The organism is Natrialba hulunbeirensis JCM 10989, assembly GCF_000337575.1.
Lineage (GTDB): Archaea > Halobacteriota > Halobacteria > Halobacteriales > Natrialbaceae > Natrialba > Natrialba hulunbeirensis.
The window spans coordinates 57,672-115,342 of sequence record NZ_AOIM01000014.1 but is presented as its reverse complement, the minus strand read 5'-3'; the positions used below and the strand labels follow the sequence as shown (position 1 = coordinate 115,342).

Annotated in this window: 52 protein-coding genes, 1 tRNA gene and 1 pseudogene (2 of these 54 cut by a window edge); 27 read left to right on the top strand and 27 right to left on the bottom strand. The window is 61.2% G+C overall.

Going from position 1 to position 57,671, the window contains the following annotated elements; all coding sequences use genetic code 11:
- Positions 1-585 carry the start of an RNA-guided endonuclease InsQ/TnpB family protein gene (locus tag C483_RS05330; RefSeq protein WP_006652333.1) on the bottom strand. It extends 666 nt beyond the left edge of the window, so 585 of the gene's 1,251 nt are visible here — the first part of the coding sequence; the start codon lies at positions 583-585; the stop codon falls past the left edge of the window.
- Between the two features lie 264 nt (positions 586-849).
- On the opposite strand from C483_RS05330, the gene C483_RS19395 reads away from it, so the two are divergent.
- Together C483_RS19395 and C483_RS19870 are read left to right on the top strand one after the other, a co-directional pair.
- A complete protein-coding gene (locus C483_RS19395) occupies positions 850-1,233 on the top strand; it encodes a hypothetical protein (protein ID WP_083860399.1) in 384 nt (127 codons plus the stop codon).
- A 190-nt stretch (positions 1,234-1,423) separates the two neighbouring features.
- Positions 1,424-1,666: a hypothetical protein gene (locus C483_RS19870; RefSeq protein WP_152419832.1), complete on the top strand. Its 243-nt coding sequence runs from the start codon at positions 1,424-1,426 to the stop codon at positions 1,664-1,666.
- Positions 1,667-1,806: 140 nt separating this feature from the next.
- Here the strand turns inward: C483_RS19870 and C483_RS05325 are convergent, their stop codons facing one another.
- From C483_RS05325 to C483_RS05300, 6 genes are all read right to left on the bottom strand, one after another.
- Positions 1,807-3,474 carry a tRNA uridine(34) 5-carboxymethylaminomethyl modification radical SAM/GNAT enzyme Elp3 gene (locus C483_RS05325; protein WP_006652332.1) on the bottom strand — a complete coding sequence of 556 codons (1,668 nt, stop codon included), beginning with the start codon at positions 3,472-3,474 and terminating at the stop codon, positions 1,807-1,809.
- An 87-nt stretch (positions 3,475-3,561) separates the two neighbouring features.
- Entirely contained in the window at positions 3,562-3,888 is a 327-nt protein-coding gene (locus C483_RS21140; RefSeq protein WP_338042456.1) for a hypothetical protein, read from the bottom strand.
- Between the two features lie 142 nt (positions 3,889-4,030).
- Positions 4,031-4,732 carry a helix-turn-helix domain-containing protein gene (locus C483_RS05315; RefSeq protein ID WP_006652330.1) on the bottom strand — a complete coding sequence of 234 codons (702 nt, stop codon included), beginning with the start codon at positions 4,730-4,732 and terminating at the stop codon, positions 4,031-4,033.
- A 273-nt stretch (positions 4,733-5,005) separates the two neighbouring features.
- Complete coding sequence (locus C483_RS05310) at positions 5,006-5,635, bottom strand: SHOCT domain-containing protein (protein WP_006652329.1); 630 nt, start codon at positions 5,633-5,635, stop codon at positions 5,006-5,008.
- A 164-nt stretch (positions 5,636-5,799) separates the two neighbouring features.
- The gene (locus C483_RS05305; protein ID WP_006652328.1) at positions 5,800-8,025 is read right to left on the bottom strand and encodes a DHH family phosphoesterase; all 2,226 of its coding nucleotides are present in this window, start codon (positions 8,023-8,025) and stop codon (positions 5,800-5,802) included.
- Between the two features lie 187 nt (positions 8,026-8,212).
- The gene (locus tag C483_RS05300; RefSeq protein WP_006652327.1) at positions 8,213-8,476 is read right to left on the bottom strand and encodes a hypothetical protein; all 264 of its coding nucleotides are present in this window, start codon (positions 8,474-8,476) and stop codon (positions 8,213-8,215) included.
- A 346-nt stretch (positions 8,477-8,822) separates the two neighbouring features.
- Here C483_RS05300 and C483_RS05295 point away from each other — a divergent pair, with 346 nt between their 5' ends.
- From C483_RS05295 to C483_RS05270, 6 genes are all read left to right on the top strand, one after another.
- Complete coding sequence (locus C483_RS05295; RefSeq protein ID WP_006652326.1) at positions 8,823-9,530, top strand: metal-dependent hydrolase; 708 nt, start codon at positions 8,823-8,825, stop codon at positions 9,528-9,530.
- 243 nt (positions 9,531-9,773) lie between these two features.
- Positions 9,774-10,169: an OsmC family protein gene (locus tag C483_RS05290; RefSeq protein ID WP_006652325.1), complete on the top strand. Its 396-nt coding sequence runs from the start codon at positions 9,774-9,776 to the stop codon at positions 10,167-10,169.
- 317 nt (positions 10,170-10,486) lie between these two features.
- A complete protein-coding gene (locus C483_RS05285) occupies positions 10,487-11,626 on the top strand; it encodes a ComEC/Rec2 family competence protein (protein ID WP_006652324.1) in 1,140 nt (379 codons plus the stop codon).
- Positions 11,623-12,006, top strand: a complete 384-nt coding sequence (locus C483_RS05280) for a DUF3006 family protein (RefSeq protein ID WP_006652323.1) — start codon at positions 11,623-11,625, stop codon at positions 12,004-12,006. The genes C483_RS05285 and C483_RS05280 overlap by 4 nt, the downstream gene beginning before the upstream one ends.
- A gap of 499 nt (positions 12,007-12,505) precedes the next feature.
- Entirely contained in the window at positions 12,506-13,006 is a 501-nt protein-coding gene (locus C483_RS05275; RefSeq protein WP_006652322.1) for a gamma carbonic anhydrase family protein, read from the top strand.
- A 100-nt stretch (positions 13,007-13,106) separates the two neighbouring features.
- Complete coding sequence (locus tag C483_RS05270) at positions 13,107-13,646, top strand: DUF5799 family protein (RefSeq protein ID WP_006652321.1); 540 nt, start codon at positions 13,107-13,109, stop codon at positions 13,644-13,646.
- Between the two features lie 83 nt (positions 13,647-13,729).
- On the opposite strand, the gene C483_RS20365 is transcribed toward C483_RS05270, so the two are convergent.
- Positions 13,730-13,873 carry a DUF7557 family protein gene (locus C483_RS20365; protein WP_006652320.1) on the bottom strand — a complete coding sequence of 48 codons (144 nt, stop codon included), beginning with the start codon at positions 13,871-13,873 and terminating at the stop codon, positions 13,730-13,732.
- Between the two features lie 124 nt (positions 13,874-13,997).
- Here C483_RS20365 and C483_RS05265 point away from each other — a divergent pair, with 124 nt between their 5' ends.
- The 4 genes from C483_RS05265 to C483_RS21135 all read left to right on the top strand — a co-directional run bounded on the left by C483_RS05265 (position 13,998) and on the right by C483_RS21135 (position 17,513).
- Positions 13,998-14,294 carry a DUF7545 family protein gene (locus C483_RS05265; RefSeq protein ID WP_049912444.1) on the top strand — a complete coding sequence of 99 codons (297 nt, stop codon included), beginning with the start codon at positions 13,998-14,000 and terminating at the stop codon, positions 14,292-14,294.
- Positions 14,295-14,681: 387 nt separating this feature from the next.
- Positions 14,682-15,950 carry an eCIS core domain-containing protein gene (locus C483_RS20780; RefSeq protein ID WP_049912443.1) on the top strand — a complete coding sequence of 423 codons (1,269 nt, stop codon included), beginning with the start codon at positions 14,682-14,684 and terminating at the stop codon, positions 15,948-15,950.
- 86 nt (positions 15,951-16,036) lie between these two features.
- Positions 16,037-16,894 carry a hypothetical protein gene (locus C483_RS05255; RefSeq protein ID WP_006652318.1) on the top strand — a complete coding sequence of 286 codons (858 nt, stop codon included), beginning with the start codon at positions 16,037-16,039 and terminating at the stop codon, positions 16,892-16,894.
- 121 nt (positions 16,895-17,015) lie between these two features.
- Positions 17,016-17,513 carry an eCIS core domain-containing protein gene (locus C483_RS21135; protein ID WP_006652317.1) on the top strand — a complete coding sequence of 166 codons (498 nt, stop codon included), beginning with the start codon at positions 17,016-17,018 and terminating at the stop codon, positions 17,511-17,513.
- Here C483_RS21135 and C483_RS05245 read toward each other — a convergent pair.
- Positions 17,487-22,142, bottom strand: coding sequence for a DUF7282 domain-containing protein (locus C483_RS05245; protein WP_006652316.1), 4,656 nt, complete (start codon positions 22,140-22,142; stop codon positions 17,487-17,489). The two genes, C483_RS21135 and C483_RS05245, sit on opposite strands and share 27 nt — an antisense overlap.
- Positions 22,143-22,719: 577 nt before the next feature.
- On the opposite strand from C483_RS05245, the gene C483_RS05240 reads away from it, so the two are divergent.
- The 5 genes from C483_RS05240 (at position 22,720) to C483_RS05220 (ending at position 29,673) form a co-directional block, all read left to right on the top strand.
- Entirely contained in the window at positions 22,720-23,328 is a 609-nt protein-coding gene (locus tag C483_RS05240; RefSeq protein WP_006652315.1) for a biotin transporter BioY, read from the top strand.
- An 8-nt stretch (positions 23,329-23,336) separates the two neighbouring features.
- Positions 23,337-24,062, top strand: a complete 726-nt coding sequence (locus tag C483_RS05235; RefSeq protein ID WP_049912458.1) for an energy-coupling factor ABC transporter ATP-binding protein — start codon at positions 23,337-23,339, stop codon at positions 24,060-24,062.
- Between the two features lie 49 nt (positions 24,063-24,111).
- Positions 24,112-24,816 carry an energy-coupling factor transporter transmembrane component T family protein gene (locus C483_RS05230; protein ID WP_006652313.1) on the top strand — a complete coding sequence of 235 codons (705 nt, stop codon included), beginning with the start codon at positions 24,112-24,114 and terminating at the stop codon, positions 24,814-24,816.
- A gap of 682 nt (positions 24,817-25,498) precedes the next feature.
- On the top strand, positions 25,499-25,723 hold the full coding sequence (locus tag C483_RS05225; protein WP_152419831.1) for a HalOD1 output domain-containing protein: 225 nt from the start codon (positions 25,499-25,501) through the stop codon (positions 25,721-25,723).
- A 1,322-nt stretch (positions 25,724-27,045) separates the two neighbouring features.
- Positions 27,046-29,673: a BGTF surface domain-containing protein gene (locus C483_RS05220; RefSeq protein ID WP_006652311.1), complete on the top strand. Its 2,628-nt coding sequence runs from the start codon at positions 27,046-27,048 to the stop codon at positions 29,671-29,673.
- A gap of 387 nt (positions 29,674-30,060) precedes the next feature.
- Here the strand turns inward: C483_RS05220 and C483_RS05215 are convergent, their stop codons facing one another.
- Both C483_RS05215 and C483_RS05210 read right to left on the bottom strand, forming a co-directional pair.
- Positions 30,061-30,666: a TetR/AcrR family transcriptional regulator gene (locus C483_RS05215; protein ID WP_006652310.1), complete on the bottom strand. Its 606-nt coding sequence runs from the start codon at positions 30,664-30,666 to the stop codon at positions 30,061-30,063.
- 35 nt (positions 30,667-30,701) lie between these two features.
- Positions 30,702-30,971, bottom strand: a complete 270-nt coding sequence (locus C483_RS05210) for a HalOD1 output domain-containing protein (protein WP_006652309.1) — start codon at positions 30,969-30,971, stop codon at positions 30,702-30,704.
- Positions 30,972-31,272: 301 nt separating this feature from the next.
- On the opposite strand from C483_RS05210, the gene C483_RS05205 reads away from it, so the two are divergent.
- Entirely contained in the window at positions 31,273-32,901 is a 1,629-nt protein-coding gene (locus tag C483_RS05205) for a COG1361 S-layer family protein (RefSeq protein WP_241431475.1), read from the top strand.
- Positions 32,902-35,376: an efflux RND transporter permease subunit gene (locus C483_RS05200; RefSeq protein ID WP_006652307.1), complete on the top strand. Its 2,475-nt coding sequence runs from the start codon at positions 32,902-32,904 to the stop codon at positions 35,374-35,376.
- Between the two features lie 16 nt (positions 35,377-35,392).
- Here C483_RS05200 and C483_RS20770 read toward each other — a convergent pair.
- The 3 genes and pseudogenes from C483_RS20770 to C483_RS05185 all read right to left on the bottom strand — a co-directional run.
- A pseudogene (locus C483_RS20770) lies at positions 35,393-35,784 on the bottom strand (ISH6 family transposase); the annotation flags it as partial.
- 107 nt (positions 35,785-35,891) lie between these two features.
- Positions 35,892-36,494 (bottom strand): TetR/AcrR family transcriptional regulator, encoded by a 603-nt coding sequence (locus C483_RS05190; protein ID WP_006652305.1) that lies wholly within the window; start codon positions 36,492-36,494, stop codon positions 35,892-35,894.
- Positions 36,495-37,226: 732 nt separating this feature from the next.
- On the bottom strand, positions 37,227-37,580 hold the full coding sequence (locus tag C483_RS05185) for a hypothetical protein (RefSeq protein WP_049912440.1): 354 nt from the start codon (positions 37,578-37,580) through the stop codon (positions 37,227-37,229).
- 434 nt (positions 37,581-38,014) lie between these two features.
- Here C483_RS05185 and C483_RS05180 point away from each other — a divergent pair, with 434 nt between their 5' ends.
- On the top strand, positions 38,015-38,239 hold the full coding sequence (locus C483_RS05180) for a hypothetical protein (protein ID WP_006652304.1): 225 nt from the start codon (positions 38,015-38,017) through the stop codon (positions 38,237-38,239).
- Positions 38,240-38,267: 28 nt separating this feature from the next.
- A complete protein-coding gene (locus C483_RS05175; protein ID WP_006652303.1) occupies positions 38,268-38,477 on the top strand; it encodes a hypothetical protein in 210 nt (69 codons plus the stop codon).
- Between the two features lie 260 nt (positions 38,478-38,737).
- Here C483_RS05175 and C483_RS05170 read toward each other — a convergent pair.
- Together C483_RS05170 and C483_RS05165 are read right to left on the bottom strand one after the other, a co-directional pair.
- Positions 38,738-38,811, bottom strand: a tRNA-Thr gene (locus tag C483_RS05170).
- An 89-nt stretch (positions 38,812-38,900) separates the two neighbouring features.
- Positions 38,901-39,974: a class I SAM-dependent methyltransferase gene (locus C483_RS05165; protein ID WP_006652302.1), complete on the bottom strand. Its 1,074-nt coding sequence runs from the start codon at positions 39,972-39,974 to the stop codon at positions 38,901-38,903.
- Positions 39,975-40,035: 61 nt separating this feature from the next.
- On the opposite strand from C483_RS05165, the gene C483_RS05160 reads away from it, so the two are divergent.
- The 3 genes from C483_RS05160 to C483_RS05150 all read left to right on the top strand — a co-directional run bounded on the left by C483_RS05160 (position 40,036) and on the right by C483_RS05150 (position 43,738).
- A complete protein-coding gene (locus tag C483_RS05160; RefSeq protein WP_006652301.1) occupies positions 40,036-40,527 on the top strand; it encodes a Rieske (2Fe-2S) protein in 492 nt (163 codons plus the stop codon).
- 73 nt (positions 40,528-40,600) lie between these two features.
- Positions 40,601-41,389, top strand: a complete 789-nt coding sequence (gene dph5, locus C483_RS05155; RefSeq protein ID WP_006652300.1) for a diphthine synthase — start codon at positions 40,601-40,603, stop codon at positions 41,387-41,389.
- Positions 41,390-41,485: 96 nt separating this feature from the next.
- On the top strand, positions 41,486-43,738 hold the full coding sequence (locus tag C483_RS05150; RefSeq protein ID WP_006652299.1) for a beta-glucosidase family protein: 2,253 nt from the start codon (positions 41,486-41,488) through the stop codon (positions 43,736-43,738).
- 155 nt (positions 43,739-43,893) lie between these two features.
- On the opposite strand, the gene C483_RS05145 is transcribed toward C483_RS05150, so the two are convergent.
- The 10 genes from C483_RS05145 to C483_RS05100 all read right to left on the bottom strand — a co-directional run bounded on the left by C483_RS05145 (position 43,894) and on the right by C483_RS05100 (position 55,583).
- The gene (locus C483_RS05145) at positions 43,894-44,877 is read right to left on the bottom strand and encodes an isocitrate/isopropylmalate dehydrogenase family protein (RefSeq protein ID WP_006652298.1); all 984 of its coding nucleotides are present in this window, start codon (positions 44,875-44,877) and stop codon (positions 43,894-43,896) included.
- Between the two features lie 102 nt (positions 44,878-44,979).
- Positions 44,980-46,539 (bottom strand): HTTM domain-containing protein, encoded by a 1,560-nt coding sequence (locus C483_RS05140; RefSeq protein ID WP_049912439.1) that lies wholly within the window; start codon positions 46,537-46,539, stop codon positions 44,980-44,982.
- A gap of 169 nt (positions 46,540-46,708) precedes the next feature.
- Positions 46,709-47,374, bottom strand: a complete 666-nt coding sequence (gene leuD, locus C483_RS05135) for a 3-isopropylmalate dehydratase small subunit (RefSeq protein WP_006652296.1) — start codon at positions 47,372-47,374, stop codon at positions 46,709-46,711.
- Complete coding sequence (gene leuC, locus C483_RS05130; RefSeq protein WP_006652295.1) at positions 47,374-48,798, bottom strand: 3-isopropylmalate dehydratase large subunit; 1,425 nt, start codon at positions 48,796-48,798, stop codon at positions 47,374-47,376. The genes leuD and leuC overlap by 1 nt, the downstream gene beginning before the upstream one ends.
- Positions 48,795-49,211 (bottom strand): hypothetical protein, encoded by a 417-nt coding sequence (locus C483_RS05125; protein WP_006652294.1) that lies wholly within the window; start codon positions 49,209-49,211, stop codon positions 48,795-48,797. The genes leuC and C483_RS05125 overlap by 4 nt, the downstream gene beginning before the upstream one ends.
- Positions 49,212-49,248: 37 nt before the next feature.
- The gene (gene ilvC / locus C483_RS05120; RefSeq protein ID WP_006652293.1) at positions 49,249-50,304 is read right to left on the bottom strand and encodes a ketol-acid reductoisomerase; all 1,056 of its coding nucleotides are present in this window, start codon (positions 50,302-50,304) and stop codon (positions 49,249-49,251) included.
- The gene (ilvN, locus tag C483_RS05115) at positions 50,297-51,016 is read right to left on the bottom strand and encodes an acetolactate synthase small subunit (protein WP_006652292.1); all 720 of its coding nucleotides are present in this window, start codon (positions 51,014-51,016) and stop codon (positions 50,297-50,299) included. The genes ilvC and ilvN overlap by 8 nt, the downstream gene beginning before the upstream one ends.
- The gene (ilvB, locus tag C483_RS05110; RefSeq protein WP_006652291.1) at positions 51,013-52,869 is read right to left on the bottom strand and encodes a biosynthetic-type acetolactate synthase large subunit; all 1,857 of its coding nucleotides are present in this window, start codon (positions 52,867-52,869) and stop codon (positions 51,013-51,015) included. The genes ilvN and ilvB overlap by 4 nt, the downstream gene beginning before the upstream one ends.
- 353 nt (positions 52,870-53,222) lie before the next feature.
- The gene (locus C483_RS05105) at positions 53,223-54,518 is read right to left on the bottom strand and encodes a LeuA family protein (protein ID WP_193787499.1); all 1,296 of its coding nucleotides are present in this window, start codon (positions 54,516-54,518) and stop codon (positions 53,223-53,225) included.
- Positions 54,519-54,983: 465 nt separating this feature from the next.
- Complete coding sequence (locus tag C483_RS05100; RefSeq protein WP_006652289.1) at positions 54,984-55,583, bottom strand: winged helix-turn-helix transcriptional regulator; 600 nt, start codon at positions 55,581-55,583, stop codon at positions 54,984-54,986.
- A gap of 165 nt (positions 55,584-55,748) precedes the next feature.
- Here C483_RS05100 and C483_RS05095 point away from each other — a divergent pair, with 165 nt between their 5' ends.
- Together C483_RS05095 and C483_RS05090 are read left to right on the top strand one after the other, a co-directional pair.
- On the top strand, positions 55,749-56,204 hold the full coding sequence (locus C483_RS05095; protein ID WP_006652288.1) for a ferritin-like domain-containing protein: 456 nt from the start codon (positions 55,749-55,751) through the stop codon (positions 56,202-56,204).
- Between the two features lie 123 nt (positions 56,205-56,327).
- Entirely contained in the window at positions 56,328-56,618 is a 291-nt protein-coding gene (locus C483_RS05090; RefSeq protein ID WP_006652287.1) for a DUF5779 family protein, read from the top strand.
- A 121-nt stretch (positions 56,619-56,739) separates the two neighbouring features.
- Here the strand turns inward: C483_RS05090 and C483_RS05085 are convergent, their stop codons facing one another.
- A complete protein-coding gene (locus C483_RS05085) occupies positions 56,740-57,471 on the bottom strand; it encodes a VOC family protein (RefSeq protein WP_006652286.1) in 732 nt (243 codons plus the stop codon).
- A 118-nt stretch (positions 57,472-57,589) separates the two neighbouring features.
- Here C483_RS05085 and C483_RS05080 point away from each other — a divergent pair, with 118 nt between their 5' ends.
- Positions 57,590-57,671, top strand: partial view of a hypothetical protein gene (locus C483_RS05080; protein ID WP_006652285.1) — the 5' portion only. Its footprint extends 629 nt past the window's final position; the window shows 82 of its 711 coding nt (coding positions 1-82); its start codon is at positions 57,590-57,592; its stop codon lies off the right edge, out of view.

Below are 57,671 nucleotides of genomic sequence, written 5' to 3'. Positions count from 1 at the left end.
GCCTGCGGAGTCGTTGGTTTCGAGTTCGACTTTGCAGACAAAGTGTAGCTCCCACTCGTCACCGTTCCAGACGACTCGAACGTTCTGTACCCTGTTGACTTCTGAGAAATCAATGTCAGGGCGCGTCTGGTACTCGCAGAGGAGGAAGTCCGACCAATACTCCTTGAGGTTTGAGCCTTTGCTGAGACGGACACGGTTGTTTTCGGGGTCGTGTTTGAACCCGTCTGTTTTGAACGTGACCGTACTTCTGGGTCGGTCGTCGCCATGTTTGCGGTAGCCGGGCGGATTCGCCTCGTCAAGCGTGTGCCGCAGGTCGAACCACGATTGGAAAGCGTCGGAAAGTTCTTCGATGACTTTCTGACTGGATTGGGCATTCAAATCTTTCCAGCACTCACGGTTCTTCATGTACGCTTTGAGCGTTCCTTCGTCTGGGATTTCGCCTGTTGCGTCCCAGATGCGGTCGGCTGTCCAGCGTGCGACGTTCCAGATTTTCGAGGCGGAGTCGCCGAGCGAGTCGAGGCCATCGCTGACCTGTCGCTGGTTCTGGATGGAACCAACGTAGGTGCGCGTGACCTCAACCGCCATACATAGCCTATGTAGACAAACCAACTTAATGGTGTGGATTACGGTGGAATATCCGGTTTGCCACCGAGCGGTGGATTGTGGAGTTGAGTGACGCGATTCACGCCCGGCGTAAACGCCGGGATTCTCTCGCTGTAAGAAGATAGAGAGGTGGTGCAGCACACCGACCACATCTTTACCACACCAAAAGCGGTGAACTATCCACACACCACACCTGTGTGAACGTAGTGTCAAAAAGTATTTCTAGTTGAGTGTTAGATATTAAATATGAACACTCACTCTGACTCGTCACGAGCAGCCGTGACCAAGTTATCGATCTGGTGCATCATTGCAACAGTACTCTTAGCCTTCTACGTACTGTCTGACCCCCTCATATTTGTGTTCACACTTGGACTCGGTGTGGTAGCCCTAATTGGTGGTAGAATAGTGTACTCTGTGCCTGCTGACCGTAGGATCAAAGTCGCTACAGTCACTGTGTTATCTGTTCTTACGGCAGGAGCGCTTGTTCCACTTGTCGTTCAACATGTTGCAGACTACTGGGAACTCGGGAGAGAACTAATGGTATCAATAACGGCGATTGGAATTGCTGCTATTCTTGGCATATCTTTAGAAACACTTCGTCGTTTACTGCCAGAGAACAACATCGCTTGACATCTACCTCCTGATTCGAGTATCACTTGCACTGGGCGATCATCGGCCCATGTAAATCAAACCAGATTCCGTGCCACATTCGCGCTGCGGGCTGACCGCTTACCTCCGAATAATCTTTCAATCCTCTCTCTACAGAATATACTTCTGAGTGAGGGACAAGATATTTATGTCAACATAGAATATAATTAGTATGGTTGCTATTGGAATTGGTGCCCCTGCATTCTTGATTGGACAGTCGGCTATTTCTGGTTACGCTATAAATGAAATATATGGAAAATCGCTAGTGGGAGCAATCACACTTGGCGTCGGAATTTTCACACTCGGAATAGTTGGGGTGCTTACTTTTGATAGTATTGTGACTCCACTGGTGGCCCAGATTATTCTCTTGCTATTTTATCTATTATGGAAGAGAGTATCTGGTGCAGGAGCTTAGGGCGAAAACCATCCGTAGTGATCGATGTGTGCTTGGTCTGTACTGAGCGAACTGCCCTACTCAACTTCAGTCATTATGCTGGATCAGAAACCGTACGACTAGTTACTGGTACGAGTCCGGAGAAGTCCGCCTGATCGCACTCAGAGCCGCTTGCTCACGTACGGCCCGTCCTGATGATAGCCGAGCTTGTTCCGGTAGTACTCCCGCGCACCGATACCCGAGATGACGCTGACCTTGTCGTAGCCCGCGTCGGCTGCAAGGTCCTCTGCGCGCTCCATCAGGCGGCGGCCGTAGCCCTGATGCTGGTGCTGCCCTGATTCGCCCTCCTCGCCCATCGTGACCTCGGAGCCGTAGACGTGGAGTTCGCGAATGAGCGCGGTGTTCTCGAGTTCCGGTCGCACGGGATCGTTCGGGAACCGGAGTCGGCAGAAGCCGATCAGGAGGTCCTGCTCGAAGTCCTCGAAGGAAATGAAGTGTTCCGTCCCGCCGCAAGCGTCGTAGGTCATAACGTCGAGTTCGACCTCGTTCGGTTCGGCGTCGTTCATCCCGACCTCGCGACAGCGGATGCACTCGCAGGTCCAGTCGTGTTCGTCCATGCGCTTGCGAGCGAGCTGGCGGAGGTTCGACTTCCAGACGCCGGCGTCGATGAAGTCCGCCGGAATGTCCCGCTGGACGCGCTGGAGTCGCGTGTAGCGCGGAATCATATCCTTGATCTCGGCGACCAGATCGGCGGCCTCGTCGTTGTCCAGGGGATCGTACTCGCCCTCGTGCCACCAGTCGTAGGTCGCTGTCCCGCGGACGATGAGCGTCGGGTAAATCTTCAGGTAGTCCGGCTTCCACTGCTCTTCTTCGAAGATGCGCCGGAAGTCCTCCAGACACATCTCCTTGCTCATCCCCGGCTGGCCGGGCATCATATGAAAGCCGACCTTGAACGCCGAGTCCCGGAGTCGCTGGTTGGCGTCGATCGACGCCTGCGCGCCGTGGCCGCGGTGCATCTCCCGGTTGATCCGCTCGTAGGTCGTCTGGACGCCGACCTCGACTTTCGTGCCGCCAAGATCGAGCATGCGGTCGATCTGCTCGGGATCACACCAGTCGGGCTTCGTCTCGAACGTCGTTCCGATGTTGCGGACGGTGCCGGTCTCGTTCTCCGCGATCACGTCCTCGAGGTACCTCCACTCGTACTCCTCGGGATCCTCCGCGAAGCTGACGCCCTCCGCCGGCTCGGGCTCCTTGTCGACGTCGTAGTCGTTCATCGCCTCCAGGGCGCGCTTGACGAACCACTCCTGGTAGTCGTGGCTGCGGGCGGTCATCGTCCCGCCCATCAGGATGAGTTCGACCTTGTCGATCGGGTGGCCAATCTCCCGGAGCTGCTCGAGTCGCAGCGTCACCTGGCCGTACGGGTCGTAGTCGTTCTGGACGCCGCGGGCGGCTGCGGGTTCGTTCCCGGTATAGCTCTGGGAGGAGGAAAACTCCGAGTCGGGGCCGCCGGGACAGTAGAGACACTTCCCGTGGGGACACCGCTCGGGCGACGTCATGATCGCAACCGGTGAGACGCCCGAGGCGGTGCGAACGGGCTTGCGCTGGAGCACCGATTCTAAATCCTCGCGGTGTTCCTGTGGCGCGTAATCAAGCAGCTCCGAGTTCTTCGGCACCTTCGGCGCGGAGTGTTCCGAACAGGCCTCGAGTTTGGCCTTCTCGACCTCGTCGCGTTCGACCTCGCCGGCGAGAATCCGCTCGACGAGCGTCTCACAGACCTGCTGGAACGCCTCGGTTTCGGTCGGCTCGTGGTCGGGCGTCTCGGTACTCACTACACGATGTTCGTCGCGCAGCGTGAATAAGCGTGTCGGACTCCCTACCACGCGCTCGCGGTTGACAGTCTCTGTTTTGAGTTCGGCTCAGTCCATGATTTCGTCGAACTCCGTCGACCCACACTGACAGCCCGCCGGTCGGCCGATCAGGCGCGTCTTGCCGTCGGGCCACTTCTCGGCCGCGTACGCCGTCTGACAGTCAGTGCAGATGACCGCAACTTTCCGCTTTCCCGTCTCTGCTTGGTCCCCCGCTTGTACCTCGATCTCCGGCATCGAGTTGGTCTGTGACTTGTTCTCACCCTGTTTCGCCGAACGCTCTCGCTCCTGCGAGTTCGTCTGTTCCGCGTCCTGTTGGTCTGGGTCGGCCGCAGACGCAGACGAGGACGTGGACTCCGATGGCGTTCTGGATGGCACAGTAAAAGAGGGGACCTGGACGGGCATCCGGCTATCCCTTTGAACGTGAGTCTCTTTATATCACGTCGGCTCCGCCGGTGGAGCTACGTCTCCGTTCGCCAGGAGCACAAACCCAGGCAGCCTTCCGGTATCGGTTGCTATCTCACCCTTTCCCATCACTCTGCCCCTCGCTCTCGAGTGACTCTGTCGCAGCACGCTCACCCGAGACGACCAGCGTATTCTGCGTCAGGTTCGCCGTCGCGCGGCGCAGTCGCTGTGAGACGGCGTTCGTCGAAATCCCGAGTTCGTCAGCCAGATCGCTAATCTGTGCCTCGCGAGGAACGGCAAAGTAGCCCAACTCGAGTCCGACGACGAGCGCCTCGCGTTGTTCGTTCGTGAGGTCGTACTCGCGTTCTCTCGGGGCGGTGCCGTCGTAGATCCGCTGCAGTTCGAAGGAGTGGTCCTTTTCGTGGAAGTAGCGCTGGAACGCCTTGACTGCGGTCTGGTTTACGAATTTGAGTTTGAGAAACCAGCGACCGTCTGCCGCCTGTGCCTCCTGCATAATCCCGTGCTGGTTGACGATTTCGTCGATCAGTTGCTGAACCGGCTCGGCCCAGTGGACGTTGAGATAGCCGAGATCTCCTTCCCGGTCGAGGAGGTCGAATTTTACGACGCTCGAGTCGGACTCGAGTGCGTCGGTCACGTTGTCGATATCACAGTCGGAGATCCAGAGGAAGGGCATGATCCACTCGCGGCTGTGGGTTGCGAGTCGTTCGACTTCGATGGTTGCCTCGCTGATGCGGTCGAACGTGTCTCCGAGAGCGAAGGCGTCGGCGGGAATCGTGAACTCGGCGATGACGCTCATGGGGGACAAAACAGACGGCCGAGGATAAGTGAGCGGGGTGGCTGTCAACGAGGTGGTTTGTCAACCCGAGCTGGTATTGGTTGGCTGTGGGAGAGGCTGCGTTGGTGGGTACTGACGGATCGGGAAAGGGTAGTCTGCAACGCGGTGTCCAGTTTGGCTTGTGGTTGTGGACGGCTATGGGCGGTTGTAGGCGATTATGTCGGTGCGGGCTGTGGCCGTTGTGAGCGGCTATGGGCGGCTGTGGACGGCTGTGAACGGTCTGTTCGGTTACGTTCAGTTACGGTCTCGTTCAGGCTCACGCCCGCCGTAGCTCCCCTCACCCTCACGGCCTCCACGCTTCCCTTCCGTCTCCGGCCGATTACGCTCGTCCACTCGTGAATCCGCAACACTCGGCTCACGCTGCCACCGGTCTGCCGATTCGATCGTCTCCGTCTCGAGTAGCCGTTCGAGTTTCGCCTCGAACTGGTCGTCGGTGAGTTCACCGGCAGCGTACCGCTGGCGGAGCGTCTCGAGGGCCGCTCCGGGGGTTGGGTCGCCGGTTTGGTTCGGTTCCCGGCTAGTGGCCAGAGACTCGTCTCTCGAGTTCGTATTCGTCTTTGTGTTCGTGTTCGTGTTCTTGCTCTTGTTCCCGCTTTCACTCTCACTCTCGCTCTCGTTCGATCCCCACCAGTCCTCCCAGGAGTCATCGCCCCACCAGTCATCCCACCACGTTTCGCGATCATCCTCGTCGCCGTACAGAATGGCGACCAGCGGGATAACGACGATGTACCCAAACAGCAAGACCGGCAACCAGATGCTGCTCCCGACCGGCAGAAACAGCAGTGCGAGCCAGAGCCCGGTGACGACCATCACCGTGATCTCCGTGGCGTTCTCACGAAAGCGGGTCGCAGCATCGTCGCTCATTGGTCCCTAGACGGTCGTATAACCGAAAACTGTTTCTACACGACGGAAGGGCAGCGAGGGGGACGGCGACGACGGAGACGGCGTTCGAAAGCCGGCGTCACCACTGGCGGCAAAGTGGTACGGGAGGAAGTGGACTGGCGTCGGCGTTCCGGCCGCGTTCGTGCCTATGCGAGTGTGGCGTCGAGCGCCTCGAGTGCGGCCTGACGCACGGCATCGCGTTCGCCGGGGAGGAACTCGACGTGGCCGTCCTCGCCACCAACGACGTGGACGCCAGCGTCGGGAACTGCCTCGGCGATTGCGTCACCAAGGTCGCGGACGTTCAGCGACTCGGTCGCGCGGACGTGTAGTTCGTCGTCACCGAGGCCGATGGTGACGAACGAGTCGGCCTCGCGCTCGCGTCGGTGCAGCGCATCGAGCAGGAGCGTCGTCGTCGGGAAGTTGTAGCGGTGGGTGAACGCCGCCGTATCGAGCACGGCGACGGTGTTCCCGTCGACGGATTGGGTCGTCAGGTTCTCTCGTGCCGTCTCGAGCCCAGTGTCGAGCTTCGAGCGGAACTGCTCGGAGACGTGGGCTGCGAGGTCGCCGTCGTGATCGAACAGCAGGTCGGCGATGAGTTCGCGCTTGTCCTTGTAGGACTGGTAGTAGGACTCGAGTGCGACGGCTTCGCGGCGCTCCGAGAGTGCCGTCTCGTCGAAGCCGGCCTCGGTTGCGAGCTCGGTGTAGGCTTCGGGGGTGTCCTCCCAGTAACTGATCGCCGGAAGGTGTTCGACGTCCTCGCGGACGTCGTCGTTGACCAGCGCGGCGATGTTCGCCGAGAGTGCGGTCGACGTGACGTCCGAGACGTCTTCGCCGGCGAGCGACGGCGAAACGGCGACGGAGACTGCGTCGGCAACCTCCTCGTCGGCGTTGCTGTCGTCCACGACGAGTGACTCGGCGTCGTACAGCGAAAGGAGGTCGTAACCGTCGACCGACTCGACGGTCGAGCCGGCGTCGACGAGGACGACGAGCGGCAACTGCTCGCCGTGGCGCTCGCGTGCCTCGAGCATCGAGGTGACGTCGTCGGTCGCGGCGTCCATGTCGTAGACGCGGCCGTCGAGCGGGCGGCGCTCGAAGTAGTGGTACTCGGCGTCGTCGCGGGTGTGCTTCTCGCGAATCAGCGGGAGCACGGCGCGCTCGATGGCGGCACCGGCAACGTAGCCGTCTGCGGTCGCGCCGTGACGGACGACGACCGGGCGCGCCTCCATGACGGCACGGCGGATCGCGGTCGCAGCGTCGACGAGGTCGTCCTCGACGGCAGCCACCGCGTCGTGCTCGGCGAGCAGCGATGCGTCGTCCGGGCTCGCCTCGCGCTCGAGTGCGTTCTCGAGTCGGTCGACGACGGTCTGGCGCTCCTCGTCTTCGAGCTGGTCGAGCGTTTCGGTCTCGACCTGCAGGTCGCCGTAGTGGCGTTCGACCTCGCCCTCGATTGCGACGGCGTCGTCGACGTCGACATCGGGGTAGGCGCGGACGCCGGCTTCTTCGAATGCGGCGCACTCGACGGTGCCGGACTCGTCGCGCAGTTCGAAGACGGTCGGGCCGCTGGTCTGGCGGACGCCAGTGATCTCGCCCTCGAGTCGGACGACGCTGCCGACCTGGTTTTCGATGGCGTCGACTGTGGTGCGCTTGAGTGCGGGTTCGTCGTCAGCGGCGTCAGCTGTGTCAGCCACGTCAGCTGCGTCGGTGGCAGTGTCCGCATCCGCACTTGTCTCTGTCTCTGCAGCACCGGCCGACGTGCTGGTCGTCGCGGACTCGGTTGCGACGGAGCCGCTGCCGTTCGCGACGGGTTCGGTTGCGCTCGATGCGTCGGGTGCCGACTGGCTGCCGCTCGAATCGACTGATTCGTCGGCGGTGGAATCGGTGGTGTCTGCGCTGGAGCCGGATTCGGTTCCGGAGTCGGAGTCAGAGTCAGAGCCGGAGTCAGCCGCAGAACCGGCATCCGACGACTCGTCGTCAGATCCCTCCTCACCGTAGTCTTCGGGACGGAACTCGTCGTTTGCCGTCTCGATTAGTTTGCCGCGGAACTCGCGTTCGCGCTGGCGGATCGACCAACCGAGGTCAACGTTGCCGTTGTCTCGAACGTCGAGCACCTGGACGTAGACGTCGTCCCCGGCGTCCCAGTCGAGACTTTCGAGTCGTTGATCGAGTTCGCTTCTGTGCAACAGGCCTGTAACGTGTGATCCGATGTCGATGAAGACACCGAAATCGGCGTAGCCGTCGACGGTGCCCCGGTAGTATCGGCCGGGGGAGAGCTGCGAGGCGGACGTGCCCTCGAATTCGAAGACTGCGTCCTCCTCGTGGCTCTCGCAGATTTCGCCGTCAACGGGTATGCCGCAGATGATACAATTACCCATCTACCCCTAGCAAGCAGTTTCGTCCTAAAACGGTTGTCGAAATGCGTCCGGGCTGTCACGGTCCGGGACGGTCCGGCAAACGCGACGGTAGGACCGGTCACGACCGGATGTAGCTTGCTGGTCCTCGTCCGAGCGGACGCTATCGCTGGCCGTTGGCGATACCCAGCAGAAACAGTGGTTGGAACCGTTACTCGAACACCGCGGAGTTCTCCTGTAAGTCCGAAATGTCTTCGACGAGTTTCTCTACGTCTTCCGGGAACAGCGAGACCTGTACCTCGTTGCCGTCCTCGTCGTCGAAGACGAGTTTGACACGTTTGTCCCCGAACTCGCGGGCCTCAGCGCCGTCGACATCGAATAGTTTGACGGTCGCCTCCTTGTTGTTCGGTCCGATGTTCTTGATCGCGCCGTCGTTCAACTCGAGCATGAACTCCTCGAGAGTCAGTGCGAGCATACACCTCGTACGGACGCCGGGTAAAAAACGCCACGGCATTCGTCGCCGTGTCGTCGACCGCATCGGACCCCGGGTTAACGAGGGTCAGACCGTTGCACGGTGTGTCAGCGTGCAGACGGTAGTCGATATATTTGAGAGCACCTGAATAAATAGTGAGGATCGTTTATTCGCTGGAGGGAACGCTCGTGGTGTCGGACGCTGGTTGTCGGCTTTCACTCACTGGTCGGTGACAGGTGTCGCCACGGGGCAAAGACCCTTATTTCGGTGGTCGGATTGTGCTCCCCGAACGCGGGTCGACGCACCCAATTTTAAGTCGTACACGACGAACAGTTCGAGTGGTATGGCTATGGAACTCACCTGGCACGGCCACTCGACCTGGCACGTCACCGTCGGCGACACCGACCTGCTGATCGACCCGTTCTTCGATAACCCGAAGACGGACCTCGACCCGTCGGATATCGAGACGCCCGACTACGTCCTGCTCACGCACGGACACGCAGACCACATCGCCCACGCGGGCGAGTTTTCCGAGGCGACGCTCGTCGCAACGCCCGAACTCGTCTCCTACTGTGAGGAGGAGTTCGGCTTCGAGGACGCCGTCGGCGGAATGGGGATGAACCTCGGTGGCACCGTCGAGTGCGGTGACGCCTTCGTTACGATGGTCCGCGCAGACCACACGAACGGCATCATGACGGAAAACGACACGAGCGGCGGGATGCCCGCCGGCTTCGTGATTTCGGACGGTGAGCCAACCGACGCAGCGGCGACGACGCTGTACAACGCCGGTGACACTGCGTTGCACTCGGAGATGCGCGACGTCATCGGCGACATTCTGGAACCGGACGCGGCCATTGTCCCTATCGGCGACCACTTCACGATGGGGCCGGCCCAGGCGGCCGTTGCCGTCGACTGGACCGGCGCGGACCACGCGTTCCCACAGCACTACGATACGTTCCCACCGATCGAACAGGATCCCGACGACTTCGCGAGCGACGTGAGCGACGCCGAAGTGCACACGCTCGCCGCAGACGAACCGTTCACACTCGAGTCATGATACTGCCGGACAGAACTGTTTGAAGACCGGTCGCTCGAACTCGGCTGTCACCGGTGGAGACGGCCGGCATTTCGCGACCGACTTCTCACTGACTTCTGTCTGACAGTATGAGCGTCGACAGCCACTCTGGGTTGGTTCCCACACCGTCGCGACCGGGTGGGCCACAGACTCGTATCACCATCCCGGACGCTTTTGCTCCCGTGAACAACGTTTACAGCACCGGCTGTGGTCGTCACGACTGCCATGTCGAAACAGGCGACCACCATCTCCGAAGAGGGGTTCAGCGCGACCAACGAGATTCGCGATTTCGAGACGACGATCGACTCGAACGGCGAGGACGGCCCGGACACACTCGAGACGCTGCTCGCAGCGTACGCTTCCTGCTACGTGCCCGCACTGCGCGTCGGCGGGCAACAGCGCGGCGCTGACGATCTCGGCAAGATTCAGATCGACACCGATGGCGAACTCAACGACGACGACAAACTCGAGTCCATCTCGTTCGACATCCAGGTTGAAGCGGACATAGACGACGAGACGGGCGAGGAGATTCTCGAGCGCGCGTTCGAACTGTGTAAGGTCCACGATGCGCTGAAGGACAGTCTACACGCAGACGCGAGTATCGAGGGCGGCGCGTTCTGAGCGGCGACGACTCCGCGTGTGTTTCGAACCGCGGTTGACGGTGTCGATTCAGGTTGATTTGGTATGGTTCGGTTCGGTCTGGTTCGGCCCGATCCGGTTCGGTCCGATCTGGTTCAGTTCGGTCTGGTTTGGCCCGGTTCAGTTCGGTCTGGTTCGGCCCGATCCGGTTCAGTTTGGTCCGGTCCGGTTCGGTTCAGCCCAGCTCGGTTCCGTACAGATCGACTCCATCCCATCACTACCCAAACACGTTTCGACTCGAAGCGGATACTCTGGAAGATGTCCAAACAATCATCGGGCCGCCGTCCCACGAGAGAGTCGTGAACCGAACGCTGCTGATCGTCGCCGTCGTCGGACTCGTCACGCTTGCAGGCTGTGGCGCTGGAATTGACACTGGTCAGAACGGCGACGAGCCGCCAGACGGTGCGGACATCCCGACAGTCTCGGGCGAACTCGAGTTCCACCACATCGACGTGGGACAGGCGGACGCGACGCTGCTCGTCACGCCCGGTGGTGAGACGATTCTGATCGATACCGGCGACTGGCGACCCGATGGCGAGGATGTCATCGATTATCTCGACTCGCAGGGGATCGACCGGATCGATCATCTGATCGCAACGCACGCCCACGCGGACCACATCGGCGGCCACGCGGCCGTCATCGAACACGTCGAGGAGAACGGCGAGGGTGTCGGTGCGGCCTACGATTCCGGTGTCGCACACACGAGCCAGACGTACGACAACTACCTCGATGCAATCGAGGAGTACGACGTGACACTGTTCGAAGTCGCCGAAGGTGACGACCTGCCACTCGAGGGAGGGGACGAGAACGAGACTGTGAACGGAACTGAGAACGAAACCCAGGGCGTCACCGCCACGTTCCTCAACCCACCCGCAGGCGACTCCGGCAGCGACCTCCACGACAACAGCGTCGCGCTCGCCGTCGAGTTCGGCGACTTCTCGTATCTGACCACCGGCGACGCCGAGACCGATGCCGAGGAGCGTCTCGCCGACGAGCAGACGGACCACCTGCCGTCGACTGCCTACCAGGCGGGCCACCACGGCTCGACGACCTCCTCGACCCCGCCGTTCCTCGACGCCGTCGATCCCGAGCTCGCGATCATCTCGAGTGCACTCGAGTCCCAGTACGGCCATCCACACGACGAGGTACTCGAGTCGTTCGGCGAGCGCGGGATTGAGACGTACTGGACGGCGGCCCATGGCGACATCGTGCTGACGACTGACGGCGAGGACGTGGCCGTCTCGACTGCGGCCGACGCGCCGACAGATCCGGCGGCCCTACTCGAGTTGAAGCACGAGGCGAACGAGGAGGCGTCACAGTTGTCGCTCGGTGCGGTGCCAACCGTGCCGTCTCTGCTCGGGCCGGAACTGGAACTGGGGCCGGGCCAGAGTGGTGCACAACAGCTAGCAGGAGGCGGACCAGGAGCAGGATACCCATGACAGCAGATGAAACACCTACGACAGCGACCGCGGTTCTCGATCGCATCGTCGACGGAGAGACTGCAGTGTTGCTACTCGAGGGCGATATCGAGAACGAGAGTGGTGACGTCGAGAACGAAAGTGGCAACGATGAGACGGCAACGAGCAGCGATTCGGCAGGTCGCGGTGGCCTCACCGATGAGATGCGCCTCGACATCGAGCGCGTCCCGGACGACGGCCGGCACGAGGGTGCCGTTTTCGAGGCGACCGTCGAACGAGACGACGACGGCGAGGTGAGTGCACTCGAGACGCTCACGTACCGACCGGACGAAACGGAAACGCGGCGAGAAACGGCTCAGGATCGATTCGACGAGTTGTCAGAGCGGCTTTCGGATCGGTAGCGGGGCGAGAGCGAATTGTTGTCACTGGGTGCGCTGTTTTGCTGGGAGTATTGTTTGCTGAGAGCGTTGTTCCGCAGAGAACGTCGTTTCGCTAAAAGCGTTGTTCGTTGGTGTCCTTTCGTACGGAGAGTTACCTCTCACAGAGGTCTGTCAGGCTGACTCAAAACGTCCGCTCACCGCAGTGGTGAGCGGTACTGGGGCGGAATTGTGAAAGTGGGGTGGAAGTGGGATGGAATCGTCGGGTGTAGTGGGGGAACACCCTGATTCCAGTGGATGGCTGAAGTGGGGTGGGTGGGTAGGGGAGTGGGGTGGGGTGGGGTGGATGTGGGATGGTGGAGTCGGATGGTGGATGACACGTCAGCGGAACGCTGGCCGGGGAAGCCAACTCGCCCGCTGTACTCACACATTCCGGCGCTTGTGTATTAGCCGTAGTGCCAAATTGTGTTGGAGACCGTGAGAGGAAGACACATTCAATACCGCTCGCGAGACAGCACCAGCCATGTTACGATCGTTCGACGGAACCGAACCCCAGGTCGCCGACTCCGCGTACGTCGATGACGCCGCCGTCGTCATCGGCGACGTCCGCATCGAAGCCGAGGCAAGCATCTGGCCGAACACCACCCTCCGCGGTGATCACGGCACGATCGTCGTCGGCGAGCGAACCAACGTCCAGGACAACGCCGTCCTCCACGAGCACGCAACACTCGAGTGCGGCGCGACAGTCGGCCACAGTGCCATCGTCCACAACGCTACCGTCGCCGAGGGCGCGCTGGTCGGCATGAACGCGGTCGTCCTCGACGGCGCACACATCGGTGAGGGAGCCGTCGTCGCCGCCGGCAGCGTCGTCACCGAGGGAACGGACGTTCCGCCCTCGACGCTGGTCGCCGGTGCACCTGCAGAGCCGAAGACCGAAATCGACGATGCGCGCCTCGCAGGGACGGCCGATCGCTACGTCGAACTTTTCAAGCGCCACGCCGAGACCTCGACGCGTCTCGAGTAAGTGGCTGGCCGGGACTCGAACTCGAGTGCGCCCGCCGAGAGGGACGTTTCGGGGAACAACGAGGGAAACGCTGATACAGCCACCAGCCGAAGCCACGCGCATGAGCAAGTCATCGTGGACGGACCAGATCGTCGGGGAGCGGATGACCGTCGATCAGGAGTTCTCTTCGCGGGTCGCGAGTTCGCAGTTCTCGAACCAGCAGTGGAGTCTGATCATGACCGCGACGGAGTTCGAGATCGAAGACGCCGACGAACCGGAGCAGGCCAAATTGGTCGCAGACACGTCGAAACTCGAGCAGATCATCCCCGAACTCGAGAACGTCGACGCGGGCATGGGTGCGATGGGGGGTGCAGGCGGTGCCGGCGGTGCAGGCGGCAGTTCGGGCTCTGGCGGCTCAGGTGGGCTCGTCGACTCCATCAAGGGCGCACTCGGCATGGGTGGCGGCGGGAACGACCACGAGGAAAAGCGCGAGGCGGCTGAACAGCTCACTCAGGAGTACGCAGACGAGTTACAGACCCATCTCGAGTCGAGCGGCCGCTGGGAGTCGGTTCGTGAGGCTGCTGCGGCCGAGACTGAGATCGACGCCGACGCCGAGACCGAGGCCCAGACCGGCGGCGACGAAACCGACGCAGCGAACTGACACGACGACTGATCGGCCAACTGTGGAAACGGGCTGGCCCGGACTGGCACGTCTCCAGGTGTCAGCCGGCGAATAGCAACTACTCAATCGCCCGCGTGAAACAGCGTCAACTCGCTGGCCTCGTAGATGTTGATCAGTTCCATCACCAGCTCGTCGTAGGACTCGTCCTCGATGCGAATGCCGTCGAGTCGCTCGATCGTTTCCTCGTCTAGCTCTATCTGTGGCATATGTGTACACACGTCATTGAGGGATAAAAGCCCGCGGGCGGCTAGCGGTCGGATAGTCGTGTCGGCCCCTCCGACGGCACCGAAACCCACAGCACCTTTAGGCACGCTCCACGACCGTAGTGGTATGGCAGATTCCGACGACGTCGAAACGACGACCATCTCGATCAGCGCCGACGACGACACCACGGACGAGGTAACGGTTCCGACCGGCCTCCTCGACCTCGTCGCCGAGGGCGACCAGACCGCAGCCGAAACCGTCGGCGACGTAACGCTGCTTTCCCTCGCCAGCCGCGCTCATCACATCGTCCACCACGGTCAGGAGTCCGACGAGGACCTCGAGGCGCAGGAAGCGCGCATCATGGACCTCTTCGAGGAGCGCTTCGGCGTCACGTTCGGCGAGGCAACCGGTCACCAGCACTGAGACGGACTGCTGGAAGTCATTTCCGGAGTAACCCTTGGACGACTCGCGGTTACTCCGCTAAACCGTTCCAGCAGACCGGATGTGATGCTGTTCCGCAGAGACGAACCGTTCTCCGAACGATCCCGAGCGTTCACCCTGCATTCTCTGGAGAAACCGCTGTCGAGATAGATTCGCCACTGTCCGACCCTTGGTACTGGCTTGCTGTAGCTGTGGGTGTACTCGAGTAAACGGCGTATGTGGCCCCAGTCCTCAGCCGAGGCGCGGACTTCTATTTCAGAACAACAAGGGTAACTATTAAGCACAATTAGATTTAATTCTAACAAAATGAGTCGCTGGACTGGTTCTCAACGCCGGGAACTCACGACCACCAACGCGGTGAGTCGGTAGATGGGACGGAAGCGGACACGCAAACGAGCATTGAAGTCGACCGACGCCGACGAGTCTGAATCGGAGTCACAGACAAAGCGTCACTCCTCGAGTTCGACTCGATCGAAGACGGGCGGCCCACTGACCGGAACCGCGGTAGTCGATCAGGGGATCGGCAACGATATCAACGCCCTGACCGGGCAACCAGAGGGGTTCGATGCGATGGCCGGGTCGAACACGCCTGACTTCGAACCACTCCCGACTGGTCCGGACGCGCAGATTCAACGTGCACTTGAGGGCACCGACACCACGCAGGACGAGGTTCCCAACACTGTCCTCGACGTGCTCGGTCAGGGAGGGAAGCCGTTAGACGGCCCGATTCAACGGGCACTCGAGGAGCGCATGGACGCGGACTTCTCGAGCGTTCGGGTTCACACGGGCGGGAAGGCTGCGCAGGCAGCGGAGGCGATCGACGCGAAGGCATTCACGTGCGGGAACAATATCGTGTTCAACGCCGGTGAGTACGATACTGAAAGTCCGGAGGGCCAGCATCTGTTGGCCCACGAGCTGGCGCACGTCAAACAGCAGAATGGCGGTGCGACGATCAGCATGATGCCTCAGGAAGGGGCCGATCTCGAGATCGATCCGGATCCGCAGTTAGAGCGTGAGGCAGATCAGGCTGCTAAGGAGGCATTGTCTGGCGAGGAGCCACTGACTGTCAATCGATTAGGAACCGACGTCCACATCCAGCGGGCAGCAAAAGGCGATGCGCTGGAGACGCTGGCAATGCTGGAACTCGAGAACGAAGACGAGGACGGTATCAGTGACTTCCGCCAGAACCAGAACGCGAATCGCATTGCCTACCTCAAAGAGATTATCAACGAGTTCTACGCAGAAGCGGAGTCGGTCAGAGATGCCGTCGACGACCAGAGCACAGTCCAAGGGCTGGTCGACAGAATCGAACACGAAGTCGGAGACCAATTGCAACAACTCAACGAGAAATTGGAGGACAGACTCGAGGATGTCGCGCTGACTGACGACCAGCGCCAGAAACTCCAACAGGGAATCGACACCGGCGAATGGGTCGACTACGGGACGCCTGTAGGCTCGACGGTGTTGGGAGTGGTGCTCAGTCCGCTGGCTGGACTGGTGACTGGACTCGGCGTCGCAGCACTCAAAAACCGATTTGGGAGCTTAGATGGCGATATCGAAGAACGATTTAAGAAACTCACCAAGGAACTCGAAGAGCAAGGGTATCTTACTGGTGCGGGCGAACAGAGGCACTACTGATCATGAAGTGGAAAATTGTAGGGGAAGACAAATCGACAATCGGAATCACAGTTCAAGATAATTCCTCAGTTGAACACCAGATCGAAATGTATCTCGACGGGGAAATCTACTCCCATTATCAAGACGGTTACTCTGACTACCCCTCAGACCGGACCCAGGAAGAAAACGAACTCGTCCGGCAGGCACGCCGGTACGCCAAGTGGCACGTCTACCGCGAGCGGGGCTACGAGACGATGCCGCGCCACGAGAATCCGGACTGTTTGGTCGCGGCGATGATCGCGGTGTCGGCACTTTCCAGCGATGAGGTAACCGAACACTTTGGCGACCTCGAGAGCCAACTCGAGAGCCACTCCGACGATTCGGCGCTTGAACTGCCGTTCGAGGACGCCCGTTCAGACGACGTGTTCGTCTACCGCAAAGACCTCTATCTCTCACCCGATCCACTTGCTGTCGACCCGCCGCTGGCCGAGCAGTACAACGACCTCGCGACGGAGATCCGAACAGATCTGGGCGCAGTCTTCGACGAATCGGACGACCTCGAGCACCAGATACTCTCTCTGTTCGATCACGAGGACCGATTGGAGACCAAACTGCCGTCGTTTGAACTCGAAGCCGTCTCTAAAATGCACACCCTGCACACTGACGGATTTTCCGAGCAAACGACGGAGCCAGACGCACCGTTGGATCGAGAACCGGATGCGCGGATTGAACTCCCGCCGTTGAATCTCGAGCAGTTCGACCTGTTCAAACTCCTGCTGGTGACGAATCTGAGCGCACAGGTTCGCGATCGATTCCTGATGATGGGCGAAGGGTCGCCGAAAGCGTTCCAGCACCAGGGCTTTGGTACGTATCGAGGGACCGTTAAGCAGCAGATTAACGACATGTACGACACGTACTATCTCTTCTCCGAATCACCATCGAACTGGCGTTCGACCCGTTCGTAAGGCGATTTTCCAGTGACCATCCATAGTACCTTCTTGCAACAGATTGAATCAAATCCCTCGCGGGCGAGAGTTGCGGTCGTACCCAAATCAGTGGAGAGGCTGTCTCTTATACNTCAGAGATGTGTATAAGAGACAGGGTCTACACAGTTCAAAACTCGCCTACGGTTCCCACGTCCTCGTTCCTGACCGAGACAACGGCGGCGTCTTTGGCCAGGAGTACCACATCAAGCGGGCACTGGACCGCACCGACACCACCCAAGACGAGGAGCCCAACCAGGTGCTCGAGGTGCTCGGGAACGGCGGCCAGCCCCTCGAGCGGTCGATCCAGCGGACGATGGAGAACCAGATGAACGCGGATTTCTCAGCTGTACGCATCCACACTGCCTCGAAGACCGCCGAAACCGCCGACGCCATCGACGCGAAGGTCTTTACTGTGGAAACGATCTCGTATTCATTTCATTCGGGGGAGTACGACCCCAGTCAGGAGAAGGGGAGTTCCTGCTCGCGAACGGGTGTTCCCAGTGTACATCAACGGACTGACGCAGTGACTGATTGCTATTCAACAGAACAGTCTATTGTCACGCTGTCACCGCTACAGCAGTCCAAATTCGGCAACTGAGGCGGCATTTGAGTCTGCGGTTCCGTCGTCTTCATCGACATCGTCGGGTCCATCGCCAGCGAGGTCACCGTCTTCGTCAGCAGTGACGTCACCGGTGTCTCCCTCGCTGTCAGCTCCGTCAGTCTCGGCTCCGTTCTGATCTTGATCGCCGGTCTGGTCTCCGTTCACTGGCGACTCCGTGGGTGTCTCTTCGCTCGGCGAGCCGTCATCCGGTGAGTTGCCGTCAGGTTCCGGTTCGTCCAGCGTTTCGTCTGGCTGCTCCTCCTCGGGGGACTCCTCGTCTGGCGCTTCATCCGGGAGCACTGCAAGTCCCTCGATCACCACCGTCTGCTCCGCATTTTCAGTCGCAATCGTATGCGCCGACTCGCCCTCCGGCAGCGTCGGCGTGAACTGCTCCACCGTCGTCTCGCCCGGTTCGAGCGAGACAGTTCGCTCTTCGATTATTTCCCCATCCACGCTATACGTGACAGTCTGCGTGTCGCCACCGTCGCCCGTATTCGCAATCGTCGCGACAACAGTCGTCTGCTGGCCGGCCACGTCAGTGGGTGGCGCTGAGAGATCCACCAGCGAGAACTCCGCGGCTGCCGGCTCGGTTACCGTCACAGTCGTCTCGTCGGTCTCGTTCTCGCTCGCGACTGTCGCTGTGTACTCGCCGGGTGCGAGGTCGTCGGTCGGCGTACTGAACGCAACCGTCTCGCTCGCACCGGACTCGAGTGCCACTGCCTCCGAGTCGACCACCGTTTCGCCGAGGGCGAACTCGAGTGCCTGCTCGCCGGCCTCGTCGCCGCCGTTCTCGACGAGCGCCTCGAGTTGGAGTTCGTCACCCTGTTCGACGGGTGAGTTCGTGCCGGTGATTTCGACGGCGAACTCGGCGGGGTCCGCTGGCTCTTCGATCGTGATCGGCGTCTCGTCGGTGTCGTTCTCGCTTTCGACCGTCGCGGTGTACTCGCCGGGTTCGAACTCGGTGGTGTCCGCCTCCAGGGTGATCGTCTCGGTTGGATTCGTCCCGAGTTCGACCGTCTCCGTGTCGACTGGAGTGTCGTCGAGTGCGAGCTGGATCTCCTGTTCGCCGGACTCGTCGCCGACGTTCTCGACGAAGGTCTCTATCTCGAGGGGCTCACCCTGTGTGACTGGTGAGTTGGTGTCGGTGATTTCGACCTCGAAGGTGGCAGGGTCGTCCGGCTCGGGGATGTCGACGACTTCGCCAGCGGGATCCGTCTCGGCGATCAGCGGCTCCTCGTAGCCGAACGGAACGAGGCCAAACTCCCAGACGAGCTGCTCGTCCTCGTCTACAGGCGTCCACTCGACGGTGAACGTCTGGTTGCCGGGCTCGAGTGCACCGACCGGTTCGTCCTCGGTCGTTCCCTCGACGAACTCGCTCACGCCGGGCAGTGCCTCTTCGTTCGGGTTTTCGGAGCTGAAGGTGACGTCGATCGTGTCCTCGCCCCACGCCCACTCGCCGTCGTCGCCGGTCGGCTCACCCGGCTCCGTCTCCGCGACGGAGATCGACGGCTCCTCGGGCCGTGCGTCTTCGTTACACTCCTGTGCCTGTGGGTTCGGATGGTCGATACTGGCGAACGGAATCGCTTCGTCCGAGCTGATGCCGGAGATGTAGGTCCCGAACGTGCCGTAGTCGGGCACGCCGACCGTGATGGTGCCCTCGTCGTCTTCGGCTCCTTCGAAGTCGTCCTCCGCACCGATCTCGAAGACGATGGTTCCCGTGAACGGTGCCTCGACCTCCTCACCGATCGTCACGAAGTCTTCGATGATCGTATTGCCGAAGCCGGCACTGTCGTAGAAGCCCGTGCTCGCGGCGACCGTCTCACCCTCCTCGAACGAGCCCGTCACCTCCGTGCGCGTACAATTGACGAACTCGACCTGGAACTCCTCGTCAACGGTGTACTCGAGTGACGCCGTCTCGAGCGTTTGATTTTCCTCGGTGGCGACGAGTGAGACATCGAGGAGCGCGTTCTCTGTGAGTGGCGTCTCGAGCTCGATCGATTCGTTTTCGATGCCCTCGCCGGCGGGGAAGGGCTCGGTTTCGGTAAGCTGGTCGCCGTCACCGTCGCCCACGGTGAGCGCGTACTCGACTGAGGCGTTGGCTTCGTCGATGGTGACGCTGGTGCCGTCGCCGGTCTGATCGCTGACGCTGAGCGTCGACTCGGGATCGAACGGGTCATCGAGCGTGTACTCGATGGTGTCGCTCGCGAGCACTTCGTCGTCCGCCGCGGCGTGGACCGCGACTGAGACCGGTCCGTCAGACTCGATCGGCGGGTCGAGATCGAGTTCGAGTTCTGAGACGGTCTCACCGGCGTCGATACTCTCGCTATCGACCCGCTGGTCGTCGTAGACGGCGCTCACGACGTAGTCGACGGTGGCGGTGGCCTCCTCAACCGTGAGCGTCTCGCCGTCGCCGGTCTGGTCGCTCACCGAGAGCTCGGCCTCGGGCTCGTCAGGCTCGTCGGGGTCGACCGTAATGAAGGCCATATCGAGCACCGGTGCGCCGCCTTCCGTGACGTACGGCTCGTCGTCGCCGCCGTCGCGCTCGACGTACCGGAACGTCTCGTCGTCGGTCGTATCGTGGTGGACCGCCGCGACGAGCGAGCGGTCGTCTTCGAGGGGCTCCTCGAGTTCGACCGCCACGTCTCCGTGCTCGCCGGGCTCGAGGTAGCCGGAGACGCCGATCACGTCCTCGGGATCGAGCGCCGCGGTCGTGTCGTCGTAGACCGCGACGAAGCCGCCTTCGGAGAGGTCGACGCTAGCGATATTGACCGTCTCGCCGGTCGTGTTCTGATCGGGGAACGAGAGCGAGGCGGTGCCCTCGAGTTCGTCGATCAGTTCGATGCGCTGGACGAGTTCGATCTCGACGTACTGGACGAGCTGTGCACCGTCGTCGATACCCTGGTCGACGGCGTAGCCCGTCGCGTCGGCCGCGGTCTCTGCGGTCAACAACTGGAGTTGCGTGACGCTGATCCGCTGGTGCTGGATCGCCCGCGCGGTCTCCTGGCTCGCGGTCGACGCCGCTACCTGAAGCTGGGTGACGGTCGCCTCCTGGTGTTGTGTGAGCGCGCCCTCTGCGCTTCCCATCGCGAGGTGCTGGACCTGCGTGATGTCGACGACCTGCTTCTGAATTACTGCGCCCTCGCCAGCGCCGAACGCGACGGACTGAATCTGCTCGATTTCGACGACCTGGTACTGGATCGCCGACGCAACCGCGCCCTTCGAGGCACCTGTCGCGGCCGACTGGATCTGCGTGACCGACACGTCCTGGCGCTGGACGAGCACACCCTGTGCGCCGCCGTCAGCCGCCGCCTGAATCTGCTCGACGGTCGCTTCCTGGGACTGCGTAATCGCACCCGTCGCCGCCCCCTTTGCAGCCTCCTCGATCTTCGGCGTCGTAATCTGCTGGATCTGCTCGACGTGGACTGACTGAACCTGCTTGAGCGCGCCCGCGCTCGCCCCCCACGCCGCGGACTGGGTTTGCTCGACCGTCACCGTCTGCTTCTGGACCAGCGCCCCCTTGGCCGCTCCCTTCGCGGCGGTCTGGATCTCCTTGATCGTCACCGCCTGGCGCTGTTCCTGCTCGATGTCGATCTGCTGTTCCTGTTCCTGCTCGAGCGCTAGCTCCGAGCTGCCCTCGAGTGCACCCGAGGCGGCACCGATGGCCGCGTGCTGGACGTGCTCGACCGTGACCGTCTGGCGCTGTTCGGCGGTGAGTTTCTGATACTGCGTCAGCACGCCGTAGGCCGCACCCTGGGCAGCCTCCTGGATTTTCGGCTGCTCGTCGACCTCGTACTCGCCGGCTTCGCTTGCCGCGCCCGCCGCCGCGCCGAAGGTAGCAACCTGTAACTGCTCGACAGTAACGCGCTGTTCCTGCGCGATCGCACCGTGGGTCGCACCCCAGGTCGCACTCTGGAGTTGGCTGGCGGTCGCCGTCTGATGCTGGGCGAGCGCGCCGTCCGTCGCGCCGCCGACGGCGTGTTGGATCTGGGTCACGTTCACGCGCTGCTCCTGAATGAGCGTCCCGTGAACTGCTCCTGCCGTCGCCTCCTGCACCTGCTCGACCTCGGCTTCCTGGTGCTGGGCGACCGACTCGCTGGCCGCCTCGACCGCGGCCGCGCGCTGTTCCTGACTCACCTCGACGCCCTGGGCCTGCACGAGTTCGATTCCCTGGTCGACGCCCGCTTCGACCGCGTCTTCGTGCTCCTGAAGCGTCTGTGTCTGTGTCTGTATCTGTGCCTGCACTGGCGACTCATCGTCTGCAGCTGCATCACCCATCGTTGCACCGTCCGCCCCCTCTCCACCGTCTGCCGTTGCATCGATCTGGGCTGGGACTGGGTCCTGGGCTTGGGCAGTGGCAGAGTACTCGAGTGGCGCAAGCGGCGCGGTGTGCGCACCCATCCCGACGGGACCGCCGGTTGCCGCCTCGTCGGCGGCTGCGACCGGCGGTGACGCCTCTGCCTGCCCACCGGGCTGGTCTCCCTGTGTCGACTCCTCACCGAGTCCCGACAGGCCGCCGTCAAGCAGCGGCAGTGCAACCAGGCTCGTGACGAGCAAGCCGGCAACGAGCGCGACGACGAGTGCGCCGCGTGTGCGTGGGCCCAATCGCCGACCACGGCGACGAGTCATCGCCGATCACCGTCGCGTCGTCCCTGGCTGTGGGCACGGTCGGTGCTCGTGTTGGTGCCAGTAGAGTTTGTGGCAGGATCGTTGCTGCCGGTAATACAGATGCCAGTGCTCCTGCCAACGCAACCGTGGGAATCGGGCGCGGAATCAGTCACCGACACCCGCTCTACACCTAGACGCGTCAACGATGGCCAGATGGACCGACTTCGGATCCAATACCCGCTCCTCACCCCATCCGCGATACTCACTCCCATTCGTTTTCCTCACCCGTCCGAATCGGCGCATAAGCGCGCCGCTCGTTTCGCTGCTCGTGCTGACACAATCACCTGTTACGACGGGCACAACGCGGAGTTCATTGGCCGACAATGACCTGCCGACTGGACGGTGGGACGGGGCATCGAAATTGGGTGCGAACGGTCACCACCGTCGACAGGAAGCGGTTCGTTTCGACTCGCGCCCAGTCGGTGATGATCCATTTCGGTAGCGGTTCGCCCGTTTCCCCCCTGAATCAGCCACGCTGTCGTCCGGACACACCTCGGAAACCGAAGTTTTGATCACGGTTTACGAGAGAGCGGGTGGCATGGAAACAGACCAGCGACAGGTCGAGCTCGTCGACGCCACCGTCGCGAGCCAGTTCGCTCGCGCGGCGCTGCTCACCGTCTTGCTCGGCGCGGCCGCACAGATCGCCATCCCAATCCCGGGACCCTCACCACCAATCACCCTTCAGGTGCTGTTCGTCTTCCTCGCCGGTCTCATCCTCGGGCCGATCTGGGGGTCGTTCTCCATGATCCTCTACCTCACCGCCGGCGCAATCGGTGTCCCAATCTTTGCCAACTTCGGGAGCGGGATCGGCATCCTGTTCGGCCAGAGCGGCGGCTACCTCTGGTCGTACCCCCTCGCCGCAGCCCTGATCGGCCTCCTCGTCCACCGCGACTACCGCAGCCACGGGCTTCGTGACCCCGCCACCGCTTCGATCTCGCTCGTCGTCGCCGCTCTCGTCGCCGGCACCATACTCATCTACGGAATGGGTGCCGCCTACATGGCGATGCTACTCGAGTTGACCGCGTGGCAGGCGATCACGGCCGCTGTTATCCCGTTCATTCCGGGTGAGATTGTGAAGATCATCGCGGCGGTCGCCCTCGTCAGAAGTGGCCGGTTGCCGACTGTCGGGCACCAGTCGGGTCGGTGATCGAGTCGATGATCGAATTCGACGACGTGACCTACGGGTTCGACGAGGTGCCGGTACTCGAGGACCTCTCGCTGACGATCGACGACGGCGAGTTCGTCGTCCTCGCGGGGGCCAACGGGAGCGGCAAGACCACGCTGTTGCGCCACTGCAACGGACTGCTCTCGCCCGATAGCGGCACCGTCCGGATCGACGGGACGCCCGTTTCGGAGAACCTGATCGCCGCCCGCTCGCGGGTCGGGATGGTCTTCCAGCACCCGCGGGATCAGTTCGTCGCCGCCACGGTCGGTGCCGATGTCGCCTTCGGTCCCGAAAACCTCGGACTCGACCGCGACGAGATCGACCAGCGTGTGGCGAACGCGCTGGCGGCCGTGAACCTCGAGGGAAGGACAGACGACCGCATCGATACACTCTCCGGCGGGGAACAGGCTCGCGTCGCCATCGCGGGCGCGCTCGCGATGAACCCTGTACACCTCGTCCTCGATGAACCCTTCACCGGTCTCGACGCCCCCGCTCGCCGCTCAGTACTCGACCGACTCGCGTCGCTCTCCGACTCGGGGACCGGTATCTGCCTCGCAACGCACGACCTGCGCGACGTCTGCGAACTTGCAGACCGGTTGATCGCGATGCAGGACGGACGGGTCGCCGTGGACGACGCGCCAGCGCGTGCACTCGAGGCATTCTCGGAACTGCCAATTGCTGTCCCAGACTCGGTTCGCCGGCAGCCCGCCGACTGAGGCTGGCAGACGGTGATCCCACGAGACGAGTACAAATTCCCACCGCTACATGCTCACCTACGAACCAGACGACACGCTCGCCCACCGACTCGATCCGCGCTCGAAGGTCGCGATCCAGATCGGGTTCGCAGCGACGGCACTCTCGCATACCGCTCCACGCGCTCTCGCCGTCCTCACGCTGGTCATGCTTATGATCCTGGCAACTGCACGTGTGTCGCTCCTGCAGACGCTCTACGCGTATCGCTTCGCGTTCGTGTTCCTCGGCGGTGCACCCCTGCTCGCCTCCATCACGCTCGGGCCGCCGTGGGTCGACCTCTCCGCGGGAGTCGACTCGTTGCTCGCGAGCTATCGCGTGCTGCTCATCTTACTCGTTAGCGCAGCCTACATTCGTTCGACGCGGGTCCGAGACTCGCGCGCGGCGATTCAGCGGACGATTCCCGGCAAGCCGGGGCAGTTGCTCGGCATCGGCGTCGCGCTGGTCTTTCGGTTCCTGCCGGTCCTCCGTGCAGACGTGAAGACGATCAGGGATGCGATGGCGGCCCGGCTGGGAACCGAGCGGGCAGCCCACGAGCGCGCCGGGACGGTCGCACTGCTCGGACTCGAGCGCGCGTTCGACCGGGCGGATCGACTGTCGCTCGCCCTCCAGGCGCGGTGTTTCGCCTGGAACCCGACGCTGCCGCCGCTGTCGTTTTCGCGACTCGACGCGCCAGCGCTTGGAATTGCGATCGTGCTGGCACTTTCGGCACTGCTCTGATGGTGTCGCCTGATTGTGGCACCGATACGGCTGCTATCCAGCCAGGGTTACGGACAACGCATTGCACGGGAGCAGAAAGGGGGGAGACGCGAGAGTGGGTTGTCTCTCTCGCAGATTTCGAATCCAACCGCGTGTCTCACTGGATGGGGGATGGAGTGACAGCGGATGGGGGATGGAATGCCGCCAGACGAACTCGTCTGGATGGGCATGCTGTTGTTATTGGTGATTGCTAATAATTCTTTGGCAGACGTTCGTCTGACGAGATCCGTGAATGTGTTCCCAACGGTTTAATTTCAAAAGCCAGAACCCGAATACGGAGTCCAGATATGAAACACCGGATGACAATTCAATACAAGAGCAAACGTTCACCAATTTCTCACCAAATATATTATAGAGTGGGTGGAAATATCGGCCAACGGCGGTACTCAACTACTACCGTGGGGATTTTTACATGAAAGATACAACGGAGTTGTCTGATGGTGACTACCACTCACCATCGGTGCAGTATACTGGTCAAATTTATTGTCTAAACAAACATAACTTGATTGCCTTCGTGAGAAGTAGGTCTAGTAGGTTAGGGGTGATTTCGGAGTTTACCTACTATCACAACTATCAGTAATTGTTATTATTCATTTCCGATGTTGTCCAAAATCATTAACTGACTAGTTAGTCAGGTCACCATATGGAAAGTTCAGACAATCTATCTATGGAAACCAAACTCCTGTTCAGTATCTTAGAAGAAATTGGTGAGAAAGAGACTCGCAATATTGCCGATTTACCGCCTCTAAGCGACTCAATTGATGTGGATGCCCTTACTAGACTTGCGGAATCAAAGGGGATTGCTGTTAAATTTGAGTATTGTGGTTATGAGATACTCGTTGAAGATCGAGAGGTGACTGTTCTCTAAGGCCAACGAAAGACAGTAACCTCAACAGCTGTGGAATTATAATCTTCGTCCACTTTGACCTCAATAGTCTTGAGAGGCATGTAACCCCATAGGAGTACACTTTGTCTATCACCATGTCAGATCCTCACTACTACTGCATTACTATTCGCGGCCGTCCGTGAGCCCTTCACCGGTCCAAGCGAGTTTTGAACCGTGCACAGAGAATGTGATTGTCAGCAGTGCAGTAAGAGAACTGCTGCAACTGAAGGGTTTATAACTCGTCCTAGAGACAGTCACAAACGTGTATCTCCGTCCGAAAATATCGGACAGTAGGGAGTTGTCTCGTCAGACGGCCGTTGATGACAACAACAATCCTTGACCCCCCGCCAGTATATCAGGTAGTATGCACACACGTCAACTCACTAACCGTAAAAATAATATCCATCAATAATAGGGAAAACTAGTATTCATCTAATATAATTCTTCTTTTTGTATACAGTTCTATTTCGAAGGCGATTCTATAGAAGATTACCAATCTCATCGATACACTTACGGGTTATCGGACAAATGGGCAACTGCGGGGGATGACATCCNGTTCTATTTCGAAGGCGATTCTATAGAAGATTACCAATCTCATCGATACACTTACGGGTTATCGGACAAATGGGCAACTGCGGGGGATGACATCCACCATCGGTCGTTCACAAACGACCGGGCCTGTTCACAGGCCAGTCCCCTGCACACCCACAGACAGCCATTCGATGGATAGATTCCTGATCCATCATCTGCCCCCCGGCCCTCCAGTAGGGCCGGTTTGTCAGAGGCATTCACCGAGTGGCACCGAGTTCGGAATCGATTTTCGTGGTGATAGTTCGGAAAGCAGAGTAGCAGAACGCGGGTGATGTGTCTCACTTCGAGAGTGTAGTTCACTTCGAAAAGCCCCGGCGGGGGAGGATCAAAAGCACTCAGTCCCTGCCCGGGTGCTGCCTCGTTCCCCCCGCATCGCGGCTTCTACAAGACAACGTGGTATGCATTCCGCGTAAGTACGCGTGCATGTGTTGTGGGTCAACCCACAGCCAGTGTTCGGCTGTGGATTCACTAATATGTTGCGTTGAACGGTTGTAACGCCCACTGACTTGCCATGTGGTGTTGACTCTCTTGGTTTCGCGAATCCGGTATCAAACTAGAAGACTTATTACGGATAACCCAAAACGGACCAGGTACCCCTACACCGGGAGTCCATCACAGGTCTCCAATCGCGTGATCGTATGGATCGCGTGATCGGCCGCTGTGGTGGTCCGCCCTAGCATAGACAAGCAACTAGCAGACAACAACAACACAACATGACAAACAACACGACCTTCCGCGAAAAGGGACGCGCAGTGTTCCTGGCCGCGCTTATGGTCCTTTCCGTTGTCGCCATGTCCGCCACGTTTGCGGGCGCAGCGGCAGCACAAAACGATTATTACGAGGACCTAGAGGACGACTACGACGTTGGACCGACTTACACCGACCCGTCTAACGGTGACTTCAATGACAACGATGCCTGGATCGGCCAGGAAATCACGATCGTTGCTGAAAGCACCGGCGATGACTGGGGCCAGTCCGTTGAGATCCACCAGGGATCTGTCCAAACGGACAGCAGTAACGTAGAGGCTGATTCGGACAATCACGTCTCGACCGAGCGTGTCTTCGAGGTTGAAATCGGCGGCGAAGACTATGACGCGTTCGAATTTGACGCCGCAGAACTCGAATCCAGTGAACTCTACCACTTCATCGTTGATGAAGGTGGAGCTGAAGCTGGCTGGAACGGATACGGCTTCTGGGCTGAAGACGAGGGCCTAGATGTCTCCTTCGACGATGACGACATCCTCGAAGACTCGACCGTGGAGGTCGACTTCGACTCGGACCGTGGTGCGCAGATCGTGAACGTCACGGAGACCAGCGAAGGCCTCGACGCTGAAGATATCGAGGACATCTTCGTCAACAACGATGAGGCGGACAACGATGACGTTCTCTCCATTGTTGACGATGAATACGACGTTGAACTCCACGATGACGACGATGTCGCCACGTTCGAAATTGAAGGCGACTCCACGCTCACTGCGGACTTCGCCGACATTGAGGCTGGCGAATACGAGTTCGAATTTGACGTGACGGACTCGCTCGCTGACGACAACGCAACGGTTGAAGTGCGTGACGAGGACGCAGAACGTAACTTCGTCAACGATCCATACATCCAGCAGCAGGGTGACGAGTTCAACATCACCGTTGAGCTTGAGGATACTGACGACACGTACGTGACCGTCGGTGACTTCGACGACAACGCCTACGAGGTTGGCCTCTACGTCTCTGACGACGAGGGCGACTACGACGAAGTCGACATCACCTTCAACACTCACAAGACGGTCGGAGATGACGCTACCCTAGCCTTCGAAGCACAGCAGGATGACGCTGAGGTCGAAGTCGTGTACGCTCAGATCGTAGACAATGATTACATCGCCATCGGGAACGATGACCTCATTGACGGAGACGTGCAGGACCTCGACGCAGACGTAGATACTAGCGAGGTTGACGACCTGGAGGCGTATCTCGAGGAACCCCTCGTTGCTGACGATTACGAGCTGACGACATCCGCAGGTCTTGAAGTCGACGACGATGAAATCGACTTCGTTGACCGCGGCGACACGTCGTTCATCAACCTTGAACCACTCGGTTCTCCAGGTGACGTGACGACCTACACCGCACCTGAGGACGACAGCATGAACGACCTTGAAGACTTCGAGGACGCCACTGTCACCGCAACTGACTCCGTCGCAGAAGACGACTACCTAGTGATGGAGCTTGAAGACGCTGGAATGACTGGCTTCTTCGCAGACTACGGTGACAATGACGACGAGATCGCTGAAGATCTTGCTGAGGACGCAGGCATTTACCTCGAAGTTGAGCAGACTGACGCTGCCTCCAACCTGGGAGACGTTGTCTGGAACAACTCCGCCGACTATCACAACACCGACGACGAACAACTCGAGATGACCCTCGTCAACGGTGACGACTACGAGGGCGAGCAGCTCCTCTTCGACATCCCGACTGACCAGTTCGATGGCGACGGTGAATTCGAGTGGACGCTCGAGTTCTCCGACAGGAACGTTTACATCGACGATGATGAAGGGTTCTCCCTTGAAGGCGAGTTCAACATCGACGAGCGTGAAGTCTCGCTCGACGATGTTGACGAAGTGCCAAACGTTGACGGCGCCGAACTCAGCGGTGACACCACCGTTGCACCAGGTACGGAGATCGACATGGTCGCCTCCGCATCCGGTGAGTTCGTCCTGACCGACGACCCAGTCGTCGCAGATGACCGCACGTTCACTGGCTCCTTCGACTTCAGCGACTACGACGCTGGCATCGAATTCGATGTTGAAGCCGACGAACCACTCGGCGATGGTGAAGACGACTTCACCGCCGAACTCGTCGACGGTGACGGTCCTGTCATCAACGTCGAGGCAGACGCACCATCCAGCGCTGACGTTGGCGAAGATGTCACGCTCGACGTGACTGTCACCAACACTGGTGGCGCAGCCGCTGACGACGTCGACATCGGTGTCGTCATCGGTGGCGATAACGTCGACGATGAAAACACCACGATCGACGCTGACGAGTCCTGGACCAACAGCTACGAGTTCACGTCCGACTCCGAAGGTGACATCGAGTGGAGCGTTGTCGCTGACGACTCCGAAGAGACTGGTGTGACCAACTTCTCCGACGAGGACACTGACGACGACGCATCCGACGACGACGCAACTGACGACGACGCATCCGACGACGATGCATCCGATGACGACGCGTCCGATGACGATGGCGAAACCGACGATGACGGCGACGACGACGGAACGCCCGGCTTCGGCGTTGCTGTCGCACTCGCTGCACTCCTCGGCGCTGCAATGCTGGCTCTGCGCAAGCAGAACTAAGCTGCGCAGCTACCCACTAACTACCGGACTTCGTCCGGCTTTGCCGCACTTCGATTTTCTTTCGACCGCTACACCAACCAGCGACAGCTGTAGCGTTCGGTTGTAGTGCATTCACTGACAGCGTCGGGACAACCTATTATAACAGTCAGACTCTCGTGAAAGGGTACCAGTTGCGACTCTAGACGACTTTGGGATAGGACCAAGACTTCTCTCACGTCCTATCTTGATTCAGCGAGAGACTCCCCGACCTTCCCGTGAGTGACGAGTGTTCCGACGCTCGGTCGGAACCGAGGATCGAACAGGGCGGTAGTGAATTGCGTAAGCTCTGTCGTGCGTTACTGCCCACACCCGCAACTCGAGCCGCACCTGATCAGCAGTATCGAATGATCAGTCATCGAAGAGGCCGTCGACGACGACATCGATCAGCGTATCGCGGATCTGATCGTATGAGGTCTCACCGTCCGGACGGGCGAGATCCTTTCGATGAGTCATGAAGACCAGCGATCGGAACAGTTCGTTGACCATCTCCGGATCGTCGTATTTGAACGACTCGTGATTTACCCACGTGTTATATATGTCGGTCATGCCAACCGAGAGTTTCTCGGAGATGTACTCACGGTCATCGTCCGAGAGTTGGGTCTGGAGAGCACGAATTTCGTCCTCGATAATGAGATTGTGGACGATCGGGTTCGATTCGACTTCCTCGAAGGTACGTTGCAGGACCGTCCGTACCTGTTCGTGTGGATCATCAATCCCCATGACTTCCTCCTCGATGTCGGTCTCGAATCGCGTCAGTTCCCGGTAGAGTACCTCGGCGTAGAGTAGTTCCTTCGAGTCGAAAAACTGGTAGAACGTACTGGTGCCGATCCCGACCTCGTCGGTGATGTCTTTGATGCGTGTGCGCTCGAGGCCGTACCGGACGAACAGATCACGGCCTGATTCGATCAACTCCTCTCTGATTCGCTTTCGTTCCTCGTCGCTGAACCCATTCATTCGTTGGTTTGGTAGATATCGGAGCCACTCATGTATTAATTTGGTAGTTTGTCACGGCTCCCGGAGCGGTTCTCCGGCCCGAACCGGTGGGCGAGGTCGTTGTGCTCGCGTACGACGCCCGTTCGATTGGGGCCAATTCGGTCATCACAGCCGAGATACTCGAAGGTGACGACCGACCGGCTGCCGTGGACTGGCTGGAACAGCGGCTTCAACGCGTCGACATCGATGGCGTAGTGTCTCGGTTGCTCGTCGGTCGATTCCCTTGGTTTGACCCGTGCAATGGCCTTGGCGACACCGGTTCCCACACGCTTGTTGGACCCGAGGTGGTATCTCACTATCATCCCTAGCACACTATTACTATGAACGCACGAATGAGAACCTTTTTTATTTTTCTATTCCTAAGGGGTAGGTAGGGATTATGACTGAGAAATCACTGATTACTCATCAAATATTTGATTGTAATTGCAAGAAATTGAGGGCTGGCACTCAAGGGGATAGGTCACTGCATCGAGCTGGGGTGGTTGGATGACGGTTCGATCTGCTGGGACCGTTATCATGGTAATCTTGCTGGTCACATCGGGCGTGTTTGTCGCTGGTGTTGGATCGGTGGCTGCTGACGATTCTGAAGAAAACGGGGCCGGTCAGGCAGAGATCGAACAGGAGTTGGCCCAGCTCCAGATGGAAATGCAGATGATCCAAGACCAGATGGAGGCGGGCAGCGTCGTTCAGGGTGAGCCAGATCTCGACCTGCGCGTTCCAAACCCGTACGTACAGCCCGGCGAAACAAACGAGGTAAACGTTCAGGTGATAAACGACGGTGAACTCGATCGCGGACCCGCCGACGCACGCGAGGCCGTGACGACGGCCCGGAACGTCGAAATCGAGGCCGACGCCGACGATACGCCGCTGACCGTCAGAGGCGGGACGGTCCCGGTCGGCCCCGTATCGGAGACGCAACCGAGAGAAGCCCCGATCGCCATCGACGTCCCCGACGACGTCGAGGCGGGCACGTACACGATCGATGCCGACGTCTCCTACACATACACGGAACGTATTGGGAGTTCGAACGTCTGGGAGGAGTCGGAAACTGACTCCATCTCCTTCGACGTCGAAGTCGACGACGACGCACGATTCGAAATCGTCGATGTCCGAACCGACGCCCAGATCGGCGATACGGGCGTCCTCGAGGCCGACGTCAAAAACACCGGGAATGAGACTGCAACCGACGTCAACGTCGCCCTTGAGTCGATGAGCAGCGGCCTCATGTTCGGCAGCATGGAACACGAGGCGACGGCCATGCAGGATTCGGCCCGGATCGACGAACTCGAGGCGAACGAGACGGCGACGGTGATCTACGATGTCTCGGTGATGCCCGATACCTCCGAACGACAGTACATGCTCGACGGGACGGTAACCTTCAAAACGCCTGACGGGCACGACCGCATCGACGAGAGTCCGATGGCGGGGGTGATCCCGCAGCCGGAACAGCAGTTCGGCGTCGGCAACATCGAATCCGACCTCCACGTCGGCGAGGACGGCTACCTCTACGGTACCGTCACGAACGAGGGGCCAAGCAAGGCTGAGAACGTGGTCGTGACGTTCACCGAAGAGTCCCCGACGCTGATCCCGATCGAGCGAAGCATCGCCGTCGGCTCGCTCGAGCCGGGCGAGGACGAGGCGTTCCGGCTGCCACTGTCGGTCAGCGGCGAAGCCGAGGCCGTCGACCGGGTGATCGACCTCGGGGTGCAGTACCGCAACGCCGACTTCGATCAACGCATGTACGAGGACATCGAAGTGATGACCCACGTCAACGAACAGCGTGACGAATTCATCGTCGATGTCGCCGACCGCGAGATCGCCGCGGGCGACGACCGTACCCTCGAGGTCGACGTGACGAACAACCTCGACGAGACGGTAACCGACATCGAAGCGAACCTGTTCGCGGACGATCCGCTCAACAGCGACGACAACGACGCGTTCGTCGAGGAACTTGAGCCCGGCGAGACGGTCACGCTCGTCTTCGACCTCGACGCCGACGGCGGCGCGACCGAGAAGACCTACCCGATTTCGATCGACTTTCGGTACGATGACGCGTCCGGAACCAGCCAGCTCTCGGATACCACCCGGATCGCGATCGACGTGGTCGAAAGCGGAGGAAGCTTCCCAGTCGGTCTGATCAGCGTGCTCACGCTCACCGGGCTCGGAGCCGGCGCGTACGTCTTCCAGAGGCGATAGATGCTGGACCCGAGCGACCGAATCGAGGCGGGCGTTGATCGCCTCAACGAGATCATTGTCTCCCGTCCGAAGACAACCGTTGCGATCTTTCTGGTATTGACAGCCGTCTTCGCGGGTGGGGTGATGCTCGTCGAGACCGAGACGGAGGCGACGGACGCGTTTACCGAGGGCCTCGAAGAGCAACAGGCCCTTGACGCAATCGAAGAGGAGTTCGACGATCCGTTCACGGTTGACGACGAGTCGACCCAGCTCATCCATACAGGCTCGAATGTCTTGGCCCAGGAGGAGCTAGTCGCCAGTTTGCGGGTGCTCGAGCAGGTTGAGGAGCGCTCCGAGTTACGGATGTCGGGTGCAAGTGGGCCGGCACCGATCGTCGCCCAGGCGCTCGACGAAGAAGCGACGACGGCAGCCGAACAGCGACGGGTCGTTGAGGGAGCATCACAGTACGAACTCCGGGAAACGATCCGGGCACTCGGTGACGAGCCTGGGTTCGCAGGTATTATCGGCGAGGACTTCAACCCGGAGGAACCGTCGGCGTCGGCGTCGATCACTGTCGTCTACCACGACGTACCGCCCGAGTTCGACGACGAAGACCTCGCCGACCTGCAGCTTGCGGTCCAGTCGATCGCCGAGGAAGAGAACAACGACATCGTCGCGTTCGGCCCCGGGATCATGTTCGACGAGTTCGAGCACGTTATCGGCGACTCGCTGGCAATCGTGATGCCGGTCGTCATCGTGCTCATGCTCGGGTTCCTCATCGCGGCCTACCGGGATCCGATCGATCTCGGCCTCGGGTTGCTCTCGCTCGTGTTGACGATCATCTGGACCTTCGGCTTCCTCGGATTCGTGGGCATCCCGTTCGATCAGCAGATGATCGCCGTCCCCGTCCTGTTGCTGGCGGTCGGGATCGACTTCGGGATCCACATCATCAACCGCTATCGGGAAGAGACCGCTCAGGGGTACGAGCCGCTCGCGGCGATGCGAGCCGCGAACGGCCAGTTGATGATTGCGTTCGTCATTGTGACGGTGACGTCGGTCTTCGGCTTCGGCGCGAACGTCGTCTCGGACCTCGAGCCAATCCAGAACATGGGGATCGCGGCCGGGATCGGGATGGTGTTCACCTTCCTCATCTTCGGGATCTTCCTGCCCTCGCTGAAGCTGATCGTCGACGACTTCCGAGAGCAATACGGCGTGCCGGAGTTCAACTCCTCGCCGATTGCCTCTGAGGACTCCTCTCTCGGGCGTCTCTTGACCTATCCGGCGATCGTGAGCCAGCATGCGCCAGCGATCTTCGTAGTCGTCATCCTCGTCCTTGGCGGCGGGATGGGCGTCTACGGCATGGGTGTCGACACCACCTTCGACGACGAGGACTTCCTCCCGCCCGAAGAGGAGGCGTGGTACGTCGAACACGTCCCCGAACCGTTCGCCCCCGGTGAGTACACCACCACACAGACGATCAACACGCTCGAGGAGCGGTTCGACGCCGACCAGGACAGCACGATAACGATATACGTCGAAGGACCGTTCGAAGAGGACCACGCACTCGAGGCGCTGGATCGAGCGGGCGACGATCCGCCAGACAGCCTGGCCGTCGGGCCAGGTGGCGGGACCGACGAGCAAAGCATCATCACGGCGATCCACTCGTACGCCGAACAGGACGAGGAGTTCGCCGCGCTCGTCGACCGAAACGATCGGAGCGGCAACGGGATCCCGGACCGGAACCTCGATCGGATCTACGACGAACTGTTCGCCGCGTCCGATAACAACGCCGAGCAGTATCTGACGGACGACCGCGGGGCCGCCCAGATCGAGTACGTCATCGACGCGGAGGCTAGCCAGGAAGAGGCGGCCGAGGACGGCGCGGCGTTCGCCGAGAACTTCCATCACTCGGCGACCGCGACCGGGATGATCGTCATCTTCGACGCGATCACCGAGATGATCTTCGCGTCGGCGATCGACGGGCTGGTGCTCGCGCTCGCACTGTCAGCGATCTTCCTCGTCGTCATCTACGGAATCGTCGAACGGCGGCCGCTGCTGGGCATGGTCAACCTGTTCCCGATCGCGATCGCCGTCGCCTTCCTGATCGGGACGATGCGCCTGCTCGAGATGCCGCTCAATGCGATGACAGCGACGATTTTGGCCATCTCGATCGGCCTCGGGATCGCCTACACCGTGCACACGACCGCACGGTTTATCGACGAGTACGGCAAGCACGGCGACCCGCTCGAGGCGATGACAACGACGCTGTCGGGAACCGGCGGCGCGCTGGCGGGCAGCATGGTGACGACCTCGCTCGGGACCGGGGCACTCGCGCTTGCGATCACGCCAGTACTGGGTGACTTCGGGATTCTGGTGGCGATGAGTGTGTTCTACTCGTTTGTCGCCTCGGTCGTGGTGTTGCCCTCGGCGCTATTCCTGTGGTCGCGCTACGACAAGGCTGAACGCGGGTTCAGGGACGTGGTACCCGGACTGTAACACCCATTCACTGACGCCATTCCCGGAGGTACGCTGCTGCTTTTGGAGAGTCCTCTTGTTCTAACCGCCACACCTGTTTGTGAGGTTCTCGAGCGTTTGGTCGACCCGCAAGCGAGTCGCCAAACGCTCATTCTTCGGTGCGTGGAGCACAACTGGTTTCTTCAGGTAGAACAAATCGTTTGTTCCACCTGAGGCGATTGTTTTCCGTATTTCGATGGGGAAATCACCTCCCTCTCACAGGTTGTCTCTAATCGTTTGGCCGACGTGAACGAGATCGACCTGATGAGATCGGTAGCTAGTATCGAAGGCGTCCATGAGGGATTCTTTGTCACTGACGACCGTTGTGTCGTTAGTAATCTCCTCGTTCTCTTCGAGATCCTCTGCTACATCGTTCCACGTTCCTGTTAGTGTAGCCATCATATACTTCATGACATAAACCGAGGACAGAGCATGGCAACAAATTCCCATAGTTCCGAATTGTATCTGGGCAAGAGAACGTCACAGAAAAAGTGACGTCAGTTCTCATACACACACTGCTCAAGGTATCGCTGAAACTCTTTTCGAACGTCATCAATCCAGTCATCATTGTCTCTTGTGGTGCGTCGAACGAGTGCACCATTAGCCAGTAGAGTTGTCATTGCAGCCACAGTAGATGGATTACACGATTGGAATACGCCGTCATTCATACCTTCCTGAATGAGACTGGCGATATATTCTTCGAACATGGAATCACTCTGTGAGAAGTGCTCTCGATAGTCCTCACTATGGATCGCTCGAGTTCGAAGTTCAAACACCATAGCTAACAATTTTTGTCTCCTTTCGCTGAGACTTTGACCAAAGAATATCTCAATGAGGTCAGCAAGTTGCTCTTGCGGATTGTTTGCATCCTCAGTAAACGACTTGGGGTGAGACTGTTTGAGGAACTGTTGCAGTGTATCGAGGATGAGATCATCTTTCCCATCGTAGTGGTGGTGAATGAGAGACTGGCTTTTTTCAAACTCATTGCCGATTTTGTTTATTGTGAGGTCTGCATATCCGTGTTTTCGAAGTGATTCTGCAGTTGCTGCGAGAATCTTTTCACGTGTTCCTGATGGGTTTTCGAACGGATTGTCACTCATAGATACCATTCTGTTCTGGTGCGCATGACAAGATACTGCTGACTCAAAATAAAAGACGTTGCGTTCATTTGTAGATTGCTCCACGAAGTCTAAGATCGTCTTGTAAGTCCGGTCAATCTCTTAAGTAGTCTGTTCTGTCGTGAACTCTTCTTCTCCCAAATAATGCATATCATTTTGCTTCTCGAGATCAACTCCTCGAGTTGTGAGTTCGGCCTGGGTGGGTGTGAGCGATGTGGGGGTAGTGTGAGTGCGCGGAGCGGCAGGTAGCGCGTCGGAGTGCTGGCGAGACTGAGAGCCGTCGATCGGCGACTGACAGTCGGTGGTCGAGTGGCTTCGGTGGCTCGATGGCTTCGATGGTGGTGACACCGTGATCGACAGTGGGTCGCCACGGTGGGTTCGAACTGTCAGTGGGAACCGGCCGACGGCAACGAGGCGGAGAACGCCACCCCCAGAGTAACGCCACCCCCGTTGCCAGCACCAGCACACCAACACCACATCGCTACCATACCAGCCCAGCACTCACTCCCACACCCACCCAGTGTTCCGCCGCAACTCGAGTCCAGGTGAGACAGACGGATCGAGTCGGCTCGGATTCTGGTGGGTCTACTGGTGTACGGATCTCTGGTTCTACTCGAGTTGGACCGAACCGACTCACCCGCTACCCTGCAGCCTTCATTGAGAGGTCGACGGGAGCGGGAGGGTACTCGAGTGGTGGTGATGGTGGTGTGGTGGTTACTGGGTGTGTGAGTTGTTTCGGGTGTTGGTGCAGTCGGTATCGTGACCAGTCGCGGACGGCGAACCGTCCCGCCCGTTGCGTCGGCGGTTGCGCGCCCGCCGAGCGAATCCTGGGGCGACACGACAGCCGCAGGGGCCGGCGATAGCGTCTGTGGGGCCGATGATGCTGGTTCGTGCGACGGGGTGGTCACAGCGGGGACAGTTGGGGAGTGAGGTTGTGTCGGGATCAGGAGTGTAGTCGGCATCGAATCCGAGGGCAGCTTTGAGGTCTCGAGTAGTGTTGCTCTCGCTGCCAGCGCTGCAACTCGAGTCAGTACTGGCCTCGGTCTCTGTTTCAGTATCGTCACTCATCCCAACCACCGCCGAGGGAAAAGTGGGGTCCGGCGGGTAGTTGGGTACTGTTCGTTGGGTCTCGGGCGGGACGTTTATATCCCGGTCGGATGTATGGAATCATGGCTACAAGCCAGGTCGGCTTGGAAGCCACGTCTCGGGTGCTACTACACCCGGGGCACTTTCGTACCCGTTGCGGCTTCCGTTCTAATTGTTGACTGGTAGTGACTTATATCTACCGCCGGGTTGGAAGAATGTGGTTGCTCGGTGCGTGTTTCGTTCGGATTGTACTCAGCCATCGCTTCGCGAGTAGCGTGCTACTATGAACACCGTCGAGGTGAGTGCCGCCGCGTTCCCCAAGCGACGAGAACGAACTCGTCGAGCACTGGCCCGTACCGATCTCATTAAACCCCGATGGAACATTTTTGTAATACCGTCTCGTATTACTTACACGTATGATCACCGTCTCAGCAAAAATTCCCGATGACATGAAGGAGAAACTCGAAAGGGAAGATATCAACGTTAGCGAGGTTATCCGGAACGCACTCGAGGAGGAAATCACCAAGCGCCGGCGAGAGAAACTTCGTCGGGATGTCAATTCCCTCCGAGAGAAGGTAGATGACGGTGTTGAAACTGACGAGATCGTTGGAGCGGTTCGCGAAACCCGCCAGGAGAACTAATGTCAGACTATCCTTTGACGCAAGCTCGGTGGTAGAACTTCTCATTGGAGAAAGCGGCGTCGATGTAGATATTAGTATCCTGTTCGACGAGTATCTGCTCGATTTGACGATGTACGAAGCGGGGAATGCACTTTGGAAAACCGGCCTTGCTCACGATAATCTGACTGATTCTGAATTAGAGACCGCTGTGATGCGGCGTATCTTGCAACCGCAGAGCGTAATGATCTCACCTTGGTGACTGAAGATAGCGCGCTTCGAACGGCCGCACGTAAGCAAGAGCTTCGAGTAAAGAGCGTGCGTACGAATAGCTCACTCTAGCTCTCACGTTCCACTTTGACAGCTGAAAGTCAGGATACAAAGCGGAGTTACGTGGTGATTTACTGTTCACCCTGCGAAACAGGCCGGTGGAGGGGATTGTGAACCACGGTCGCAGCAAAGCTGCTCCCTGATTCAAATCCCTCGACGGCTGTTGCTGCTCACGTGTTGTTCGCAGCAACAAGCCGGTGGAGGGATTTGAACCCTCGACCTAATCCTTACGAAGGATTCGCTCTGCCAGTCTGAGCTACACCGGCACGGTTCGAGTGCGTTTATTCGTAGGGTCGATAGCAGGCATAAGGATTGCGAATCGTCGCGGTCGTGCCAGTCTGTTTCGTGGAACAGCCTATCGCTCGAGTCGAACGTCCAGACAGACGTTGAGTTCGTGCGGAGCATACGATCGAACGACCCGCTGCGTTTCCACAGTCACCTCGTACGCTGGCTCGGCTGCCTCGCGAATCGCGCGCTCACCCGGGCCGAACGGGTCGTCTTCGTGCTGGATATCGTAGTAGTGAATCACGCAGTCGTCGCCCGCGATCGCGACCGCCGACTCAACAAACTCGTTCGCGCTGTGGGGCAGGTTCATCACGATGCGGTCTGCCCAGCCGTCGTACTCGCTCGCAACGTCACGAACGTCATCACAAATCGCCGTCACGCGATCCGCGACGCCGTTGCGGCGCGCGTTCTCGCGCAGGTACTCGATAGCGTCGGGGTTTACGTCGACGCCGACACAGTCTGCGCCGCGTTTTGCGAACGGGATGACGAACGGGCCGACACCGGCGAACATGTCGAACGCGTGCTCGCCAGAAGCGACCTGCTCGGTGACCCGGTGGCGCTCCGTTGCGAGGCGCGGGGAGAAGTAGACCGCGGCGAGGTCGAGCGCGAACTCACAGCCGTACTCGCGGTGGACGACCTCGGTATCGTCGCCCGCGAGGAGGTCCCAGTCGCGAACGCGGGTCTCGCCTTTCACCTTTGAGGCTTTGTTCAGGACGGTGTCGACTGGAAGGTCGGACTCGAGTACGGCCGCGGAAATGTCCCGCGCTCGTTCGTCGTCGTCCTCGTCGAGGAGGACGGCGGTGCCGAGGCGTTCGTAGGACGGATCGAACCCCAGTAGTTCGGCGGGTGTGGTCTGGGTGTCGCGTTCGCCGACGGTTTTGGTGACGAGTTCGGGGTCGTGGCTGTCGGCGTCGGAGCTAGTGCCGGTGTCGGCGTCTTGCGTGTCGTGCTCCGGTACAGCGCCCTCGAGGTCGAGTTTGAGCACCTCGTGAACGGCGTCGACATCGCTGATCGGGATGTAGAGCCAGCCGTCTTCGACGGTGATCTCGTAGTCGTCGGCGATCAGGTCCGCGTCGGCGAGTGTGCGACGTGTGGCTTCGCCGTGTTCGCGGGCGACGCGAACGCACGGCACTTCCCCGGACATACCGGTAGTCACCGGTCGGTCGCCGTAACGCTGACGTTTCCAGTCGATAAGAGTCGAGTATATGGGCGTTCGTATGCGGCTGACGTCGGTTGAGACGGTGTACGAGGAGCGGTCGTGGCTGTTTACGGTTCGCAACCAGCACGGTGATCCGGAGGAGGTGATCCTGGTGCCGTGTACGGATGGGGAGGCTGAGACAGCACCCCCCTCGGAAACAGCGGTAGAGGAAGCAGCGGTAGAGGAAACGACAGCTGAGAACCGCGGCGTCGAAGCCTGGGTGAACCAGTGTACACACGAGTTCCAGCGACTCGACGTGGGTCGTGGGGTGGCGATGCGCGACGGGCAGATCATCTGTCCGAAACACGGCTCGATGTTCGACTCCTGCTCGGGCTATTGCGACAACGGCGAGGCCGCGGACACGACACTGCCCTCGATCGAGGTTGCCGTCGACCGCGGCGACGTTTACCTGACTGACGACGACGTGACGTTCATGCACCAGGGCGGGATCGACGACGGGGACGACGGCCCGTCTTCGACCTCGCACCTGTCGCTGTGAGGCCCGCAGCAGAGCCACTGGAGAGAACAGCCAAATCCGGTCGCTGAAGTACGACCGCGGCGCAGTCACTGCTATGCTCACCTTCATCGGCCTCGGCCTCTACGACGACCGCTCGATCACCGTCGAGGGCCAGGAGGCCCTGCGAACCGCCGACCGCGTCTACGCCGAGTTCTACACCAGCAAACTGATTGGAGCGACTGTCGAGGAACTCGAGTCCGCCCACGATATCGAGATCGAGGTCCGGGACCGGGCGGGTGTCGAGCAACACCCCGAAGAGATGCTCGACGCCGCTGAGAGCGAGGATGTGGCCTTCCTGACGGCCGGCGATACGATGATCTCGACAACGCACGTCGACCTCCGATTGCGGGCACACGACCGCGGGATCGACACCCACGTCATTCACGGCGTGACGGCCCAGACGGCGACGAGTTCGCTGACGGGACTGCAGAACTACCGGTTCGGCAAGGCGACGACGCTGCCGTTTCCCTACGCCCACGGCGCGGACGGCTTGCCGGCGAGCGTCACCGACACCATCGACGAGAATCGCGCAGACGGCCTCCACACCGTCGTCTATCTCGACATCAAGGTAGGCCACGAGCGAGCCGACGAAGACGAGTACATGACCGCGGACGTCGGCGCAGAGCTGCTCGCTGAGGCGTATCCCGACCTCGTTGGTGTCGTCGTCGCCCGCGCGGGCAGTCCGGAGCCGCTCGTCGAGGCCGGGACGATGACCGAACTTGCGGACCGGGAGTTCGGCGAGCCGCTGCACCTGCTCGTAGTCCCCGGCGAGTGTCACTTGCTCGAGGCTGACGCGCTGGTCGAACTCGCGGATGCGGATCGCGACACGCTGGATATCGTCTGACTGAAATCACGATGCGTCGACATCGGACGTATGCCCATCAGCGTGTACTCGCCATCGAATGACTATTCAGGTAGCCGGAACAATACGCCGTCGAGAATGGGACTGGACGCCACAACCCTGCTCGACGATCTCACGCTCACAGAGAAGCTTCGGCTCGTCCACGGAGCGACCGATCCCGATGGGCGCGCGACGGGTTACGTCCCCGGAAACGGTCGGGTCGGAATCCCGCCGCTGAAACTGGTCGATGGTCCGCTCGGCGTCCGTGCGATGGGCGAGCGTGCGACCGCGTTCCCCGCCTCGATCACGCTCGCCGCGGCCTGGAATCCCGATCTCGCTCGCGAGTTCGGGACGGCGCTCGGCCGAGAGACGGCCGCCCACGATCAGGACGTGTTGCTCGGTCCCGGCGTCAACATCATCCGCGCACCGCAGGGCGGACGTAACTTCGAGTACTACAGCGAGGATCCACACCTCAGCGCTCGAATCGGTGTCGAGACCATCGAGGGTATCCAGTCGACCGGCGTTGCTGCCACGGTCAAACACTACGTCGCGAACAACCAGGAGACGAATCGCTACGAGGTTAGTGCCGACGTGAGCGAGCGTGCCCTCCGCGAGATTTACTTGCCCGCGTTCCGCGCGGCGGTCGAGGAGGCCGACGTCGATGCAGTGATGACTGCCTACAACCGCGTCAACGGCGTGCATATGAGCGACCACGAACGACTCCTCGCGGACGTGTTGAAAGACGAGTGGGGATTCGACGGACTGGTCGTCTCCGACTGGTGGGGCACCCGGAGCACGATCGACGCGGCGCGGGCTGGTCTCGACCTCGAGATGCCCGGTGTCGAACTGTCAGAATACCTGCCGGGCGCGGACACTGCATCGAGCGATGACCGCAACCAGGATCTCGACCTCGACGACATCGACGACACTCTGATGCCGGTTCCGGATGTCCCGGCGTACTTCGGCGAACCGCTTCGCGACGCGATCGAATCGGGAGCGGTCGACGAGGAAACTCTCGACGAGAAGGTGTCGCGGGTGCTGTCGGTATTGGAATCGACGGGACAGTTCAACACACTCGAGACCGACGACGCGAGTGAGCACGGAGGCACAGGCACTAACGCCGATGCACCAGACGGAGAACTCGATACACCGGCACACCGCCGGTTGGCCCGCGACATCGCGATCGAAGGAACCGTGCTGCTGACGAACGATGACGCGCTCCCGCTCGCAGACACCGACGCTGTCGCGGTGATCGGCCCGAACGCCGACACCGCCAAACTGGGCGGCGGCGGGTCGTCCGAAGTCTCCCCGTTTACCGAAACCGGCCCGCGATCGGGTATCGAGTCGCGAGCTGCGGACGTGACGTTCGAACGCGGCGTCGACCCGATCGCGGAGTCGTCGTTCTTCGCCGACTCGCCAGATGGGGTGCAGACGGATGCAGTATCGGACACGAACGGAGCCACAGCCAACGACAGTTACACGGACACAGCCACAGCCACAGACACGGACACGGACAACGATACAGGCCCGAACATCGACGCCGCCGTCGAAGCCGCCGCCGACGCCGACTGCGCGGTGGTCGTTGCCCAGGACGACGCAACGGAGTTCACCGACCGCGAGTCGATCGCACTCCCCGGCCGGCAGAACGAACTGATCGCCGCGGTCGCCGAGGCAGCTGACCAGACGATCGTCGTCCTCCGAACCAGTGGCCCTGTCGAACTGCCGTGGCTCGACGCAGTCGACGCCGTCCTCGAGACGTGGTACCCTGGCCAGGCCGACGGCGAGGCGCTCGCGGCTGTGCTGTTCGGCGACGCGGAACCCGGCGGCCGCCTCCCGGTGACCTTCGGCCGGTCGGTGGCGGACTACCCGACGGCCGAGGGATCCGCGTTCCCGGGAACGGACGGCGTCGCGCGGTACGACGAGGACGTCTTCGTCGGCTACCGCTACTTCGACGAGCACGAGATCGAGCCTCTGTTCCCGTTCGGCCACGGGCTCTCCTACACCGAGTTCGAGTACGAAGACGTGACCGTCAGCGAAGCCGAAGACGAAGACGGGATCGACGTGACGATCGACGTTCGAAACGTCGGTGGCCGTACTGGAAAGGAGGTCATCCAGGTGTACGTCGGGAAACCGGCCGCGCCGGTTCCGACACCCGAGCGCGAACTGGCCGACTTCGCGGCCGTCGAACTCGATGCCGGCGAGTCGGAGACCGTCACCGTCTCGCTCGCGCGGGACGATTTCGCGTACTACGACGCGGACGACGGCTGGACCGTCGCGACCGGACCCAACACGATCTTCGTCGGCAGTTCCTCGCGGGACATCCGTGCAACGGCCGACGTGACTATTCAGTAGCTCCGCCTGGCTTCACTCGTCTTCTTCACGTCACTCATCCTCCCGGCTGCACTCTCGGTTCTGTCGGCGACGCTCCGACGCAGCATCCAACGTGCAAACCGAACCAGACTCGGGCTGCGCTCGCTACTCGAGTAGACCAGTCAGTCGCCGCAACGCTAGAGTCGCTCGATAACCGCCGCCGTCACGTCTGTGGTCGACGCCTCGCCACCCAGATCCGGCGTTCGCGGCCCATCCGCGAGCGTTTCCTCGACCGCCGCGTGAACCGCCGCCGCTTCCTCGTCGTACTCTAAGTATTCGAGCAGCATCGCTGCAGAAATAATCGTCGCGGCGGGGTTGGCGACGCCCTCGCCGGCGATGTCGGGGGCGGTGCCGTGGACGGGTTCGAACAGGCCGCGGTCGGGCCCGATGTTCGCGCTCGGGAGAAGGCCGAGGCCGCCGACGAGGCCGGCGGCGAGGTCCGAGAGCACGTCGCCCGCGAGATTCGGGCAGACAATGACATCGAACTGCGTGGGGTCGAGACAGACTTTTGTCGCGAAGGCGTCGATGAGCACCTCGTCGGTGTCGACGCCGTTGTCGGCGGCGACCTCGGCGACGGTGTCCCGGAAGAGGCCGTCGGTCTCACGCATGACGTTCGCCTTGTGCGCGATGGTGAAGCCGTCGTGGTCGCTCTCCGGACCGGCGTACTCGCAGGCGAACTCGGCGAGCTGCTCGGAGGCAGACTGCGTGGTCACGCGGGTCAGCGTCGCCACGTCCTCGGTTAGCCGGTCCTCGTGGCCCGAGTAGACGCCCTCGGTATTCTCCCGGAGGAAGACCAGGTCAGTTTCGGGGCGAACGGCGTCGATGCCCGGATACGCCTTCGCCGGACGGATGTTGACGAACGAGCCAACGGCCTCACGCAGCGGGAGGATCACGTCAGCAGCGGTCTTGCCGGCTGCGCCGAACAGCGTCGCGTCGGCCGTCGCCGCGAGCTCGTACGTCTCGTCGGGCAGTGCTTCGCCGGTCGCTTCTTTGACGGCGTCGCCGGCCTCGGCTTCGGTGAACGAAAAGTCCACGTCCAGTGCCTCGAGCACCTCGACTGCGGCGGGTGTAACCTCCTGTCCGATTCCGTCGCCGGGGATGACGGCGATCTCGTGAGTCATGTCGACACCTCTCTCGGGCGGCGAAAAGAGGGTATCGATAGCGTCAACGTTGCTACTTTGAGTTGCCACCTCGAGTTGCTCTTGCTCTCGTGGTGTCGGCTGTCAGCAGGCGGACTCGATGCGCTCCTGGCGATCCGGCTCACCCAGCGGGCCGTCCGGCCCGACTGGTTGTTCGACATGGACGACGGTCACCGAGTCGACTGGCTGGTCGGACTGCTCGCCGACCTGCTCGCAACTGAACGCGGCCAGTGGTTCGTAGTAGACGTCCCCAACGTACCGGACGTCCATCCCGTAGCGCTTCCAGAGCGTCGACGGATAGGCCGCCGTTCCGTCCGGTGGCCGGTCGGCGCGCACGGCGGTCCCGTCCACGTGCGTCTCGACTGTCTCACCGGACTCGAGTGTCGCGTCGATGGCGTACCAGCTGTAAGCGTCGGGTGGGTTCGGCGCGAAGAACGACCAGCTGCCGAGGTCCTCATCCACGTCGGTGACTGCGGCAGGGCCGCCGACACCGACGGCCGCAGCGTGCCAGAACAGCAGTATCGCGAAGAGACAGGCGACGAGAACGCCGCTGAGCACACGTACCCCGCGGCTCGCGTTCAGCGTGGGCCACCAGCCCTGAGACGATTCGGACGACGTGGACGCCACATCATCAGCACCGCGTCCCGCGGTTCCACCATCACCACGCACCGGCCTACCAGCTACCAGTCGGTCCGGCGTCCGCGTTTCGACGACGGGCTCGAGTTGCCGCCAGACTGGCGACGGCACGAACAACAGCAACCCTAAGATCATGACCAGCGGGAAGACGCCGAGTCGCATCGTCGCGGCCATACCCAGGTGTGTCCCGACGAAGCCTGCCACGAGTGCGAGTCGGAGCCGACCGGTGACGACGAGCAACACGACGCTACTCGAGAGCAACGCGACCCAGAACCAGTTGACCGCGATAAGGACCAGTGAGAGATCAGAGAGGGCAGCGCCGAGCGGTGTCAGATACTGCTCGAGGTGGAGGGTTCGCTGGACGGCGAAACCGCCGAGCCAGGCGTCACTCTGGAATTTGAGGATCGCATTGGTAACGTAGATGAGCGTGAAGTGGACGAGAATCGCCGCGGTTGCGAGCGAGCAGGTTCGACTGTCGAGGGCCGTCGGCTTTTGGCTCGTCGACTCATTCGCGTGCCGACGTGCATCGACCGACCACCGGGCGCTGAGCGGGAGAAAGAGCCCGAGTGCGAGAAACGTCAGAAGGATCGTATCGCCGCCGTTGAGAGCCAGCGGATTGCGGGCGTAGAGCGAGGCCGTCAGGACGAGCGCACCAACGGTCGCAAGCCGGGTTCGGTAGCCGACGAGCAGCGAGGCTGCGAACAGGCCGGCGAGTGCGAGAAGCAGCGCCTGGAACCACGCAGCGCCCGAGAGAGCGTGAACCGAGAGCGCTTCGAAGAGAGGATACGTTTCCGCGAGCGTCTCCCTGGGAAACACCCCCTGGTCGGTGTAGAACGTCCGCAGCCCCGGTAGCCGCAGTGTAAGGAGATCGATCAGCAGCACGAGGCCGAGTCCGATCCGGAACGCAGCCAGCGCTCGCAAATCGATTCCGAGCCGGGACTCGAGTGCGTCGGTCCAGGAATCGGGTGCTGCTACCACTGCATGGAGTGTGGACGGTCGGGATGTCATCAGGGACCAGTCGGTTGACTATCCTGAGTTTTAGGCAAGGTAACAAGTGCTTTGTCCTCTGCTGGCCGGTGAGAGACTTCGCCTTCAGTCGGGCACAGTGTGGACAGGGCAGTACCAAAAATGAACAGACAACCGAAAACAGGAACCGACAGCCGACGTAGTCCGCTTCTCAGTCGGCGCTCGAACTGGACTCAGACCCGGACCCGTTCGCAGTCGCGTCCGAAACGTAGGGAAGCTCGGCTGCAGTCTCCTGCACCGCGCCGGCGTTCGACTTCATCAACGCCGTCGTGTCCCAGACGCCCTCGACGAGCGCCTTGCGCTGGGCGTCGTCGACGGTGACGTCGATGGTGGTGTCACCGTACCTGACCTGTTCGGCTTCGACGTCGATCTCGAGTTCCCCGTCGGGATTCGCGTCGACCCACTCCTGCAGGGTCTGGATCGTTTCGCTGTCAGCCGTGACGGTTGGAATGCCGAGCGCCAGGCAGTTGCCCGCGAAAATCTCGGCGAAGCTCTCGCCGATGATCGCATCGATCCCCCAGCGCAGCAGCGCCTGGGGCGCGTGCTCGCGCGAAGAACCGCAGCCGAAGTTCGAGTTGACGACCATCACCGAGGAGTCCTGGAACCGGTCCTCGTTGAACGGGTGGTCTTTCAGGTCGTCGTCTTCGGTAAACCGCTGGTCGAAGAACGCGAACTCGCCGAGACCGTCGAAGGTGACGACCTTCATGAAGCGCGCGGGGATGATCTGGTCAGTGTCGATGTCGTTGCCGCGGACCGGGAGGCCCGAGCCCGAGACGTGGTTAACCTCCGGGATCTCGACCTCATCTGTGTCGGTCATTAGGCGGTCACCTCCGCTTCCGGCAGCTCGCGAACGTCCGTTACGTTCCCCTCGATCGCCGCTGCGGCGACCATCCGCGGGTTCATCAGGACGGTGCGCCCGTCCTTGCTCCCCTGACGGCCCACGAAGTTCCGGTTCGAGGAGGAGGCACAGGCCTCGTCGCCCTCGAGTTGGTCTTCGTTCATGCCGAGACACATCGAGCAACCGGCGTTACGCCAGTCGAAGCCGGCCGCTTCGAAGATGTCCTTCAGCCCTTCCTCCTCGGCGGCCTCCTGTACGCGCTGGCTGCCGGGGACGACCATCGCGCGCACGTCGTCGTCGACCTGACGGCCCTCGACGATTCGTGCTGCACGGCGCAGGTCTGGCAGGCGCGCGTTCGTACAGGAGCCGAGGAAGGCCACGTCGATTTCGTAGCCGTCCATCGTCTCGCCGGGCTCGACGCGCATGTGCTCCTGTGCGCGTCGGGCGGTGTCCTGCTTGTCTTCGGGCAGGTCCTCGGGTGCCGGAATCGGATCGCTGATGCCGATGCCCTGGCCCGGGGTCGTTCCCCAGGTGACGACCGGCTCGAGTTCGTCCGCGTCGATGTGGACAACGTCGTCGTACTCCGCGTCGTCGTCCGACCGAATCGACTCCCAGTACGGCTTCAGTTCGTCGAACTTCTCGGGGTTCTCCTGGAAGTAATCCGTCTCCTGCAGCCACTCGTAGGTGGTCTCGTCAGGATTGATGTAGCCCGCGCGAGCACCGCCCTCGATAGACATGTTACAGATCGACATCCGACCCTCCATGCCCAGGTTCTCGATGGCCTCGCCGGCGTACTCGTAGACGTAGCCGACGCCGCCCTCGGTGCCCAGACGGCTGATAATCTCCAGAATGACGTCCTTGGCCTCGACGCCGTCGCCGAGTTCGCCGTCGATCTGGATCTTGCGGACCTTCTGTTTCTCCATGGCGACGGTGCCCGTCGCGAGCACGTCGCGGATCTGGCTGGTCCCGATCCCGAACGCGAGCGCACCGAACGCGCCGTGGGTCGAGGTGTGGGAATCGCCACAGACGATCGTCTTGCCGGGCTGGGTCAGTCCCTGCTCCGGGCCGACGACGTGGACGATACCCTGGTCGCCCGAGTCCGGATCGGAGAACTCGATGCCGGCCTCGCGAACGTTCTCCTCGAGTTCACTCATCATTTCCTCGGCGGCATCCTCCTCGTAGGGGCGGGACTGATCCGCGGTCGGGATGATGTGATCGACGGTCGCGTGGGTGAGTTCGGGGTAGGCGACCTCGAGGTCGCGTTCCTCGAGCATGCCGAACGCCTGCGGGCTCGTAACCTCGTGGATGAGGTGGAGACCGATGAACAGCTGCTCCTGTCCGGTCGGCAGGGTTGTCACCGTGTGGTGGTCCCAGACCTTGTCGTAGAGTGTGCCCTTACTCATTCGTCGGCTACACCCGTCTCCGTGTCTGTGTCTGCGTCCGTGCCCGTGTCTGCGTTCGCACGACCGCCGTCGTCTTCATCGGTCGTACGCCCGCGCTCGAAGACGCGATTCGCGTCGTCGGTTCCGTTCGGTGGCGTGTGGGACACGTCTCGCATCGTGTCTGCGTTCGCGTTCGCCTCTGCTGGCGTATCGGCTGCCGAGTCAGCGGCACGGCGAGACTTGGGGTCCGTCGCAGCCGGGCGTCCACCGTCCGTCGCGACGATCGGGCCGCGGTTGAACAGGTTCCCTGCCGTCTCACCGGTGTAGGGGTTGGTGTGGCTAACTTCGCCCATCTTTTGATTCGCGTTCGGTCGATTCTCGGTTCGGTTTCGGGTCCGTTTCGTCTCGGTCGACTGTGATTCGTTCGTGGTCATCGGTCCGTAGGTTCCTGTTTTGTTGTCGCGTGCTGACTCAGTCGTCAGCCGGCACTTCCGCCTTCTCTGATTCGCTCTCGCTCGATTCCTCGTCCGCCCAGGCGAAGAGGTCGCGCAGGCGCTCGCCGACCTCTTCGATCTCGTGGTCCTTCTCGGCCTGACGAAGCTGGTTGTAGCTCGGACGGCCAGCCTGGTTCTCGAGAATCCACTCGCGAGTGAACTCGCCGTTCTGGACCTCCTCGAGTACCTCCTCCATATTCTCGCGGACGGAGTCATCGAGGATGCGCTCGCCGCGGGTAAGGCCGCCGTATTCGGCGGTGTCGGAAACGGAGTCCCACATGCCGCCGTTCCCGCCTTCGTACATCAGGTCGACGATCAGCTTGAGCTCGTTCAGGCACTCGAAGTAGGCGATCTCCGGGGAGTAGCCCGCGTCGACGAGCGTCTCGTAGCCGTGTTTGACCAGTGCTGTGACGCCGCCACAGAGGACGGCCTGTTCGCCGAAGAGGTCGGACTCGACCTCTTCCTGGAAGTCAGTCTCGATGACGCCGGCGCGAGTGCAACCGATTGCCTTCGCGTACGCGAGTGACCGTTCCTGTGCGTCGCCGGTGGCATCCTGGTCGATCGCGAGGAGTCCAGGAGTTCCCTCGTCGTTCTCGTAGTTTCGCCGGACGAGGTGGCCTGGACTCTTCGGGGCGACCATCGTCACGTCGACGTCCTCCGGCGGCTGGATCTGGCCGTAGTGGATGTTCAGCCCGTGGGCGAACTGCAGCGTGTCGCCGGCCTCCAGGTTCGGCTCGATGGCGTTCTCGTAGACCGCCGACTGGACGGTGTCTGGAACGAGGACGGACACGTAGGACGCCTGCGAGACGGCATCTGCCGGCGTCGCGACCGTCAGCCCGTCCGCTTCGGCTGCGGAGCGCGAGGACGAGTCCTCGCGCAGGCCAACGACCACGTCGACGCCACTCTCGTGGAGATTCTGCGCGTGGGCGTGGCCCTGGCTGCCGTAGCCGAGCACGGCCACGGTGTCGTCGTCGAGGGTCGATACGTCTGCGTCGTCGTCGTAATAAATCTCGGTGGTGAATTCGTCAGTCATCGTCTGCTGGTGCATATTGGTTCTGCGGGTGGCTCGCCGCTTCGGCGGTCGATTCTGTCGTGCTCGCGGGTGCAGCAGTGCTCTGGGTGCCACGGGCGAGCGCCGTGGTTCCCGTCCGGTCAATCTCGCGGATGCCGAACTGCTCGAACGTCTCGATTGCGGCGTCGATCTTCTGGCGCGAGCCAGTGATCTCGATCGTCGCCGTCTCGGGACAGGAGTCGACGGTCTTGCCGTCGTACATATCCGCGACGGCAGCGACCTCCGATGGCCGGTCCGCGTCGATTTTCACGAGCGCGAGTTCGCGTCGCATCGCGTCGGACTCGAGTTCGCGCACGGAGATTACCGGGATCAGTTTGCGCAGTTGCTTTTTGATCTGGTCGATGCCGGGGTCGGGTTCCTCGACGACCAGCGTGATCCGCGCGCGGTCGTCGTCGGTGGTCGGGCCGACGGTCAGACTCTCGATGTTGAACTGTCGTCTCGAGAACAGCCCCGAGACGTCAGAGAGCACGCCGGGTTCGTGTTCGACGAGCGTCGAGATGACGGTCCGGCGCGGTTCCTGTTTGGCCTCGACCTCGGGGTCGATCCGGATTCCCTGCTCGTTGCGCCGCCCTGCTGGGGTCGGACGCTCCTCGGGAGCGGGGCCATCCAGGCCGCGTCGGTGTCCGGGTTCGGTTGGCTCGGTCCGGTCGTTTGGCTCGTTCTCGCCGCTCATAGTTGATCCTCCGCCAGCGCGAACTGGCCGTTGTCGCCGCCGCTTGGAACCATCGGGTAGACGTTCGCCTGCGGGTCGATGTGGACGTCGATCACCGAGGGGCCGTCCTCGGCGAGTGCGGCCTCGATCGTGTCGGCGACCTCGTCGTACTCGTCGATCCGGAAGCCGCTCGCGCCGAAGGCCTCGGCGAGTTTGTCGAACTCGGGCATCCAGCCGTAGTCCGACGCGGAGTGGCGACCCTCGAAGAAGGCGTCCTGCCACTGCCGGACCATGCCGATGTACTCGTTGTTGAGCACGGCGACGGTGATGTCCAAGTTCTCGCGAACGGCCACGGAGAGGCCCTGCAGCGTCATCAGGAACGAGCCGTCGCCGTCGATGCAGACGACCTCTTGATCGTCGTCAGCGGCGAGACGCGCGCCGATGGCGGCGGGAAGGCCGTACCCCATCGTCCCGAGGCCGTGACTCGAGACCCACGTCCGAGGCTCGGTGTACGTCCAGTACTGGCAGGCCCACATCTGGTGTTGGCCGACACCGGTGGTGACGATGGCGTTGTCGCTCGTGGCTTCATCCAGCGCCTCGACGACGAACTCCGGCTGAATCGGCTCGTCTTCAGGCACGTCGTAGGCCATCGAGTAGTCCGATTTCCACTGCTGGCACTGCGCGCGCCACTTCGTCGCCTGCGGCGAGGTCTCGACGGCGCGTGCGAGCTGGGAGACGACGGTGTCGGCGTCGCCGACCAGCGGGTAGTCCGCGTGGATGTTCTTCGAGATCTCCGCGGGATCGATGTCGACGTGGATGATCTCCGCGTCGGGCGCGAACGTCTCGATGCCGCCCGTGAGGCGGTCGTCGAACCGGGTGCCGACGGCGATCATCGTGTCGCAGTGGGTGATCGCCATGTTGGCGTAGCCGGTGCCGTGCATGCCGGCCATCTCCATCGAGAGCTCGTGATCCTCCGGGAACGAGCCGATACCGGGCATCGTCGTGACGACCGGAATATCGTGCTCGATGGCGAACTCGCGGCAGGTCTCGCTGGCCTCGCCCTTGATGACGCCGCCGCCGAGCAGCATGATCGGTCGGGTCGCGTTCTCGATCCGTTCGGCTGCGGACGCGACGATCGTGGGGTCGGCTTCCTCCGTGACCTCGTACGTGTCAGGCGTCGCCGGTTCGTCGGGTTCGCGGTCCGTTTCGGCGTTCGTGACGTCCTTCGGCAGGTCGACCAGCGTCGGTCCTGGGCGGCCCTCCCGGGCGAGTGCAAAGGCTTCGCTGACGTCGGTACCAACGCGGTCCGGGTCGGCAGCGAACGTGTTGTCCTTCGTGACCGGCGTCGTGACGCCCGTCGTATCCGTCTCCTGGAACGCGTCGTTGCCGACGAAGTCCGTCGGGACCTGGCCCGTCAGCGCGAGCATCGGGTCCGAGTCCATGTCGGCGTCCGCGATGCCGGTGACGAGGTTCGTCGCGCCCGGCCCCGAGGTCGCCAGGCAGACGCCCGGCTCGCCAGAGACGATGCCGTAGGCGTCGGCCGCGTGCGATGCGCCCTGTTCGTGGGCCATCGTCACGTGCGTGATCTCGGAGTCGTAGAGCGCGTCGTAGACGGGCATGATCGCCCCGCCCTGCACGCCGAAGGCGTACTCGACGCCGGCGTTCTCGAGTGCGCGGACGACGGATTCGGCACCCGTCGTGACTGGCTTGGGCTGTGTGTCATTCCCCGCGGCCGCCGTGTCAGCGCTGGTAGCGCCTGCGGTGGTGTCGTCTCCGCCTGCGGTGGTGTCGTCTCCGCCCGCGTTGGCTGTTGTGTCTGCGTCCTGGTCGTCGTGCTGTTCCTCCGGTGGGATCGAGGTTGCGCGTTCGCTCATCGGTTCCCTCCCGCCGTCGTGCGGCGATTCGGCCGGGTGAATCGCTGCGAACGATACCGTTGTGTCCGTGTTGTCATCTGTGTCGTAACTGCTGGCTCTGAAGACGATGCGGCAAATCCGGGTCGGCGATAAGGAGTGATGTGAGGGGCTAGTAGGCCCCTACAATACGAATCGAAGCGAACGCGCTGCTGTCGCCCGACTGGCGAGCCGACAGCGAAGCGCGGACCGTCATTGCTGATAACGTAGGTCCGCCGATCATTATAACTGTTGGGGGTAGGGTAATCGTTGCCTTCCGACACGCGCGAGTGAGAGAGCAGGGGCTCAGGGGTGGGTGTAACCGAGGCGGTCATTCCTCAGATGCGCACCTCCTCGTGCTCCTCGTTATCGCGGTCGTCGCGGTCTCGCTCTGCCGATTCGTGTGCCCGTTCTCGGTTTTGCTGACGGTCGACGTCAGCATCCTCGGCGAAGCGCTCCAGATCGCTAACCGTGACGCGGCGCTTTTCTGCGCCGTAGTCCTTGACGCGGCGGGTTACCGCCCGCACCTCGTCGTCGGTTGGATCGTAGCCGCGTTCGCGCAGTCGCTCCCGTACCGAGTGGGTGCCCGTGTGCTTGCCCATGACCAGTCGGCGCTCGGCACCGACCATCTCGGGAGTCATCACGCCGGGCTCGAAGGTATCGGAGTTCTCGATGACGCCGGCGGCGTGGATGCCGCTTTCGTGGGAGAAGGCGTTGTCGCCGACGATGGGCTTGTTGCCCGGCGTCGCCATCTCGCTCTTCTCTTCGACGATCTCCGAGAGTTCGGTGATGCGCGTCGTGTCGATACCGGTGTCACACTGGTAGAGCGACTCGACGGACATGACGAACTCCTCGTAGGCGGCGTTTCCGGCCCGCTCGCCGATCGAGTTGACCGAGACCTGTGCCTGATCGGCCCCCGCTTCGATGCCGGCCAGCGCGTTCGCGGTGGCCAGCCCGAAGTCGTCGTGGGTGTGGACGTCGATGCGGGCGTCGGTGTGGGCGCTGATCTTCTCGATCATGTCGCCGAACCGGCCCGGCGTCGCGACGCCGCAGGTGTCGGGAACGTTGATCCAGTCGACGCCGGCCTCGCTGACCGCTTCGACGACGTCGAGCAGGAACGTCTCGTCGGTTCGCGTCGCATCCATCGGCGAGAACATGCAGGTCACGCCCGCCTCTTTGATGCGTTCGACCGAGTCGACTGCGCGCTGTGCGACCTCCTCCCGCGTGGCGTGCATCGAATCCTCGATCTGGACGTCGCTGGTGCTCACGAACGTGTGCACCATCTCGACGCCAGAATCGAGCGCCGCTTCGATGTCGCCGTCGACGACGCGAGCTAACCCGCAGGTTGTCGTCGACGTCGAGGAAGCAATATCACGAACGGCCTCGAACTCCGCGTCCGAATTGACCGGGAATCCAGCCTCGATGACGTGGGTTCCCATGTCGTCCAGAATCGCGGCGATCTGCCGTTTATCGTCGTAGGAAAACGACGTTCCGGGTGACTGTTCACCATCCCGGAGGGTGGTATCGAAGACACGTGCTGACTCAATTTCGTCAGTGGAATCTAACGTGCCCTGGAAGAACTCGACCCCCCTGATTGGTATCAGAGGATGGGCTGTCTTGGTGAGACATTGTATCCGTTCCCAGGGAGGAAGTGGTATATAAATCTGGTGCAGAAAGGCCCCGATTTGCGTGTCGTGAGGAATTATTACAGATAGCTCGTCTACAAAATCGACAGACGGCGACGCCTATAGTGTGTTTATATGACCTAATAGAATACAACGTCGGCAGGCCGATTTGTCTATTCGTCGGAACAAAGGTGACCAAATTTGCCTCGAATCCACGGTCGATTTGCTGGCGCGCGCAACTCGATGGACGTTCGGTCACTGACATCCGACCAATCTGCTCTGGAGTAGTCCTTCGTCCAATAATCGGCCCCCACAAGAACACGTGTCCAAGGAGGTCACCGAGAAACAGATGAACGAACGCCGGGAAACGATCCATTCGACGCATTGGAAATTCTCAGCCAGGACGTTCACTTATCGACGTATCCACTGCCATCACCACTACTTCCCTCACCGGCACTTCCACACCACCACTTCCTACTCACTCTCGAGTGCACCCCGTCTCGCTTCGTACTCCTCGACGTACTGCCCCTCACAGGAACGACAACAGAACGTCTTTCGTTCCCCATCGACCGTCGTCGTCACGCCACCATCTGTGATTTCCTTCCCGCAGAGGACACAGTCGAGGGCAAACCCAGCTGCAGACAGCGCGAGCCGGCGATCAGATCGCGTGAGTGGAGTCACGTCGTACTCGAGTACACGCGAGAGATCGAGTTCGGTCGCGAGCCAGGAGCGAACGTTTCCACCGGAGATGGCGGCGTGGACGAGGACGTGGCCGTCCATACCCTCGAAGACGTGGTCGACGCCGTCGAGGGTGGTGGCGGCGTCGTAGACCTCAGCGACGGCGTCGGGTCTGGGGTGGAGGTCCACGAGGACCGCGGTTTCCTGGCGGAGCGTCGAGCGGTCGATGTCGACGGTGAAGCCCTGGATGACGCCCTGCTCCTCGAGGCGCGAGATGCGGTCGGAGACGGCAGGTGGGGTGAGGCCGACGTGGTCGGCGATTTCGTTGTAGGGACGGCGGGCGTCCTCAGTGAGCAAGGAGAGAATCTCGAGGTCGGTGTCGTCGAGGTCGCGCATGGTCGTCTATCGCGTGGGCGAGAGGGTAAAGACTGCGCTGGCAGCGGATGGCGGACGACGGTGGCACGGAGTCAGAACTCGTGTTCTGGTGCCAACTACGCGTGTCGATACCACCTCGTGTGCAGGTACCAGCATTTTACGCCCGGTTGTGGGAGCACTGCCCGTATGACGACCGACGAGATCACCGACCTGCTGACCGAAGCCTACATCGACGAACTCGAGACCGTGATGAACTACCTGACCAACGCCATCGTTCTGGATGGTGTCCACGCCGAAGAGGTCAAAGAGAGCCTCGAAGACGACGTTCAAGAGGAACTCGAGCACGCTCGCCGACTCGGCAACAGACTGAAGCAACTCGAGGAGTCCCCGCCAGGCTCGGAGGCGTTCGAGGCGAGTCAGTCGAGTCTGCAGCCGCCCGAGGACACGACAGACGTGCAGTCAGTCATCGAGGGGGTACTCGAGGCGGAAGACGAGGCGATCGAGACGTATCGAGCGCTGCACGAGGCCGCCTCGGAAGCGAACGACCCGATCACGGAGGACGTGGCGGTGTCGATTCTCTCCGACGAGGAAGCCCATCGAACGGAGTTCCGCGGGTTTCAGAAGGAGTTTCCGATGGACTAACGCCGACACTCGAAAGCGAGAGCGCTCTGGGGACTGGCGCCCTCCGACGCCAGGCTGACTGACCCATCGCAAAGACTCTCTCGCAGAGGAACGTTTTTCTCGTCGCGCTTCCACGAAGCGCACATGAGCGACTTCGACCTCGATCTGCGGACGGTCGAGGAACATATCGACGAGGAACTCGATATCGAAGGGAGCATCGTGCTCGGCGTTCTCGACGGGGAGACGCCGGAAGACGAGTGGGTCGAAGCCATTTCGAAGGGGAACGTCCTCGTTCTCTGTGTCGAAGGTGACGTCAACGAACTGGCGTCCGGCTTCGCCCGCGACGTCAAGGAAGCAGGCGGGAATCTCGTCCACTTCCGCGGGTTTTTGCTCGTGACGCCGCCGGGCGTCGACGTGAACACCGAGCGGCTGTAGGCAACAGCCAGAGTCGATTCTACCCACGGTAGCGACTCGCGTACCGTTCGGTTCTCGCGCTCACTCGCCGTCGAGCAGTGTCTCACCGCTCCCGCATCCGGATGCTGCCGCACCCTGCGTCTCACGCAGACGATGAGACAAACGTGAGAACGTGGCCGTCCGGATCTCGAACCACCACGCGCTCGGCTGACTCTTCGTCTACCTGTTGCACCTGTTCTGCCACCGCACCCAGCGCAGCCGTTGGCTCGTCGGTCTCGAATCCAAGATCAACGTGAACCCCACCCCGGGCATCCGCGATTCCAAGGTGTGGCTCCCACAACTCGAGTGCCATCGGGCCGTTCATCCGGACGCGCTTTCTGTCGTCGCCGACATCGACGGTCTCGAAGCCGAGGTCGCTGTAGAACGACTCGGCGCGCTCGAGTGACTCGACCTCGAGCACGACCTCGAAGATGCCGTCGATTCCCGGCCCGGCGACGTCCTGCTGGCCGAGTTCGACACAGTTGCCGTCGGGATCGTAGAGATAGAGCGACCGGACGGGGCCGAACTGCGCCTCGTCGAGATCGTAGCCGACTGCCTCGAGTCGATCCCACCAGTCGTCGTACTCTGCCTCCGGAATCGAGAACGCGTAGTGAGTGTGCAGGCCGCCGCGAGGGACGCCATCGGGACGGCGCAGGATGAGATCGGTGTCGCCGGCCGCGAGCGCACGTTCGTTTTCGTGGTCGACCTCGTCCGCGCCATGTCTCTCATCGTTCGATGCTCGTCGTACCGACAACTCGAGTACATCCGTATAGAACTCCCGCGCCGACTCGAGGGACTTCACCTCGAGCGCGAGCCAGGAGAGGCCAGTGAGCATAGCGACCCGTACTCGAGAGAGCGGTATAGAGGCATCGCCGAGTGTAGGCAACGAGAAAGTGGGACTCCCACGATACTTGCCTGTCACGTTTATGTGACGACCCCACGTAGCGACGGGCATGGCATTTCGCGTCGACGAGCGCGCGAGCGAGTTTCTGGAAATCGATCGCTTCGACGGCGGCGTCGGCTGGATCGCCCACC

Bases quoted from the DNA above. Each gene is read 5' to 3' on its own strand.
- C483_RS05160 (WP_006652301.1), top strand. From the start codon at position 40,036: ATGGGCGTTCGTATGCGGCTGACGTCGGTTGAGACGGTGTACGAGGAG.
- C483_RS05185 (WP_049912440.1), bottom strand. From the start codon at position 37,580: ATGAGTGACGATACTGAAACAGAGACCGAGGCCAGTACTGACTCGAGT.
- C483_RS05290 (WP_006652325.1), top strand. From the start codon at position 9,774: ATGTCGAAACAGGCGACCACCATCTCCGAAGAGGGGTTCAGCGCGACC.
- C483_RS05305 (WP_006652328.1), bottom strand. From the start codon at position 8,025: ATGGGTAATTGTATCATCTGCGGCATACCCGTTGACGGCGAAATCTGC.
- leuC (WP_006652295.1), bottom strand. From the start codon at position 48,798: ATGAGTAAGGGCACACTCTACGACAAGGTCTGGGACCACCACACGGTG.
- ilvC (WP_006652293.1), bottom strand. From the start codon at position 50,304: ATGACTGACGAATTCACCACCGAGATTTATTACGACGACGACGCAGAC.
- C483_RS05235 (WP_049912458.1), top strand. From the start codon at position 23,337: ATGATCGAATTCGACGACGTGACCTACGGGTTCGACGAGGTGCCGGTA.
- C483_RS05085 (WP_006652286.1), bottom strand. From the start codon at position 57,471: ATGCTCACTGGCCTCTCCTGGCTCGCGCTCGAGGTGAAGTCCCTCGAG.
- C483_RS05140 (WP_049912439.1), bottom strand. From the start codon at position 46,539: ATGACATCCCGACCGTCCACACTCCATGCAGTGGTAGCAGCACCCGAT.
- C483_RS19395 (WP_083860399.1), top strand. From the start codon at position 850: ATGAACACTCACTCTGACTCGTCACGAGCAGCCGTGACCAAGTTATCG.
- C483_RS05240 (WP_006652315.1), top strand. From the start codon at position 22,720: ATGGAAACAGACCAGCGACAGGTCGAGCTCGTCGACGCCACCGTCGCG.
- C483_RS05100 (WP_006652289.1), bottom strand. From the start codon at position 55,583: ATGCGCGACCTCGACGACACCGACCTCGAGATTCTCTCCTTGCTCACT.
- C483_RS05095 (WP_006652288.1), top strand. From the start codon at position 55,749: ATGACGACCGACGAGATCACCGACCTGCTGACCGAAGCCTACATCGAC.
- C483_RS05230 (WP_006652313.1), top strand. From the start codon at position 24,112: ATGCTCACCTACGAACCAGACGACACGCTCGCCCACCGACTCGATCCG.
- leuD (WP_006652296.1), bottom strand. From the start codon at position 47,374: ATGACCGACACAGATGAGGTCGAGATCCCGGAGGTTAACCACGTCTCG.
- C483_RS05315 (WP_006652330.1), bottom strand. From the start codon at position 4,732: ATGAGCGTCATCGCCGAGTTCACGATTCCCGCCGACGCCTTCGCTCTC.
- C483_RS05270 (WP_006652321.1), top strand. From the start codon at position 13,107: ATGAGCAAGTCATCGTGGACGGACCAGATCGTCGGGGAGCGGATGACC.
- C483_RS05215 (WP_006652310.1), bottom strand. From the start codon at position 30,666: ATGAATGGGTTCAGCGACGAGGAACGAAAGCGAATCAGAGAGGAGTTG.
- C483_RS05280 (WP_006652323.1), top strand. From the start codon at position 11,623: ATGACAGCAGATGAAACACCTACGACAGCGACCGCGGTTCTCGATCGC.
- C483_RS05125 (WP_006652294.1), bottom strand. From the start codon at position 49,211: ATGACCACGAACGAATCACAGTCGACCGAGACGAAACGGACCCGAAAC.
- C483_RS05190 (WP_006652305.1), bottom strand. From the start codon at position 36,494: ATGAGTGACAATCCGTTCGAAAACCCATCAGGAACACGTGAAAAGATT.
- C483_RS05145 (WP_006652298.1), bottom strand. From the start codon at position 44,877: ATGACTCACGAGATCGCCGTCATCCCCGGCGACGGAATCGGACAGGAG.
- C483_RS20365 (WP_006652320.1), bottom strand. From the start codon at position 13,873: ATGCCACAGATAGAGCTAGACGAGGAAACGATCGAGCGACTCGACGGC.
- C483_RS05225 (WP_152419831.1), top strand. From the start codon at position 25,499: ATGGAAAGTTCAGACAATCTATCTATGGAAACCAAACTCCTGTTCAGT.
- C483_RS20780 (WP_049912443.1), top strand. From the start codon at position 14,682: ATGGGACGGAAGCGGACACGCAAACGAGCATTGAAGTCGACCGACGCC.
- C483_RS05090 (WP_006652287.1), top strand. From the start codon at position 56,328: ATGAGCGACTTCGACCTCGATCTGCGGACGGTCGAGGAACATATCGAC.
- C483_RS05275 (WP_006652322.1), top strand. From the start codon at position 12,506: ATGTTACGATCGTTCGACGGAACCGAACCCCAGGTCGCCGACTCCGCG.
- C483_RS05180 (WP_006652304.1), top strand. From the start codon at position 38,015: ATGATCACCGTCTCAGCAAAAATTCCCGATGACATGAAGGAGAAACTC.
- C483_RS05165 (WP_006652302.1), bottom strand. From the start codon at position 39,974: ATGTCCGGGGAAGTGCCGTGCGTTCGCGTCGCCCGCGAACACGGCGAA.
- C483_RS05245 (WP_006652316.1), bottom strand. From the start codon at position 22,142: ATGACTCGTCGCCGTGGTCGGCGATTGGGCCCACGCACACGCGGCGCA.
- C483_RS05150 (WP_006652299.1), top strand. From the start codon at position 41,486: ATGGGACTGGACGCCACAACCCTGCTCGACGATCTCACGCTCACAGAG.
- C483_RS19870 (WP_152419832.1), top strand. From the start codon at position 1,424: ATGGTTGCTATTGGAATTGGTGCCCCTGCATTCTTGATTGGACAGTCG.
- ilvN (WP_006652292.1), bottom strand. From the start codon at position 51,016: ATGAGCGGCGAGAACGAGCCAAACGACCGGACCGAGCCAACCGAACCC.
- dph5 (WP_006652300.1), top strand. From the start codon at position 40,601: ATGCTCACCTTCATCGGCCTCGGCCTCTACGACGACCGCTCGATCACC.
- C483_RS05300 (WP_006652327.1), bottom strand. From the start codon at position 8,476: ATGCTCGCACTGACTCTCGAGGAGTTCATGCTCGAGTTGAACGACGGC.
- C483_RS05255 (WP_006652318.1), top strand. From the start codon at position 16,037: ATGTATCTCGACGGGGAAATCTACTCCCATTATCAAGACGGTTACTCT.
- C483_RS05200 (WP_006652307.1), top strand. From the start codon at position 32,902: ATGCTGGACCCGAGCGACCGAATCGAGGCGGGCGTTGATCGCCTCAAC.
- ilvB (WP_006652291.1), bottom strand. From the start codon at position 52,869: ATGAGCGAACGCGCAACCTCGATCCCACCGGAGGAACAGCACGACGAC.
- C483_RS05265 (WP_049912444.1), top strand. From the start codon at position 13,998: ATGGCAGATTCCGACGACGTCGAAACGACGACCATCTCGATCAGCGCC.
- C483_RS05310 (WP_006652329.1), bottom strand. From the start codon at position 5,635: ATGAGCGACGATGCTGCGACCCGCTTTCGTGAGAACGCCACGGAGATC.
- C483_RS05220 (WP_006652311.1), top strand. From the start codon at position 27,046: ATGACAAACAACACGACCTTCCGCGAAAAGGGACGCGCAGTGTTCCTG.
- C483_RS05295 (WP_006652326.1), top strand. From the start codon at position 8,823: ATGGAACTCACCTGGCACGGCCACTCGACCTGGCACGTCACCGTCGGC.